The following is a 53,447-nucleotide window of genomic DNA, read 5'->3' as shown; positions in this document are numbered from 1 at the left end:
TTGCCTACGAAAAAGGCTTTTTTGAAGATGAAGGTCTTTATGTTCAATTGGAAGCACAATCCAACTGGCGTGTTCTGCTGGATGGGGTCATTGATGGGCGACTTGACGGCGCTCACATGCTGGCAGGTCAACCTCTGGGTGCAACAGTCGGTTTTGGTACCGAAGCGCATATCGTGACGGCCTTTACCATGGATCTGAACGGTAATGCCTGCACCGTCTCCAAAGATGTCTGGGAGATGATGCGCCCAACCATTCCTGTTGATGCGTCCAATAACCCGGTGCATCCGATCAGTGCTGAGCATTTGCAAACTGCAATTAAAGCATTTAATACCAAGGGGCAAAATTTTAATCTGGGTATGGTCTATCCGGTTTCAACCCATAACTATGAGTTACGTTACTGGCTGGCTGCAGGGGGAATTCATCCCGGATATTACGCGCCTCAACGCGACGATACCGCAGGTACATTAAATGCTGATGTGCACATTTCTGTAACACCACCTCCGCAAATGCCAGCTACGTTGGATGCTGGCACTATCCATGGGTATTGCGTAGGTGAGCCCTGGAATCAACAGGCTGTATTTCGCGATATCGGCGTTCCGGTTATTACCGATTATGACATACGTAACAACATTGCCGAGAAAGTGTTCGGCGTGAGTAACGAATGGGCTGAAGAAAATCCCAATACCCATCTGCGGGTAGTTAAAGCACTGATTCGTGCGGGTCACTGGTTGGATGAGAATAATAACGAGAACCGTCGAGAAGCGGCTGAAATTATCTCTAATAGCTACTATGTAGGCGCTGATTATGAAGTGATTGCAAACAGTATGACGGGGGTTTTCGAATTTGAAAAAGGGGATGTCCGTCCTGCACCCGATTACAATGTCTTTTTTCGTTATAACGCAACCTATCCCTACTATTCCGATGCGATCTGGTATTTAACTCAGATGCGTCGTTGGGGGCAACTGCCTGAAGCCAAGTCCAATGAATGGTATATGGACATGGCTAAAAAAGTCTTTTTACCCGAGGTTTATCAAGCCGCCGCTGAATCCTTGATTGCTGAGGGCCTGCTACAGGCTGAAGATTTCCCGGACTTTACCATCGAAGATGGTTTCCGCTCTGTTGATCACACTACGTTTATCGACAAGTTTACATTTGATGCGCATCAACCGAATCAGTATCTAAACCAGTTTCCTATTGGCTTAAAGAATAATGAAACACCCTAAGTGTTAATGGATAATTTAAGGTGAATGCTATGAGTGCTGTTCTGATTAAATTAAAACTGGCTAATCCTAAAGAGTGGAGTGGTCAAAAACTGCGAGACCTGACCTTGGCCAGTTTGTTTCCAGCCATAGGTCTGGCCGTGTTCCTGGTATTATGGCAATTGGGTGCCCAGCAAATTAACACGTCGTTGGGTACCTTTCCAGGTCCTATGCAGGTGGTTGAGCAGTGGAATAATCTGGTTGATGAACATCAGCATGAGATGCAGCGGGAACAGGCTTTCTATGATCGCCAAGAGCAAAGAAATACGGCAATGTTACAGAAAAATCCTGAAGCTGATGTTAGCTGGCGTGATTTTAATGGCCGGGTTACTTTTTTCGATCAAATACTCACAAGTCTTTGGACCGTTTTGAGTGGCTTTTTTCTGGCAACACTCATTGCTATCCCGCTAGGCATTATTATCGGATTAAACAAGCATATTTATAATGCCATAAATCCAATCATTCAAATATTTAAGCCTGTCTCACCCTTGGCCTGGCTGCCTTTGGTGACCCTGGTGGTTAGTGCAGTTTATGTGAGTGATGAACCCATTTTTTCACGCGCCTTCCTGGTTTCAATGATTACCGTAACCCTGTGCTCATTATGGCCCACCCTGGTTAATACCTCGGTAGGTGTGGGTAGCGTTAATCAGGATCTGAAAAATGTCAGCAAAGTTTTAAGGTTAGGCTGGCTTACCTATGTCATTAAGGTCGTTATTCCGTCGGCAATTCCCATGATGTTTACGGGTTTGCGTCTGTCTTTAGGCATTGCCTGGATGGTTCTGATTGCTGCAGAAATGCTGGCGCAAAGCCCTGGGCTGGGAAAGTTTGTATGGGATGAGTTTCAGAATGGCTCTTCCAGCTCCCTGAGTAGAATTTGTGTGGCTGTGTTGGTTATCGGCGTTATTGGTTTTTTACTGGATAGAGCAATGTTGTTCATTCAGAAATGGGCTAACTGGGATAAAAGCACAGTAGCTCGTTGAATTGAGGTGATGATTATGAAACAAAAACAGCTGGCTTTATCCAAAATTGGTATGGAATTTCCAACTGCAAACGGAACTTTCTGCGCACTTAAAGATGTAGACCTTACTATCGATAAAGGTGAGTTTGTCAGCATTATCGGTCACTCGGGTTGTGGTAAATCGACCGTTCTCAATCTGGTTGCTGGTTTACATAAAGCCACATCAGGCGGTGTTTTGCTTAATGGACGAGAAGTGAATGAACCCGGACCAGAAAGGGCCGTGGTATTTCAAAATCATTCCCTGATGCCCTGGATGAGCTGTTACCAAAATGTTGAGCTTGCCGTTAAGCAAGTGTTCAAAGGCAATAAAAGCCGTAAAGAAATGAAGCAGTGGATTGAGTACAACCTGGAGCTTGTACATATGACTGATGCCATGCATAAGCGTCCGGATGAAATTTCAGGTGGGATGAAACAGCGAGTTGGTATTGCGCGTGCCTTGGCGATGGAGCACAAGTGTTGCTAATGGATGAGCCCTTTGGCGCACTGGATGCACTCACCCGTGCGCATTTACAGGATTCCGTCATGGAAATTCATGCTGAACTGAAGAACACCGTCATAATGATTACCCATGATGTTGATGAAGCGGTTTTGCTGTCAGATCGTATTGTGATGATGACCAATGGCCCTTCGGCAACCATCGGGGAAATTCTGGATGTTGACCTACCCAGACCCAGAGACCGGATTCAGATGGCTGATAACGCCAAATACAATCATTGCCGTCATGAAGTATTGCGCTTTCTGTATGAAAAGCAGCGCAAGGTAGAGGCGTTATCGTCAACCAGCCAAAAAACAGAACCTGTAGAGACTCCCCGTCTGACTAAAAAAGCAGCAACGGCCTGATAGGTCCTTGTCCGGCGTGAGCAGAGCAAACCAAATAGAGGTTTAACAATGAAAAAACAACTCTTAGTCATCGGTAATGGCATGGTCGGCCACCACTTTGCCGAACAGTTGATGGCATCGGATAGTGCTGATGAATTTCAGCTGCAGGTTTTTGCTGGAGAAAAGCACCCCGCTTATGACCGTGTGCATCTGTCCGAGTATTTTGAGGCCGAAAGTGCCGCTCACCTGCAACTGGGTGACGCTGATTTTTACAGCCGCGATGGGATTAACCTGCACCTGAACCAGCCGGTGTTGAGTATCGATCGGGCGGCTCGCAAGGTGACAACCGCCACAGGTGAGTTTGGCTACGATAAACTGGTGCTGGCAACCGGATCTTATCCCTTTGTACCGCCAATTCCGGGACGCGAACAGGATCACTGTCTGGTGTACCGCACGCTGGATGATCTGGATGCGATTCGTGAGAGTGCCAAGGGGGCGACCGTGGTGTTGTGGTGGGGGGAGGGCTGCTGGGTCTTGAGGCGGCGAACGCACTGAAAAAACTCGGACTGGAAGCGCATGTCGTAGAATTCGCACCGCGGCTTATGCCAGTTCAGCTGGACGCAGAAGCGGCGCAGTTGTTACGCCGCAAAATCGAAGATCTGGGTGTTCAGGTGCATACCGAAAAAGCGACCCGTGAAATAGTGCCGGGTGATGAGCAGCGCTTGCGCATGTGTTTCAGTGATGAAACCTGGCTGGAAACCGATCTGATCGTGTTTTCTGCAGGTATTCGCCCCCAGGATAGCCTGGCGGCTCAGGCCGGTCTAGAATTGGGTGAGCGTGGCGGCATAGTGATCGATAACCAGTGTAAAACCAGTGATGCAGATATTTATGCCATAGGTGAATGTGCGCTGTGGCAAAAGCAACTGTTCGGGTTAGTCGCACCCGGTTACACCATGGCCCGAGCGGCGGTATCAGACCTCACAGGGGATGCTAAAAGCAGTTTTACTGGCGCGGATATGTCCACCAAGCTGAAATTACTGGGGGTGGATGTTGGTTCCATCGGTGATACCCATGGAACCACTCCGGGTGCACTGAATTACCGTTATTCCGATGAATTGGTGGGTGTCTATCGGCGCCTGGTGGTGTCACCAGATGGCAAACACCTGATCGGTGCGATTCTGGTTGGCGATAATAGCTACTACGATACCCTGCTGCAGTTCGCCTTGAACGGTATAGAGCTGCCAGAGTACCCGGAAGCCCTGATCCTGCCATCCACCGGCCAGGATACGCCTGGGCTGGGCGCTGACGCGCTGCCCTACGAGGCCACCATCTGTTCCTGCCATAACGTTACCAAGGGTGATATCTGTGAAGCGATGAATGATGGTGCTGTGTTCATGGCTGACCTGAAAGGCAGCACTAAAGCGGCTACCGGCTGTGGTGGGTGTGCCGCTATGGTTAAAAATGTACTTGAAGCCGAGTTGGAAAAACGCGGCGTGCATGTCGATAAATCTATCTGCGAACACTTTGGCTACACCCGCCAGGAACTGTTTCATCTGGTCAGAGTTGAAGAGATCAAAACCTTTGCTGAACTGATCAGCCGTTATGGACAGGGCGGTGGTTGCGAGATTTGTAAACCGGCGGTGGCTTCGATTCTGGCCAGTGTCTGGAATGACCATGTGCATGAAACTGCACATGTGGCGCTGCAGGATACCAACGATACCTTTATGGCGAATATGCAAAAAAACGGGACCTATTCTGTTGTACCGCGTATTCCCGGTGGCGAAATTACCCCGACGATGCTGATCAGCATCGGTGAGGTGGGTAAAAAAATATAATCTCTACACCAAAATTACCGGTGGGCAGCGTATCGATCTGTTTGGTGCCACTCTGGATGAGCTGCCGTTGATCTGGGAAGAGTTGATAGCGGCCGGCTTCGAGACAGGCCATGCCTATGGCAAGTCCCTGCGTACGGTCAAGTCCTGTATTGGCGATACCTGGTGCCGCTATGGCGTGCAGGACAGTATGAGCATGGCGATACAGCTGGAAAATCGCTACAAGGGGCTGCGTACGCCGCACAAGGTGAAAATGGCAGTGTCTGGCTGTACCCGTGAATGCGCCGAAGCGCAGAGCAAGGATATCGGTGTGATTGCAACCGAGAAGGGCTGGAACCTGTTTGTGTGTGGCAACGGGGGGATGAAACCCCGCCACGCCGATCTGTTTGCCACTGATCTGGATGATGCCACCCTGATACGCTATATCGACCGGGTGCTGATGTTTTACATCTACACCGCCGATCGTCTGCAGCGCACCTCGGTCTGGATGGAAAACCTCGAAGGGGGCTTGGGCTACCTGCGTGATGTGGTGATAGATGACAGCCTGGGGCTGGGTGCTGAACTGGAAACCCGCATGCAGCATGTGGTGGATAGCTATCAGTGCGAATGGAAAACCGCCTTGCAGGACCCTGGCAAGCGTAAACGTTTCCGTAGCTATGTGAATGCAGCGGAGCCGCGTCGGGCACGAATTGCGGTTATTGAAGAGCGTGGTCAGTTGATACCAGCGCGTGATGTGACCGAGGAGGAATGTGTATGAACTCAGCTATGTCTATCGACTCTGAATGGATGCCGGTTTGCCACCTGGATGATCTGGTTGCCGGTGCCGGTGTTGCCGTTATTATCAATGGGCAACCGGTGGCGATTTTCTGGTTGCCGGGGCAGCAGATAGAATGCTATGCGCTGTCGCACACCGATCCTTTTTCCGGTGCCGATGTGCTGGCGCATGGCATCCTGTGTGAAATAGAGGGGGCCTGGTCGGTGGCCTCGCCACTCTACAAACAGCATTTTCGTCTGGATAATGGTGTTTGCCTGGAAGATCCGCAGGTCAGTGTGGCCTGCTGGCCGGTCAGGCTGCACGCTGGACAGGTGGAAATAGCTGGCTTTACATCACAGGATTAACTGCAGAGACTGATTAGTCTTAAAAGACAATATAATTATAACAAAATTCATAATCAGTATTTTCAGTTATAATGGTTTCGGAGTAGACTACGCCTCAATTGCCTAGTTAAAAGCCTGTGTCAATGCAGGTATCAGGGGAAAAGAGTAGTCATGTACCAGTATAATAACGTCGATCAGCAAATCGTCGATGAACGTGTTGAGCAGTTCCGCGATCAGACCCGCCGCTATCTGGCCGGGGACTTATCTGATGATGAGTTTCTGGCCTTGCGCCTGATGAACGGTTTGTATATCCAGCGTCAGGCACCGATGTTGCGCGTAGCCATCCCGTATGGACTTATGTCTTCACCACAGTTGCGCAAGTTAGCCCATATCGCCCGCACCTACGACAGAGGTTATGGGCACTTTACCACCCGTACCAATATTCAGTTCAACTGGCCCAAGCTGGAAGAGGTGCCGGATATTCTCGCCGAGCTGGCAAAAGCGCAGATGCATGCCATTCAGACGTCCGGTAACTGTATCCGTAATACCACCACGGACCACTTCGCCGGTGTTAACGCCGATGAACTGGAAGATCCACGTCCCTGGTGTGAAATTATCCGTCAGTGGTCAACACTGCATCCGGAGTTTGCCTACCTGCCACGTAAATTCAAAATTGCCGTGACCGGCAGCAAAGAAGACCGTGCCGCCAGTCAGGTGCATGATATAGGTCTGCACCTGGTCAGTAATGCGCAGGGCGAAGTCGGTTTTGAAGTGCTGGTCGGTGGTGGTCTGGGGCGTACTCCGGTAATTGGTAAAGTGATCCGTGAGTTTTTACCCAAAGCCGATCTGCTGTCCTATCTGGATGCAATTCTGCGGGTGTATAACCTCAAAGGCCGTCGTGACAACAAGTACAAGGCACGTATCAAAATTCTGGTGGAGTCACTGGGCATTGATGCCTTCCGTGAGCTGGTGGAAGCCGAATGGCAGCATGCCCGTGATACAGAGCTGACCCTGACACAGCAGGAGATTGACCGGGTGAAGGCGTTCTTCGTGCCACATCCGTATGAATCCCTGCCTGACAGCTGTGCCGATCTGGATGCAAAACTGGCTGCGGATACCGATTTCCGTGTCTGGTATGAGCGTAACACCCGGGCGCACAAAGTATCCGGTTATCGCAGCGTTGTGGTGTCGTTAAAGCCACTGCTGGGCGCGCCAGGCGACATCACCGATCTGCAGATGGATGTGGTGGCCGATCTGGCTGAGCAGTACAGCTTTGCCGAGATACGCTCCACCCATGACCAGAACCTGGTGCTGGCTGAAGTGCGTAAAGCTGATCTCTATCCTGTGTGGCAAACCCTGGCAGAACACAACCTGGCGCGTGCCAACATCAACACCCTGACCGACATGATTGTCTGCCCCGGGTTTGATTTCTGTGCGCTGGCCAATGCCAAAACGCTGAACATTGCCGATGCGATCAATACTGAATTTGAAGATCTGGATTACCTTTACGATTTGGGCGATATTCAGCTAAACATGTCCGGTTGTATCAATGCCTGTGGTCATCACCATGTTGGTCATATCGGTATTCTGGGTGTCGATAAGAAGGGTGAAGACTGGTACCAGATCACTTTAGGTGGTTCGGGCCGCGAAGATGCCTCACTCGGTAAGGTACTGGGTAAAGCGGTCGCGGCCGATGAAGTGCCTGCTGTGCTGCGTAAAATACTGGAAACCTATGTAGAACAGCGTAACGATGAAGAGCGCTTTCTGGATACCGTGCGTCGTGTAGGTGTCGCCCCGTTTAAGGAGAAAGTTTATGCCGTTGCTCATTGATCGCCAAACTGCCGAAAATACCTGGACCTTGGTTAATCCGGAGCAACCGGAAGATTTCCAGGCAACCGCCATCAAACACCTGCTTGTCCCGTTTGCTTTGCTGCAACCAGCGGCTGATGCCAGGCCGGAACATCTGGGTGTGCAGATCAACGGTGAACAAGCCGCCGAAGATCTGCAGCCCTGGTTTTCACGGCTCTCTCTGATCGCTATAGAATTTCCTGTATTTCGTGATGGCCGTGGTTATAGCCTGGCCAGGCAGTTACGTCGATTGGGTTATACCGGTGAGTTGCGGGCTGTTGGCGACATAGGTCGTGATCAGTTGGGCTATCTGGAGCGTTGTGGCTTTAATGCCTTTGCTCTGGCCGATGAAAAATACAAACCGGAAATGCTCAGTGCCTTTACTGAAATCTCCGTGCGTTATCAGGGTGCCGCCGATGATCCCCGTCCAATCTACCGTCAATCCTGAAGGGTATAATAAAGGGTACAGAGTATGTCAGATGTATTAACACCTCAGTTGCAGGATAAAATAGCCCAGGCTGTGAGTTTGTTGCAGCAAGCTGAAAACCAATATCAGGGCAATCTGGTGCTGGCAAACAGTCTCGGTGCTGAAGATATGGTGCTGGCTGACCTGCTGGCGCAGCACCTGCCGGGTATCGGTCAATTTGTACTGGATACCGGACGTTTACCCGAAGAGACCCTGACGTTATTGGCAAAATTCTCAGAGCGTTATCCGCAATTGCAAGTAGATGTTTATTACCCGGATGCCACGGCTGTAGAAGCTTTTGTACGCGATCATGGTATTAATGCCTTTTATGAATCCCAGGCGCTGCGTAAAGGCTGTTGCGGTGTGCGCAAGCTGGAACCGCTTAAGCGTGCTTTGGCAGGGCGTGCGGCCTGGATTACCGGCTTGCGTCGTGAGCAGTCGGTCACCCGTGATGCTGTCGAACTTTCCGAGTGGGATGCGGCTAATGGTTTGCAGAAGCTCAACCCGCTGGCAGACTGGACTCAGACTGAAATATGGCTATATATCAAACACTTTGATGTACCTTATAATGCACTGCATGACCAGCACTATCCCAGCATAGGCTGTGCCCCCTGCACACGTTCTATTACTGTAGGGGAAGATGTACGTGCCGGTCGCTGGTGGTGGGAAAATCCTGAAAACCGTGAATGCGGGTTGCATGCAGCGGCCAGTTCCAGCATTCCATTACGCAGTCGTTAAGTTTTAACACAGGATAAAATCGATGCAATATCTGCCGCTGTTTTTTGACCTCAAGGGTCGGGATGTGCTGCTTGTCGGCGGTGGCGATATTGCTCTGCGTAAAGCCAGACTGTTGAGTCGTGCCGGCGCACAGCTTAGTGTTGTGGCCCTGGAAATTCTGCCTGAACTGCATGAACTGCTGGAGCAACACCAGGGGCTCGCCATTACCGGTCCTTACCATGCGCCCTTGCTGGCAGGTAAAACCCTGGTGCTGGCCGCTACCGATAATGAAGCCCTGAATGAGCGCGTACATCACGATGCGATAGCCGCCAATGTGCCGGTGAATGTGGTGGATAATCCGGCGCTGTGCACCTTTATTTTCCCAGCCATTGTCGATCGTTCACCTATTGTTATCGGTATCAGCTCCGGGGGGCAGTCACCGGTATTAGCGCGTATTCTGCGCTCCAGGCTGGAAAGTCAGATACCGGTCAGTTTCAGTCGTCTGGGGCAGTTAGTTGGGCGACTACGTGATCAGGTCAAGGCGCGTTTTGGCTCGGTGAATGAGCGTCGGGTATTCTGGGAAAAAGTGCTGAATGGCCAGGTCGCCGAGCGGGTATTTGCCGGTCGGGATGCCGAGGCCGAGGCGCTGCTGTTGGAGCAGATCGCTGCGGGTAATACCGATAATCACACAGGTGAGGTCTATCTGGTGGGTGCTGGCCCAGGTGATCCGGAGTTGCTGACCTTCAAAGCCTTGCGCTTGATGCAGCAGGCCGATGTGGTGCTGTATGACCGCCTGGTGTCGGACGAAGTACTGGAGCTGTGCCGTCGCGATGCCGATCTGATCTATGTGGGTAAAAAACGCGATAACCATGCAGTGCCGCAGCAGGATATCAATCAACTATTGATTGATCATGCCCGTGCTGGACGGCGTGTGGTGCGCCTGAAAGGTGGTGATCCATTTATTTTTGGTCGAGGCGGGGAAGAGCTGGAGCAGTTGAAAGCGGCGGGCATACCGTTTCAGGTGGTGCCGGGTATTACCGCAGCAAGCGCCTGTTCTACCTACGGTGGTATTCCGCTGACCCATCGTAACTATGCGCAGTCGGTTAAGTTTGTTACTGGGCAATTAAAGAATCGTACTTCGGATCTTAACTTTGCCGAACTGGTGCAGCCAAATCAGACTATCGTGTTTTATATGGGGCTACACACCCTGGAGTTGTTGGTACAGGGGTTGATGGAGCAGGGTAAACCCGCCGATACCTTGATAGCGATCGTGTCACAGGGTACGTCAGCACAGCAGCGGGTACTTACAGGTCAGTTGCAGACCATCGTTGCGCAGCAGGCTGAAGCGCAGCTTGAGGCACCGGCGATCATTATTGTAGGGGAGGTGGTTGCACTGCAGTCTCAACTCAGTTGGTTCGGTGCAGCAGCTGAAACTGAATGACGTTTGAGCCAAGGCCAAATTCTGGCATGATAGCGCTATGAATACTTGGTTTGTTTATATACTCCGCTGTGCGGATAACTCTCTGTACACAGGTATCACTACTGATACTAACCGCCGTGTGCAGGAGCATAATCAATGCAATCGACTGGGCGCCCGTTATACACGAGCCCGCCGTCCGGTTGCACTGGTCTGGCAGGAGTCTCATCCGAATCGCAGCAGCGCGTTAAAGCGCGAAGCTGCACTGAAAAAACTGCCACGTCCGGCCAAAGAACGCTTGTTTGAACTTAGCGAGTGAACTGCATCCGCTGACCACAGATACCGGGTTCCTTAATCTGTCCTTCCTGATACACAATCCGTCCATTCACCAGTGTGGTATCAATACTGCTTCTGAACTGATAATGCTCGAAGGGTGACCAGCCACATTTGTACAGAATATTATTGCGAGTGACGGTGTAAGGCTTATGCAGATCGATCAGCACCAGGTCGGCAAAATAGCCTTCGCGCAGATAGCCGCGATCAGCGATTTTGTATCGCTCAGCCACGTTATGGCTGGTTTTTTGTACGATACGTTCAAGAGTAAAAATGCCGTTATGGTAATGCTCCAGCAAACTGGGTAGAGCGTGTTGAACTAAAGGTAATCCGGCTGGGGCGGTAAAATACGTATCAGCCTGTTTTTCTTCCCAGGTGTGCGGGGCGTGGTCGGTGGCGATGATATCGATGACATCTTCATTGACAGCGCGCAGCAGCGCTTCGCGATCAGCCAGGGACTTAATTGCCGGATTGCACTTGATCTGGTTACCCAGCGTCAGGTAATCATCACTGCTAAAGAACAGATGGTGTACACAGGCTTCAAGGGTAATTTGTTTGCCGGTGACGGGGCCAGCTGTAAACAGTTGCAGCTCATCGGCTGTGGTCAGGTGCAGTACATGCAGCTGTGTGCCGAATTTTTTTGCCAATTCCACGGCCAGAGTGGACGACTTCAGGCAGGCTTCACGTGAACGGATCTCCGGATGATGAATCACCGGGATATTATCGCCGTATTCAGCACGGTAGCGGGCTTCATTTGCCAGGATGGTCGGCGAGTCTTCACAGTGAGTGACCACAATGGAGGGGGCTTCACGGAAAATACCTTCCAGTGCCTGTATGTCATCCACCAGCATATTACCGGTAGAGGCACCCATAAATACCTTGACACCACAGGCCTGATTTTTATCCAGTCGTTTGATTTCTTCCAGATTGTCATTGGAAGCACCCATGTAAAAAGAATAATTTGCTATCGATTTTTCACCTGCTATAGCAAATTTAGCTTCCAGAGCATCCAGCGTCAGTGTGGGTGGCTTGACGTTCGGCATTTCCATATAACTGGTGATGCCGCCAGCAACAGCGGCGCGTGATTCGGTGAAAATATCGCCCTTATAGGTAACGCCTGGCTCTCTGAAATGTACCTGATCATCAATCATACCCGGCAGCACATACTTGCCACCAGCATCCAGAATTTCGCAATTCTCCGGTGGCGGAATGAAATCGGCAATTTTCTCGATTCGCTCACCGGAAATCAGTATGTCGGCGTCACTGATTCGACCTTCGTTGACAATTTTGGCATTTTTAATCAATAGGTGAGTCATGCTGGTGTCTCAGTTAACTGGTTTTGTTTCAATTATAAACCGAATGCGCTTTATTCGCAGCGCATCAATGACTACAATAGTGAACAATAGCTTCGCATCTCTGGCAGAATAAAGGAACCACCATGCTGTCTCTATCCTTGAGAAAATTTGCAATTACAACTGGCATCGCATTAACACTCTCAGCGTCCGCTGTGCAGGCGCAACAGGAAAATGATCCATGGGAAGGGTTTAACCGTGCCATGTTTTCATTTAATGACAGTCTGGATCGGGCCGTTATAAAGCCTGTTACTCAGGGTTACCGTTATGTAACACCGGAGATAGCACAAACCGGCGTAAACAATTTCTTTGAAAACCTCAAAGACGTTAAGACTTTCTTTAACAACCTGTTTCAGGGCAAGGTGCATAATGCACTGGAAGATTTTGTCCGTATCACCTATAACACCACTTTTGGTTTGGGTGGGGTGATTGATGTTGCGACCCCATTTGGTATGGCCAAAAATGATGAAGATTTCGGTCAGACTTTAGGTTACTGGGGTGTGTCATCCGGTCCTTACGTTGTACTGCCTCTGTTTGGGCCCAGTACAGTTCGCGATACAGCCGGTATGGTACCTGATTGGCACCTGGACCCGGTCAACTATGTTGATGACCGTGCAACGCGTAACTCGTTGCGTGTATTGAGTGTGCTTGATACGCGCTCACAGCTACTGGATGCTGAACGTATCATCAGTGGTGATCGTTACATATTTATCCGTGATGCCTATCTGCAACGCCGTGAATACCTGATTAATGACGGTGTGATGGATGTTCGCTATGATGAATCAGATTTCTAAAACTTCTTGTCTCCAGTGTTGTTAAACAGGTCGGCTCATGAATCGAATCAATAACGGGGTTTGGGATTTATGAGCCGAATTTTTCAGCATGTCTTGCTTGCTTCAGCTTGCACTGAAACGGTAGATCGGCTGTTTGAACTCTGTGAACTTTGTGATCAGCCGAATATCAAGATTTCACTGGCTCGAGATCTGAATGCAGTAGCTGAAGTGCTGGATCATGTGGAGTTTTCTCTCGCTATTCTGGACCTTTCCCTTGTTGACGCAGGTCTTCTTCAGCGTATTGCTGCAGGGTTGAATCCGAAACCTGTAGTGGCAGTAGTACCGAAAGACAGCTCGGAGGCCGTGCGACAAGCACTGCGCGCGGGTGCCGATGATGTTTTTTTACGCTCAGAGCTGGACGATCAACCCGATGCCTTCATAGCCTCAATAGAGCGTCAGATTCGCCGGGCTGCTTTTATTGAAAACACCTCTCGCCTCAGAGACTCGCTGGAGCGTAGCCTGGATGAGTTGCGTGCCGATCATCATGCCGCACAGCATGTACAGCAAAATCTGTTACCACCGCATGAGCAGGTGATTAACAATCTGCGTTTTGAATATACCCTGACACCTTCGCTGCTGCTTAGTGGGGATTTTGTCGATGCAATTAGAATTAATGACCATCAGGTGATGTTCTATCTGGCTGATGTTTCAGGCCATGGCGCCTCGTCAGCACTGGTGACGGTGTTGCTGAAAAACCTAACCGGTCGGCTGGCTCGTAACTACCATCGTAACTCCAGCTTTGACATTCTCTCGCCATCAGCTACCCTTAGCCGCATTAATCAGGAAATTCTTCTGACGCGTATGGGTAAGCACATGACGATGTTCATCGGGCTGGTCGATACGCGCACGTCTATGCTGACCTATGCTGTGGGTGGTCATCATCCGATGCCTGTGTTGAGTGCAAATGGAACGGCGGCTTTCCTGGAAGGCCGGGGTATGCCAGTGGGATTATTTGAGAAGCCTGTATTTGAAGAGCGTGAAATTGTGCTGCCAGCGCATTTTACCCTAACGTTATTTTCAGATGGAATCCTGGAAACAATTGCTGAACCTTCTCTGGCGGATAAGGAAGCCTTGCTGCTGAGAAAATTAAAAAATGGCTATGTTTCATCAGCACAACTTACTACAGAATTTGAGTTTGGTGCCGAAACACATCCTGATGATGTAGCTATTATGACGGTATCCAGAGCCTGACCATGAGTGACGGTGAAATTTATTATGCCTGTCAGGATGGGCATTATGTGCTTAAGTTTGTTGGAGAGGTGCGCTTAACACTTTGCTCCACTATTGATAAGCACTTAGAGCAATGCCTCTCCAATATCACGATCAAAGACACCCTGATCGACCTGACAGAGACAACCAATATCGACAGTACCTCGCTAGGCCTGGTGGCCAAGCTGGCGGTGAAGTGCAGCGAACGGGATATGCCCAAGCCAACACTGGTTTCAACCAACCCGGATATCACCCAGATATTGCTGGCGATGGGCTTTGATCAGGTGTTTCTGTTATTGGATTTTCTGCCTACCAGCGTCAAAGACCTTAAGCAGGTGCCCTTTGTGCTGGAGTCAGAAGATGATGTGCGCAAACGTATTATTCACGCTCACAGGGTATTGATCGACTTGAATGAAGGTAACCGCAGTGCTTTCAAGGATCTGGTTGAGACCCTTGAAAGCTGTTCCTGATAGCAGGTTATAAACCTGCTTGACGTGATTTAGAGTTTACTCAGCAAGGTTTCCAGTTTCACCTGATCCGCTGCAAAATTACGTATACCCTCAGCCAGCTTTTCGGTAGCCATAGCATCTTCATTCATCTGCCAACGGAAAGCGGCTTCATCTACGGCGGCTTGCTGATCATCCGATTGTGGGTTTTCCGCACTGAGTCGACGCTCCAGCATCTCCTCAGAATCAGACAACTCCTGCATCAGTGCAGGGCTGATAGTCAGACGGTCACAGCCGGCCAGTGAGCGTATCTCACCGATATTACGGAAACTGGCACCCATCACCACCGTGTCATAGCCATGTGTCTTGTAATAGCGGTAGATGCGGCTCACGGAAGCGACGCCTGGGTCCAGCTCACCACTGAAATCCTGATCCGGAAAGCGCGCTTTGTGCCAGTCCAGAATACGCCCGACGAAAGGTGAAATCAGAAATACACCTGCCTCAGCGCAGGCCTTGGCCTGACTAAAGCCGAATAACAGCGTCAGGTTGCACTGAATCCCTTCTTTTTCCAGAACCTTGGCTGCTTGAATACCTTCCCAGGTCGAAGCGATTTTGATCAGCACGCGTTCACGGCCTACACCGAACTTAGCATACATCTCAATCAGCTGACGGGCTTTGGCCAGGGTTGCCTGAGTATCAAAGGAAAGGCGGGCATCCACTTCGGTTGAGATGCGCCCTGGAATCATCTGGCTGATTTCGCTACCTAGCAAGACAGCCAGTTGATCGGTCATATTTTGCAGTATCTCTGCATTACTGCCACCGAGCGCTTCGGCTTGCTGCTTTGCTGTTTGCAACAGGTGTGCATACTTGGCATCCTGCGCAGCTTTCAGCATCAAAGATGGGTTGGTGGTGGCATCCACCGGCTTAAAGCGCGCAATGGCATCGATATCACCGGTATCGGCTACCACACTGGTCATCTGTTTCAGTTGTTCGAGCTGGTCCATCGTCAATTCCTTATCCTGTTACAAATTCAAGTGCCTGTTTAAAGACTTCCGGCCCGGCCGTTTTCTTGTGGCCGTTTTCACTAATATGCCGGCGAAACTGTTTACCGCCACGCTGGCCATGAAACAGGCCCAGCAGATGTTTGGTAACAGCATAAAGTGGCGCGCCCAACGCAACCTGCGCCTCAATATAGGGAATAAAGGCTTCCGCTATAGCCTGCCGGGACGCAACCGGGTGATGATCATCAAACAACAGGGCATCCACCTGGCTCAGCAGCGGGTAGGGATTCTGGTAAGCCTCCCGGCCGATCATAACACCATCCACATGCTGCAAGTGCGTAATGCAGGCATCCATAGATGTTATACCGCCATTGATGATAATTTCCAAGTCTGGAAACACTTGTTTAACTTCATAAACCCGATCGTAACACAGCGGCGGTATTTCACGGTTCTGCTTGGGGTTAAGTCCCTGCAGAATAGCCTTACGGGCATGAACGATAAAGGTACTGCAACCACTCTGGCGCACCTGCTCAATAAAATCCAGCAGATATTCCTGGCTATCCAGCTCATCTATTCCCAGGCGATGCTTGATGGTTACCGGAATACTCACCGCATCCTGCATCTTCGCCAGGCAGTCTGCTACCCGCTGAGGGTGCTCCATCAGACAGGCACCAATCATATTGTTTTGCACCCGGTCACTGGGACAACCCACATTCAGATTAACCTCATCATAGCCATGATCTTCCGCCATACGTGCACAGAGCGCCAACTCCTCCGGGTTGCTGCCACCCAACTGCAGGGCAACAGGGTGCTCATCGGTGGTATAACGCAGAAAACGCTCCCTGTGCCCATGAATCAACGCCCCGGTGGTGACCATTTCGGTATAGAGCAGGGCATTGTGTGTCAGCAAACGGTGGAACGAACGGCAGTGTGAATCAGTCCAGTCCATCATGGGTGCAACCGAAAAGCGCCGAGCCCTTGAAACCCGTGTGTTGACTGGTATTGAGGTTGTTTTTGCTGTGTTTTCGAGTGTTTGATTTTTCTTCATTTATGCGGGTTTTTGTATGTTTATGAAATTCGTTTACTACTTTTTTACTACCGAAAATTGAATAGCAAGTCGGCATAGAGCCATGACAGGTCCAGCTTATTCGCCGAGGGGAGCAAGTATACAGTGAGAGTAAGTTATTTACGAAAAATCGCGGTTCTTGAAATCCAATTCGGAATTAACATGTTCAGATCTGGAAAATAGGTATGGTTTTTAATAGGTTATCAATTAAACACCTTTTTGAGTGTATAACTGTATACTTATTGGGTTGAAAGCTATTAAGTGTACACTTATACTTAGTTTAAATGTTTTTTCTGACTAGATATTTGGGGCAATGAACCAGACAACAGCCATCCAAAAACTCAACCAGCTCGACCAGCAGGGGCGTTATGTGTTCAGTTACAGAGATTTGGAAAAAATTTTTGCTGAAGACAGTAAGCGAACTTTGCATGCCAGCTTGAGTCGGTTGGTCAAGCAGAACATTCTGGAACGTGTTGGCAGAGGGGCGTACCTCTACGCTTTGTCGCATAAGAAAAAAGGGCCCGATACGCTGGAGTTAGTTGCGAAAACATTGCGCCGGGGTGAATACAACTATGTCAGCTTGGAATCAGCGCTCTCTGAATATGGTGTCATCTCACAAATCCCGATGGATCGCCTCACTGTAATGACGACTGGTAGAAAAGGTGAATACAAAACACGTTACGGAACGATTGAGTTTACCCATACCAAAAGGTCGGTCAGTGAAATTGTTCAGAGCATAAAAACCACAAAGCGGCCATTGCGCATGGCAACCAAACAAGCCGCTTGGCGAGATCTAAAACGTGTGGGCAGAAACACGCATCTTGTAGACAAGGATATGCTCAATGAAGATTAATCCGGCTGATTTCGACCAACTCGTCGTTAGGGCAATGCAACAAAATGAAGTAGCAGCCATGCGGCCTGTTATTGAAAAGGAACTTCTGCATTATGACATTTTGTATTGCCTTGACCAGGCAGGATTGTTGAATGAACTGGTATTTCAAGGTGGCACCTCATTACGGTTGTGTTACGGTGCTAACCGCTTCAGTGAAGATCTGGATTTTGCTGGTGGTACCGGATTCTCATCAGTAGAGCTAGCTGCTATGAAAGACTGTATAGAGACATACATCGGACAACGCTATGGGCTTGATGTTAACGTTAAAGAGCCAAATGTCTTAAAACAGGACGTACAATACGCTGAGCTTCGCATTGAGAAATGGCAAATCTCGATTACCACCGCACCGGGACAGAAAAGTATGCCAAGACAACGTATCAAACTTGAAATTGCGAATATTCCGGCTTATACCAAAGCAGCAATGCCGCTGCGTAACAACTATGATTTTCTACCAGACGGTTATGAAGATACCCTGATTTTTACGGAAAGCCTGGACGAAGTCATGGCGGATAAACTGATTGCTCTACCAGCAACACAAAGATATGTTCGCCATCGAGATTTGTGGGATCTGGTCTGGCTACAGCAACAAAATGCAAAACTTGATCCAGTACTAGTGAGCAACAAAGTAGCCGATTACAAAATTCCCAATTATCAATGGCTACTAGAGTCCCGTATTAACTCACTGGAAACAATTGTATCCAGCCAGGCATTTCATGCTGAAATGAAACGTTTTTTGCCAACTCCGGTGTATGACCGGACTATGGGCCAGGATAAATTTAAATCCTTTATGCTGAGTTCGTTAAAAAGTCTTATGGAAGAGCTACACAACCATCTTTTTGCGGTTAAAAAAACTGATGTTGAATTTAGGTTGTAGGCACTGCAACCCAGTTGATTGAAAGTGTGAATCTTTCCAGTCCATCATCGGAGTAACGCTGAATTCGCCGACCAAAGCTCATTGAAATTGGGGCTGAATTTTTAAGTCCTTGAGATAAAAATATTAGCAATTCGTATGTGGTAACCGTTCCACGATCAGGTAAGTATGTAGCTCTGGGTGTTGATCAAACTCTAAGTGTCGGATGATGCAACCTAGTTCCATGAATAACTTCAAAAATCCATTGACCCGAGGGAGGAGTAGTAGACTTCAGGGCCCATAAAATCATCTGTTTGGTCTCCGGCATCCACTGTGCCGCCAAACGAAAATATGAACACGCCACCTGCATTTAAGCTATTGATGATTTTGCTGATCACCTGTTGCTGCTGCGCTAAGGGGATATGCCAAATGCTGTCCCAGGCACTTATAAAATCGTAAGTGTCAGGTAGTTCGAATTCACAGATGTCGGCATGGTAAAACTGTATATCAGGATGGCGCTGTTTTGCCAGACGGAGCATTTCGCTCGATACATCTATACCCGAAGGCTGGAAACCATGCTGCTGTAATAGATCGATAAAGCGACCTGTGCAACCACAGCCTATGTCCAGTGCCTTACCTGCATTTTTAGCGAAGGCCAGGGCCTTTTTATGCGGATTGATCCCATTATCTCGGTTAAAGCCTTCACTTTCCCAGAGGTGGGTGATTTGATTGTACGCCTGTCCAATATCGGTTGGTTTCATAAATTCAGACTGTAAAGTTTGTAAGTCAATCAGCTAATATTCACATAGAGATGGAATGGCATATACTCTTAACCACTACATTCATATCAGGGAAGATTAAAACATGTTACTAAATAGAATTGTATTTTTGTTTGCGTTATTGGTTTCGACCCAGGCGCTATCTCAGGTCTATCGCTGTACTGGTGACAACGGCCAAAAAGTGTTTTCAAGTTTACCCTGTGGCCCGGATGCTCATCAAATACCTGCACTGGAACTCACGCCTACCAGTGGTGGCTCACTGGGTGTTCAACAGGGTCAGAGATCATTAAGCCCTGGCAATGCCAGAAATGCGGGTCGACCACTGGATAAACAGCTGATAACAACACGCTATCAGGATCTCAGAAGTATTGTTAATCGATTAGTAGGTAGTGATCAACCAGCACTGCGAGATCGCCTTAGAAATGAGATACAACGCAATGAAGTACGCGCCCTGCGCGCTGAGGTACTGCATCCAGACTGGAATGTGATTAACGGGCGCTATGATGAGAGGTTAGAACAGATACAACGCCAACATTTGGGAGATAATGTAAACTTGGCAAGGGCGTGGATCAGGCTGGAAGCTGAGCGAGATGCGGCCTTGTTTTTATTAACTACCCCTTGAATCCTTTGTTTGGCTAAGGCCTGATTTAATCAGACCTTAGCCAGATTCTGTGGTTTTCCTTGCGCAAATGCCAGGACATTCTCAAATGCAATTTTGAAATAAAGCTCATAACTGTTCTTTTCAACATACCCCAGATGAGGGCTACAGAGAACATTGGGCAAGGACAACAAGGGTTCCTTCTCTGCTGTGGCTGGTTCAACCGAGAATACATCCAGGGCGGCGCGTTTGCTTGGATTCGCCTGCATTTCAGTATACAAGGCATTGGCCTCAACCAGCTCCGCTCGACTGGTATTTACAAATAAGGAGTCTGACTTCATCAAGGCCAAATCCGCTTGAGTGACGCAGCCTTTAGTCACTTCATTTAACCTCAGGTGCAGTGACACTATGTCAGATTCAGTAAAAAACGCGTGCTTGGAGGAAGCTGACATAAACCCATGTTGTTCAGCCAGTTGTCTTGAGGAGTCACTTCCCCAAACAACTACAGACATTCCAAAGGCTTTGGCATACTGGGCTATGCGTTGGCCAATCTTTCCGTAACCCCATATACCCAGAGTTAATCCGTTTAGCGTGCGACCCAACCCAAGCACACCCGCTTGTTGCCATTGGGAAAGTGAAAGATTCGACACATACTCAGGAATATTTCGAGAAGCCGCCATAATTAAAGCCCAGCAAAATTCTGCGGGCGCAACCGGAGAGCCAATGCCTTCAGCGACAGCAACCCCATATTTATGGCACATATCCAGGTTCAGGTGGTTGCTGATTTTTCCGGTCTGGCTGATGAGTTTGAGGTTGGGAAGTTTTGATAGCAGCTCATCTGTGATCTGGGTACGTTCTCGAATTAAAACCAATGCCTCAACATGAGATAGCTTAAGCGCTAACTCATTCGTGTCTGTGTAAGTCTCATTGAGTACATCAACATCATGACCACTGAGAAGGTTAAAACAGTCCAGCGTTTTCACAATATTTTGATAGTCATCTAAAACGGCAATTTTCACAAAACGCTCCTTGAACTAAAACCGGCTCCACTCTATTTTCTGAATGACACCGTTATAAATATGAATCGTGTAATTCAGATCGTTATGGTGGTAAAACCAGATCTCTGATGTCGTCCAACGTATACAGTCACCCTGCCTGTCCTGGCTGGTACATACATCCGTGATGCTTTTATTCATGGGTTCGCCCATATGCATCAGCAAAAGAGTTGCCGGTTTCCCCTCATTACGTGTCAATCCGGTTTCGCGAAAGTTCAAATCCCTATGTGTGATAGCACACTTACCCAGGCTACGCAAAATTTTATCTTATAGTACCTTGATGGTTTTACAAGCTGGCACTTCGCCGGGGCAGTAGTAACACCAGCAAAGGTAAACACGAAAGTGACCGGTTAGCCCACAGGACTTTATAAATTATGGCTAACTAAATGCAAAAGTTGAGGGTTCAACTATGAAAAAACTATTGCTGGGTGCTGTTCTTATGCTTGCATCATTCACCGCTTCGGCGGGAACTGTAACCATCACTAACCCAACCGTAATACAGGGAAGTGGCTTTATTACAGAGGTTTCCACTCCTACTGGAGAATACATCTTTGGGGGGGACTTCTTTGAAGCTAGTGAAACTGTCGAACTGTCCTGGAATTCTCAGTTGACGGGTTTCGCTCAAGGGTTGGTTAATTTCAGCGTGTCTTCCTCGCTGGATAATTGGTCTCTGTCTGTCTTGGATGGTGGAGTCAAAAAATTGCTGACTGGCAATAATGCTGCTAATACAGCGGTTTTTGCGCCATTTACTAAAAATGGTGGCACTATATACAACCTTATCATGACTGGCACCACGGCCATCTCAAGTTTCTCGGTTGGTTTTTCTTATCCAGTTGAGGTTACTCAAACACCTCTGCCAGCCGCTGTATGGCTGTTTGGTTCCGTACTACTTGGTGGTTTAGCACTGCGTCGTCGTTCTAAAAATGCAAATATGCAGGCTGTTGTGGCCTAAGCCGTTCGTTGATTACTGCAAAATAACCGCGACGTAAAACTCGCGGTTATTTTTCTAAAACTGACCTGAAAATCAGGTTCCACTTAATCTTTTGAATTATGCTCCTGGAAATAGGAAATAATACAATTCAGATCATGATAGCTGGATATCAATCCAGTCGATGTTTCTGATAAATGGCTGCGACTTCATCCAGCTCGTGTTTGTGTGTTTGCAACCACGTCTGCATTTCCGCCGGAAAATCAGATAGTGGTCCCCATTCTATGCCATAGCCGGTGGGCATAAATAATGGAGCGAGCAGAGCGCATGCAGCGAGGTCGGCGCGTGAGAAGGTATCTCCAGCCAGGTAGTTCCCGGAGCGATAGATACTGCAGATCTCTTGTAGCAGCCCCTCAATAATCAGTCTGCACTTATCTGCATTGTCCGCATTAATACGCATCTTTTTACGCATGACCTTGGCGATTTTTGGGAACAGCGCGCGGAACAGCCAGCGTGAATAAAAAGGAGCTCCGGTGGTTAGCCAGGGTACAAGAATATCGGGGCGATCCAGTAAGTAATGATACGCAAATACACGCGTTGCCGGACCCAATTCAGCATCAAAGCGCTGCTCCCAGGCTATGGCACTTTGGGCCTGCTCGGGCGTGACGGGATTCAGCGCGGGTTGTGGCTGTAACGCTTCCAGATAATCAATTATCGCTGCAGATCCCTGAATCACCTGATCGCCGTGAGTCAGCAAGGGAACGGCAGTAGATTTTGATAGTTTACGGATCACGCGGAAATGAAAACCCGGTATCAGATTATGGCTTTGGTAGGGCAAGCCCTTGAAGTCCAGTGCCAACGCACTTTTTCAGAGAAGTGTGAAATGGGGAATTGGTAGAGGGTGAGTTCAGTCATTCAGAAATCAACTTTGTTGCGCAGTGACTTGGTTTTGCCACGCTGGGTTTTAGTATCCACACGTCGTCGTTGCGACCCCTTAGTGGGTTTGGTGGCACGGCGTAATTTGACCGGTTTAATCGCCTGTTGAATCAGCTCTTTCAATCGTTGTAGGGCATCGTCCTTGTTCATTTCCAGGGTGCGGAAGCGCTGAGCCTTGATCACTATTACCCCATCTAGGGTAATTCGCTGATCGGAATAGTTCAGCAAACGCTCCTTGTAGAAGGGTAGTAGAGACGAGCGATGAATATCAAAGCGCAGATGTACGGCAGACGCGACCTTGTTGACGTTCTGTCCACCAGCACCCTGGGCACGAATTGACTGAAATTCGATCTCCCAGTCTGCCAGCTGAATGTTTTCGGTGATTTCTAGCAAAAGAGCCTCTTGGTTAATATTGGGTGTGTCGCTTACTCAAGTGTAATGCTTGCGGGTAAGTGTAACCCAAATGATCTGTGGCGCCGAAATAATAGAGATTAACCTTGGGTTTATCTACCCAACGAGAGTGATGCTTGACCGATTAAACCGAGTCCAGCTTGTCTGACTTTATGCAGTATATGTCCGGCTATCGATACCTTGTTTAACAATTTATCAGCGACACTAGCCTTGTGACGTCATGATAGGAGGTAAACAATTGGAGTTTGAAGTCTGGTACATCTATGTAGGTACTGTATTGCTGCTGATGAACACCCCAGGACCCAGTCAATTGCTGACTCTCTCGAACAGCTTGTCATCGGGTTTCCCCGGAGCGGCGATGACGGCGGCGGGTGATTTGACAGCAAATATTATTCAAATGCTTCTGGCTACAGCTGGACTAGCTTACCTCATACAGAGCAACGAAGAGCTGATAACCTTGATAAAATGGGTCGGAGTGGCCTACCTTCTGTGGATGGGTATTTTGTCATGGGTTCGGCAAAAGCCGTTACGCGTCCACTCCCAGAAGCACAATGAGCGTCGAAGCAGATTGTCGCTGTACCTGCAGGGATTTATTGTCTCTGCCGTTAATCCGAAAGCCGTCATATTTTTTGCGGCGCTCTTTCCGCAGTTCATAAACAGCTCGCATGCTGTCGTACCACAGTTTGTAGTATTGAGCGCAACCTACCTTATCCTTGATGGCCTGTTCTTAATGACTTACGCCCTACTGGCTTCAAAGCTAGCGAAATGGCTGACACAAGATCATGTTTTCCTTCGACGGGCGCCTGGAGCGCTCCTTATTATTGTAGCGCTGGGGCTGGCGATGAAAACGGTCTAGCGCAATATCACCTGTGAATGCTTGTTGTCAGTTTGGCATAGGCTGAAGGCGAATAACCAACGTGCTTGCGAAATGCAAACGAAAAAGCACTTGCACTGGAATAGCCAAGCTCATCGGCAATTTTGGTTATCGGTAGGCCTTGATGCAGCGCATTGATAGCAAAGTTGATCTGGACTTGTTGGCGCCAGTCAGAAAAGGTTAGTCCTAGTTCTCGGCGGAAGATTCGGCTTATCGTTCGTGAGCTCGCACCTACTTGATCGGCAAGTGCTTCCAGGGAAGGATGCTCAGTAGGGTCTGCGAGTACCTTTTCGCAGACGAGTGCCGCCCGTCGATCTTGGGGGATACTGATGCTAGGGACTCGAAGATCTTTGTTGTGCATCTCCTCGAACAACAGCCCTAGCAGGTGGATGTTGTGAGTTGGGTTGAAGGTGGGGCTGGCACTGCGAACAATGGTTGTTAGCAGCAGTTGCTTCATCATTGGTGAAACCGTGATAGAGCGAACCGCATCGAGATGAGGGGCGTTTTGCAGATCTCCAACATAGAGGCTGGCCATTGCAGTTTGGCCACTGATGCAAATTTCATGTTCCAACCCTGGGGGGATAATTGCTGCACGTGCTGGATTAACAACACAAACCTGTCCCTGTGTTCTGACATGCATTGAGCCTGAACTGGCATAGAGAATTTGCAGTTCATTGTGAAAATGTGGCGCAATCATGCTGCCCGCAGGGTAACAGTTGACCCATGGAGCAATCTGGCTTTTTTCTGTAAATAGTTCACGACTGTTCATAAGATCCAGTCTGATCAGTTGAAGCTAATAATAGACTCAAGTAATCATCCGGTGGCATGGGGCGGTAGAGGTAGTAGCCTTTGGCTGAATGGCAACCCCAGGATTTGAGCATATCGAGTTGTTCCTGGGTTTCTATCCCTTCGGCGGTGGCATGGGTATGCAGATCCCTGCTTAGATGGATCAGGCTGCGGCAGAGTGTCTGGTGGGTTTCATTGTTTGTCAGATCCGACACAAACAGCCGGTCGATCTTGATCTCTTCAGGTGCCAGGCGGTTAATATTCTGCATAGAGCTGTAGCCAGCACCGAAATCATCAATGGACAGGCTGAAACCGGCCGCTCTAAGCAGGCTGGCATTTTCGACAGCCTGTCCTCTATCGCTGATTGCGGCGGTTTCGGTAATCTCCAGCACAAGACGTCGAGGTGAAATGCCATACTCGCGGCACAGATCAATCAACCCTAAGGCAAAATTCTGTTGCAGTAGATCACGGGCGGAAATATTGACGGCAAGAGTCGTGTCTTGCAAGGCCTCGGTGTGTTGCTGCATCCAACTCAACACACTATGCAGTATCAGTTGCGTCAGCTTGTAGATTAGCCCGACATTTTCAGCCAGCGGGATAAAATCGGCTGGTGACACCATCCCCAGTGTCGGGTGCTGCCAACGTAGCAATACTTCACCACTGTTGATTTTCTCACTGGCCAACTCCACCTTAGGCTGAATCACGAAGGTAAAGCCGTTGTTTTTGATCGCTTTGCTCATCTCGGCTACCAGCATCAGTTGACTATGCTGATGCAACTGTAAATCCGGTTGATATTGGCTCCACAGATGATTGGAACGCCAATTGGCACGGGCAGCCAACTGTGCATGTTGATAGAGTGTGGTTATATCCAGCCTATTCAGACAGCCTGACGCGACACCAATGGAGAAAAGTTGTTGGAACTCTATCTGCTCCAGGTGAATAGTTCGATTTAGGACGGGTTCGAGGTGCTCAATGATCTCTTGCGGACGGCTGGTCTGACGACACAGAAATATCAGAATCCCCTGATCCATATCAATTAGGCAGGCCTGGCTGATATTAGGCAGTTGATGCCTAATGATACAGGGCTCAGACTCAAGCGCCTGATTGACTCGCTTGGCAAGGATCGCTGTGGCTTTCACGGCACTACCAGGGCCAACGGCTTCACTGAGCTCGGTGATGCCTGATAACTGGATCAGCACTAGATGTACCGACAGGTTCGGCAAGGTTTCCTGATGGTGCAGATGGTTAAGGAAGTAGTTGCGGTTGGGTAGTCCAGAATCAGGATTGGTCATCAACTGCTGATTTTTTTCGCTTTCAAGGTATTGGGAACGTCGTGTCAGACTGAACGAAAAACACAGTAGTTCAATGAGGGTGCTGGCCAGTAAGGCATATTCAGTAAAGTTGTTAAATGGCAGTTGGTCACGAAATACCATGCCACCGATTGCGGCACCGACAATGAAAAAAGACCAAGCGACCAGATACAGGCCTGCCGGAGTGAAGCCGCGGCGAAGAATAGTAATTCCCCAGTATAGACTGAGAATTGAGACCACTCCCTGCAAGATGGAAAAGGGGGTGGCGTAATAGTATTGAGACATGAGCAAACTGATTACTACCGCTGTGGCAAAGGCCAGGTCCGCCAGGCGACGATAGTGCCACCAACGAGGTGAACGGGTACGGATCTGCAGGAACTGCAAGTTGAAGTGGAAAATGCTCCATGCCGAGAGGGTGTAAAGGGTCAAAATGATTGACCCCAGAAATTGATTGAACGCCATGGGCCACAACCAGGGCCCAAACCCCTGAGTTACACCCAGACTGAGAAATACAGTCAGATGAAATAAAATATAAAAGCCATAGGCTGGGTGGCGGAAGAGCAAGAAGGTGATCGTGTTATGAATCAGCAGTATCAACAAGGCACCAGCGGCAGCCGCCCAGATTTTGAAACTGAGTTCGGTCAATTGATCAAACTGCTGCGGACTCATTATACGTAGCGGAAACAGCAAGGGGCCGTCACTGGCTTTTCTGATCAGCACCAGGCTTTCGGTGTCCGGTTGCAGTTCGATAGGAAACCAGATGCTGGCGTAGGGTGCATCTGGGGTCCATTTCTGGGTATCTCCACGCACCCAGTGGTGTACCACCTGACCTTCCTGAATCAGGTAAAAATCCAGCTCATCGATCATGATGTTGCTAAGTCGCAAAATCAGTTCGGTAGGTGTCTGTACCGGCGGAAACTCGATCTTGTGCCAATAGGCTTCGGTGGAGAGGTCGTTGGCTTGATGAAAGTGGATGCGGCTGAAACTTAGCTCATGAAGCGCCTGCTCGGGTGTGAGAGGCTGTGTACCTTCGACCGCTGTAAGCAGCGGTTCAGAGATATAATCAGGTGAACCGGTGAAACCCGCGGGTACAGTGTAAGCTCCGGCATTGGCGGATAAGATTAAAAACAACAATATACCAGCGTGAATAAATAGGCGCAGATCTAACTTCCCATCCAGGCGTTTTCGACAGAGGATTCTACCTAAGTATAATGTTTTTTTTATGCAAGCGGCAGCCCCCATGCCTTTCGCTCGCGCTGCCAGCCAGCGGTTTTGCACGGTTAAAAAAAACGCTGACATTGCGACCAAGGTTATTGCTATGCTTGCCAGCCACTTGTTAAGCAAGCATTGGAGCATTGCGTTCATGAAGACTGAATCAAGCACTTTAGCCTTCTCTGCATTTATGGCGTTACTCATCGGCTGCGTTGGTATTTTTTTCACATTGGCCACTAACTCCCAAGCGATCCTGCTGGATGGGCTTTTTAACCTCATCTACTTCAGCGTAGCACTGGTGACCATGAAGGTAAGCAAATTAGCTAGCCGTCCAGATAGTGAGGCCTATCCCTTTGGCTATAGCTACTTTGAGTCGCTGGTTAATCTATGCAAAGGACTGCTGATTTTAGGCGTCTCTGTGTTTGCCTTGGTCAATGCCATTGTGGCTATCATTGCTGGCGGGCGGGAAATTTCAGCGGGTTTAGCGGTGCTGTATGCATTATTTGCCACGGCAGCTTGTTCCCTCACCGCTTGGGTTATGCATCGTAGTCAGCGCCATGTTAAAAGCCCCCTTATTAGCGCGGATAAACTCAACTGGGCAGTGAACAGCTTAATTTCTGCTGCGGTATTAGCCGCGTTCTGCCTGGTGATGCTGTTTGAACGATTCGGCTGGCTCACCGTTGTTCCCTATGTGGATTCGGTGTTAGTGATCGCGGTGGTAGTGCTATGCCTGGGCGTGCCGGTGCGCATGGCCTCCCATGCGCTACAGGAACTGCTCAACAAAACTCCGGAAGAGGCGATAGCAGAGCCTGTTCGACAAGCTGTAGCGCGTGGTCTCGACGATATAGACACGGTGGAAGTGCGTGTCCGTATGGTGCGTCCCGGTCGCTTGTTGTATGTCATAGTGCATGTGGTACTGCCCGATGCTCCAAGCATTTCAATCACCATTCAAGACGCATTGCGAGCACGAGTCGATGACGAGGTTCGCCGTTACTATTCACCCGTGGTATGCGATGTGGTGTTTACCGCAGACACCCGCTGGGCGGCGCCCTCTTGTGGGCAGTTGGTAGAAAAACACGCTTAGGACAGTGTGGGAGCAGGGGATGGGAGTCTAGTAAAACCGGATGGTATTTCGTCCGGCTGTTTTGGCTTGATACATGGCCTTGTCGGCCCATTTCAGAATGTCGTCTGTGCTGGCTTCATGGTTCAGAAACACACACACGCCAATACTCGCTGAACAAGGGTGTTCGACGAGGCGCTCAGCTTCGCCCTCGCGCATGACGTTCAGTTGGTAAACATCAGAAAGCCTGGCGCGGATCTTTTCTGCAACCACCTCGGCATGGGCGATGGACTTCGCAAGATCTATATCAAGTTCGCTGAGCATCACCACAAATTCATCACCACCAAAGCGTGCTACGGTGTCTATTTCGCGCACACAGCTTTTTAATCTATGTGCCGCTTCAATCAGCAACAGGTCACCGACATAATGTCCGTGATTGTCATTCAGTGGCTTAAAGTTATCCAGGTCGACAAACATCAGGGCGCCATGACATTCCTTGCGTTTGCTGGCAGCCAGTGCCTGGTTCAATCGGTCGATGAGTAAGCGGCGGTTGGGGAGCTGGGTCAGCGTGTCATAGAACGCCAGTTGCCGAATCTGGTCCTGCATCTGTTTACGCTGGGTGATTTCTCGGGTGATGCCATGAAATCCAATTATTTTTTCGTTTTCGTCACGCACCGCCTTGGAGAATACCTCTCCCCAAATTACGCTGCCATCTTTGCAGAGGTGAGGGGCCTCAAAACTGATAAACCCAAGGCGTTTGCCCTCCATCTCGGCTTGCTGGCGTTTGCGCCAGGCTTCAGTGACGATGGCAGCACCTTCTGTATTAAATAACTCCAACACATGATGACCGACCACCTCATCAGCTTTGAAGCCGCGAAAGTGCTCGTCCGAGGGGCTGATATAGGTGATGCGAAGCTCACTGTCGGCCCGCCAGATCACATCCAGGGTGTCTTCTGTCAGCAGCCTGTAGAAGGACTCACTTTCATTCAGCGTGCGGGTGCGCTCTTCAACCAGGGCTTCGAGTAGCCGGTTTTGCTCGTGTAAATTATTAAGTGGATAAACCTCGCCATCCTGCACCAGGTGATAAGGAAACGACAGGCCGCTATGGACAATTTTCCAGTCCTTGCCTTCAAGCCGAAAGATCAGCACCAGTCGTGCAACCTCGCGCGAAAGAATACTCTCGGGAACCGGTAAGTGAATATTGAAAAAAGCGCTCACAACCACAACCTGCTCACTTAAGTCCTGCATGGATATATCCCGCAGTTCGATGCGTATACGACCGGGTACTTCAGAAAAATCCTGCCGGATAATTCTTATCCACTCATCGCGGTCCGTGACCAAAACACTCCCGCCGCAGGTATAGCCGCTGAAGTCTTCGCTGAAGAAGGCTGTCAGCCGTTCATCGCGTGAGGCATAGAGCTCAATGTACTCGTCAAACAGCGCACGAATTTTGCGATGACGGTCCGGATGAAGATTGATGAAGGTCATGGGGCGTACTCATTTTTTAACACCATTAAATTACTATCCGGGTATGAGAATTCGTTACAAGTTCGACTCCAGGGTGACGGCTATTTGACAAGGTGTTGCTCAGGATCAAGCAACCTTTTTGAATGCGTGCATTTTTGCTCCAGCTCACTGGGCAGGGCCGGGCGGCTAACATAATAGCCTTGAATCAGGTCACATTCGGTCTGCATAAGAAAGTCATACACCTCTCTGGTCTCCACACCTTCGGCAACAACTTTTATTCCCAGGCTATGTGCCAGTCCGATAGTCGCCTTCACAATTTTTTTCGCATCCGGCTCGCTGGCTAATGCCATAATGAAGCTTTGATCGATCTTGATGATTGAAACCGGCATCTTCACCAGATATTGCAACGATGAATACCCGGTTCCAAAATCATCAATCGATATCATAATATTGGCATCGCTTAGCTTGGTTAGCTCTATGATAGAGTTTTTCATATCCTCCACAAACGAGCTTTCTGTTACCTCCAACTCCAGCCTTTCCGAATTTACGCCATGCGTTTCAAGAAGCTGCATAACGGTATTGAAAAAATTAGGATTCAACAGGTTTCTGGTGGAGATATTCACCGCCATACGAATGTTTTTCAGGCCATTCTTGTCCCAGGCAGCCAGCTGCGCAAGTGATTGATCCAGGGCAAAATAGGTGATCTGGTCAATGAGTGTGCTGTTCTCCGCATAAGGAATAAAGTTACTCGGTGGGATATTGCCACGAGTAGGGTGCTGCCAACGCATCAGGCTTCAACCCCATCAATTACCCCCGTGGCCGTTACCACTTTGGGTTGATAGTGCATGAACACCTGGCCACTTTCTAACGCATCGCTCAACTCGCCAAGCAGCGTCAGATTTTCCACTGTCCGGATTTCATCATCGACTCTTATCAATACGCCATCCCGCTGCCTGTTGTTGCTGGCTTGGCAGGTAGCATGGTTGGCTTTCTGAATGTATAACTGTGGCTCTTTGGATGCGCCATCCAGAGCAACAATGCCCAGATACACATCTGCGTGGAGCTGAATTTTGTCGAATCCAAGGGGGTTGGTGAAAACACTTCCGAGCTTGTTCACCAGTGTTTTTACCGCGTGCTCATCTTCTGCCGGATGCATAAACCCCAGGCCTTCTGTACCGACTCGGTAAACCTCAGTAGGGTTCGGCAATTCATTGCGGATGGTATCCGCCAACTGCACAATAATGCCGTTCACGCACTGTACGCCAAAACTGGCTTCAATCTGTGCCTGATTCCCCAGCCGGGCGATTAGCAGATAAGCGGTTTTGCTCTTGTCAGCGTCTGAATCGAGTAATCCCTTAATCACTGTTTCCAAAGCAAAGGTGTTGGGTAGCCCGGTCATACTGTCATGACTGCCATTCCACTTTATTCTGTGCAGATAGCTGCCAGCGATGTCCCGGGTTGCCCCTACAAGAAAACCGATAAGGGTAAAAAAGCTGATTTGGTAAAGCCAGTTGATGGTGTCCTGTTTGTCGCTGGTATAGGAATCGATTGCTATGAAGGGACCGAGCAACAGACCGCCCACCAGAGCGGCTAGTACGCCACCCTTGGCACCAAAGGTGATAGCGGCCAAGGCAATGGGTAAATACATTGTGTGCGAAAACACATATTTCATGCCACCTGTCACATAGACCAACAAAAATACGCCGATAATCATCAGCATGATTGCCGGTACAAGTAAAAGCTTTACCTGAGAACGTGGTCTTACAATCCAGTAAAAAATGTTCTCTATTTTCATGGTGTCCCTCGGTATAAGTAAGGTAGACATAATGACGTCCCCCTTCCCACGAAGTGCTACCACTACTCGGTGGGTTAGTTGTGGGGCCTGTGTCATGCTGTATCACTATAAAATATATAGTGGATATCAGTATGATTAACAATAGAAAAGCTTTGTTATTGGACAAGATACGCTTAAAAACTTTTGGATGCTCAGTGCCAGAATGACTCTCTCTACTTTGTTTTTCGTACAAAAGCTTGCTGGTTGGGTCTTGCTTCTAGTCTCGTGAATATTCTAGAATGATAACGCTTATCATTTAGTATTGATCATCATTCCGATAATCAACAAGCCATTGGAATAACCTGTGTTGACAGCAGACCCATCACAACATCGCGCAATACATGACCTGTACAGTCAGCACCATGGCTGGCTACAGGGCTGGCTGCGTGGTCGGCTGGGTGATTGCATGGATTCAGAAGACCTGGCTCAGGACACCTTTGTCAGGGTGCTACGCTCGCCACAGGACATCAGCAGGTTACAAGAGCCACGCCGTTTTCTGGTTACCGTTGCCAAGGGGCTTACTATTGACCTGTTTCGTCGGCGTAGCCTGGAGCGGCAATACCAGGAAGTACTGGCCGCGCTGCCTGAACCTCAATGGCCAAGTGAGGAAGAGCGCGCCATCGCGCTGGAAACCCTGATTGAGCTGGACACCATGTTGGCAGGGCTTGGCACCAAGGTGCGGGAAGCGTTTATCCTCTCCCAGCTTGAAGGCTTGACCTACCCACAGATTGCCGAAGTGCTGGATGTATCACTGCGCACGGTAAAAAACTACATGGCCAAGGCCATGGAGCACTGCTGTTTATACCGGTTGGAGCAAAGCGGTTGATGGACAGTGGCAGCTCCCATGATGAATTAAAAAAACGCCATCCGCGAGGCGGCATACTGGTATGCCGTACTGCTATCTCCCTCGGTTACAAACGCCGAACAACGTGCCTGGCAAGGATGGTTACAACAAGCCCCCAGCCATCGTCTGGCCTGGCAGGAAGTAGAGCAGGTACAGGCCAGCATGACCCGTATGCCGAGTGAGGTTGCTTTACCAACACTACGTGGTGTGGCGCTTTCGCGCCGCGATCTGTTACGGCGACTGGCTGTGCTCGCCCTGATCGCGCCAGTTGGACTGGCCACCTGGCGAATCCCACCCTGGCAACAGTGGCAAGCCCAATACACCACCGGCATCGGTGAACAACAATCCTTACTACTGCCCGATGGCGGCAGCCTGGTACTGAATACCGCCACATCTGTTGATGTGCATTTTAGCGACACTCTCCGATTGCTCAAACTCTACAGTGGCGAGCTGTTGGTGCAGACTGCGCCGGATAACCACGTGCCTGCTCGACCCTTTGTGGTAGAAACACCCCAGGGTCAGGTGCAAGCCCTGGGCACGCGTTTTATTGTGCGCATTAACAACGAACACAGCGATATTTCTGTGCTGGATAAAAGCGTGCGCATTACGCCCAGCCAAAACACCCAGCAAATAGATGTTGAAACCGGCCAGCAGATCAGTTTTACCACCACTGAGCTCGGCCTTACCCTTCCTGTCGCTCCTCATGCCGGTAGCTGGCTGAATGGCAGTTTAGTGGTGGTTGATATGCCACTAGATGCACTGCTTGCGGAACTGTCTCGTTACCGCAAAGGATTACTCTCCTGCAGTGACGACATCGCTCACCTGAAAATCTCCGGCGCCTTTCCGTTGAATGATACCGACCGTGCACTGACCGCCATCACGCACACTTTTCCGGTACGTGAACGTCGGATGACCGGATATTGGGTGCGTTTGATACCTGCCTGAATATTTTTTACGCCAGCTTGCACTTTTTGGGTGACTGGTTCGGCTCTTGGTTATCTACCACTTAGCAAAATCAAGGAGTAACCATGCCCAAGGCAACACCTCCCCTGAATCGTAAACCCCTGGCCTGCGCCATCAGCATTTCAGTCATGCTGACAATGATTGGAGCAGTTACCTCGACCCCATCTTTTGCTGATCAGACTCAAAGCAGCCAGACGCATACTGCAACCCAACCAGTTAAACACTTTGCTATTCCTGCTGGCTCCTTAAGTCAGGTGCTTAGCCAGTTTGCCGGAGCTGCAGGTATTGCCATCTCCTTTGATGCAGCAGAGTTTAGTAACCGGTCCTCTTCAGGGCTACAGGGCAACTATAGCGTGGAGCAAGGCTTTGCCGTGCTGTTGGCTGGTACAGGGCAAATGGCGGTACGCAAAGCGAATGGGGATTATGTTTTGCAGGGCAACAGTGCCACAACATTGCCTGCGGTGACTGTATCAGGTAGAGCTATGATGAGTGCCTCGACCGAAGAAACCGGTTCCTACACCACATACTCAATGAATACCGCGACACGATTAGGTTTATCCATTCGAGAAACGCCTCAGTCAGTATCCGTTGTCAGCCGCCAGCTGATTGATGATATGCAGCTGGAATCACTGACGGATGTGGTCAATACAACGACTGGTCTCACTTCAAGCCAGCAAGATAGCCAAAGGCATGTTTTTTCAGCACGTGGATTTAGGATTAAGAATTATCAAATTGATGGTGTATCAACGACTTGGGAAAGTGGTTACTCCGCTGGTGAATCACAAATGGACACCATACTTTATGACCGCATTGAAGTAGTTCGTGGTGCTAGCGGTTTGACTTCTGGCGCAGGTGATCCTTCAGCTGCGATTAATCTTGTGCGTAAGAAAGCGGATAGTGAGGAATTTACTGGACATGCCACTATCAGATCCGGCAGTTGGGATCGTTATCAGGGTGCTGTAGATGTTTCAACGCCATTAAATAAAGCTGGAACTGTACGTGCACGAGTTGTTGGCAGCTATCTGGAAGAGGGTTCTTTTGTTGATTTTCAGGAAAATAAAAAATCCGTGGTATATGGCACTTTAGCTGCTGATTTAACAGATAACACTTTATTTAATATTGGCATTAGTCAACAGAAAAATAAACCGACGAGTTCGACCTGGGGCGGTTTACCTGTTTGGTTTAGTAATGGAGAAAGAACAGATTGGTCTCGTTCTAAAACGGTCGGTGCAGACTGGACAAGGTGGGACTCAGAAGTCACGAATTACTTCGTCAATTTAGAGCATTACTTTGATTCCGGCGCATCAATTTACGCAACTTATAGCAAAAATATTAATAAAGCTGATTTACCATTAGTCTATTTATATGGTGCTCCTGATAGACAAACTGGCCTGGGAATGGGAGCGTATCCAGCTTGGTACGACTTCGAACGTGAGCAGGACAATATCGATATTTATGGCAACCTGCCATTTGCTCTTTTTGGCCGAGATCATGAGGTAACGGTAGGCTTGATGTACAACAAACAGGACTTGATTTCCAAACTTCGTAACGCACTAAACGTGGCCTCCGTCGGAAATTTCTATGAATGGGATGGCTCTTATCCGGAGCCTGAGTGGAGTCCCCAAACAACCCATGTAAGAAAACAAACTGAACAACTTGGTGGATATGGGGTTTTGCGCTTATCGTTGGCCGACCCACTGACGTTGATCTTGGGTAGTCGGATTACTAACTGGGACACTGAAGGTATGAAATCAAATGGTGACTTCTATGAGTTTAATCACCATCAGATAGTTACGCCCTATGCTGGCTTAATCTACAACATTAATGATGTCTATTCAGCTTATGTCAGCTATACAGATATTTTTAACCCCCAGGACGCGCAGGATAGAAATGGTAACTATCTTGATCCACTGGAAGGAAAAAACTATGAGGCTGGTGTTAAAGCAGAGTATTTTGAAGGGCGTCTAAACGCTATGCTCTCAGTATTTCGTATTGAACAGGATAATCTGGCGCAGGCTGATGTGGGGTATGTTATTCCTGGTACCACTAACCAGGCTTCATACGCCGCAAAAGGCACCACCAGTAAAGGGTTTGAGGCTGAGATTTCAGGAGCTATCACTGATAATTGGAATCTTATGTTTGGCTGGTCGCAGTTTCAGGCCGAAGATGCCGATGGCTCAGAAATAAATACCGCTCAACCTCGCCGTACCGCGACCTTGTTTACTACCTATAAGCTCAATGATTTGACTCTCGGTAGCGGGGTCAATTGGCAAAGCTCCAACTACACAAGGGTAAACAATCCTCTGGGACAGAGCGAAAAAATAAAACAAGGCAGTTATGCACTTGTGCGCCTGATGGCTAACTATCAAATGACGCCGACATTAAGTGCTCAACTGAATATTAATAACCTATTTGATGAGAAATATTACACTAACAGCGGTGCTTGGTTCGGTCAGCTAGCCTATGGAGCACCGCGTAATTTCAATCTGACATTAAAATATGATTTTTAATTAAGAATAAATAGTCTGGGCTGATGGCTCACGGTTTCATGACCGTGAGCTGCCCCTTTTGTCTGTAACGACAACAGGGTGCCCGAAAGTTTCAACCTTTCAGAAATACTTCAAGGCTTGGGCTTTTTTCCAGACCAATAGGGTCAGGAATCAATAGTAAGGGCTTGTATCCTTCTGGGTATTCAATATAATGACAATCATTATCATTTGTATATATTGAGGCCAGAAGGTAACCATGTCGTCTGGGAATTACCCATTGCGTGAACAGGTACATACCCTGTATTCCGAACATCATCGCTGGCTGCTTGGCTGGCTGCGCAGTCGTTTGGGTTGCTCCCAGCAGGCGGCGGATTTTGCTCAGGATACCTTTGTTCGCATTCTGGGACGTGATGATGCCAAACGCCAAGTTGAGGCTATCCGTGAACCACGCAGTTTTCTGGCGACCATCGCCAACCGGATCCTGATCGATCATTTCCGCCGCCATGCACTGGAAAAAGCTTATCAGGAAACGCTAGCTCAGCAGCCAGAGCCTGTTGCCATCTCGCCAGAAGAGCAGGCCATTTTGTTGGAAACACTGCACGAACTGGATTCTATGCTCAGTGGGCTGGGAGCCAAAGTCCGGCGGGCGTTTTTGCTGTCGCAGTTGCAGGGCATGCGCTACGCAGATATTGCCCTGGAGCTGGATGTATCACTCAGTTCGGTCAAAAAATACATGGCCAAGGCCACTGAGTCTTGTTTGCTCTATGCGCTGGAAACGGAGCTTTAGCCAGTGACGACCGCCAGCCATCAGGAACTGACCCAGTCCCGGCGCGAGGCCCTGCAAGTCGCGGCACAATGGTATGCTCGGTTGTGTTCAGAAGACGCCGGACCAGTGGACGAGCACGCCTTGCAGCAGTGGTTAAATAGCGACCCTATACATCTATGGGCTTGGCAGCGGGTAGACCAGTTGCAGGCGCGGCTTGGTCAGGTGCCGGGTCACCTGGCACTTAAAACTCTGGAGCGTGCCGAACAGCATTTCAGCGTGAGCCGTCGCAGCGTGTTGAAGGGGCTGGTGCTGATGGTTGGCACGGGCAGCCTGGGTATGGCTGCCTACCGCTACGCCCCTGTAGATCATTGGCTGGCCGATCACCACACCGCCACCGGCGAGATCAAGCATCTGACCCTGGACGACGGCACCACCCTGACATTGAATACCGCTTCGGCAGTGGATATCCATTTTAACGCGAACGAGCGCCTGGTGTTATTGCGCGAAGGCGAAATTATGGTGACCACCGCCAGCAAAAATATTGAGAACCCACGACCTTTTATTGTGCAAACACCGCAGGGTAGGGTGCGTGCTCTAGGTACCCGTTTCTCGGTGCGAGTGTTGGAAGAGAAAATACAGGTGGCGGTATTCGAGCATAGTGTGGAAGTTACCACTCGCGCAGGGTCTCAAAGCCTGTGTCTTGCTGGCCAGCGGCTAACCTTTACAGCCGACAGCGCTTCTCCGCCCACAGAACTGGCGCCCACCGACGACGCCTGGACTCGTCAGATGCTGGTGGTGCAAAACATGCGTCTGGATGTGTTTATGGCTGAGCTGGGCCGCTACCGCACGGGAGTTTTACGCTGTACCCCCAGCGTGGCTCATTATCGTATTACAGGTGCCTTCAGGGTGGATGACACCGACCAGGCGTTGCATGCCCTGAATAAATCCTTCCCTGTTTCGATTAATGCCCGTACTCGTTACTGGGTGATAGTCGACGAAAAAAAATAATTCTTGCCAATAACGGTACCTTTTAGCTTTCCATTCGACCTTCTGGTTAAAGGCTCACTTTTCTTTGTTGCTCGCCAGAGGGAAAATATGCACAATCCGACGTTTAAAAAATCACGCCTCGCTCATGCTATTGCCGGTGCCATGCTTTATACAGCACTATCGCTGTCCAGCACACTGATGCCACTGACCGCCCATGCTCAGCAAACTGTACGGCATGTGGAGGTGCCTGCTGGCGATTTGGGCTATGTCCTTAGCCGCTTTGCAGCCGAATACGGTGTGGTCATTTACTTTGATGCCAATCTGACCCAAGGGAAACAAACCCAGGGACTCTCTGGTGAGCACAGTGCTGAAAGTGGATTGCAGGAGCTGCTTGGTGGTAGTGGTCTGTCATTGGTTAGGGAAGCGGATGGCAGTTATCGGGTGGTGGCCAGCTATGCCATGGTACTACCGGAGGTGAGTATATCGGGAATATATCTCGATGAAGAAGCCACAGGGCAAGTTGGTGGCTTTGTGGCCCGACGTAGCGCTACTGGCACCAAGACTGACACACCGTTAATCGAGACACCACAGTCTGTCTCTGTGATAAGCCGGGAACAAATGGAAGCCCAGGGAGTGGATACGCTGGATGAAGCGATACGTTACTCTGCGGGTGTCGTTTCTCAGGGCGGTGGTGGTACTAGCCGTGCCGGAACATCACTGATCATGCGAGGGTTCCACTCTGGCGGTTTCAGCTCCGGGGGCGGCAGCCTCTATCTGGATGGCCGGAAGTTTCCAATTAGCTCCATCAGCGGGATGGAGGAGCCCTTCCTCTATGAGCGCATTGAATTCTTGAAGGGTCCGGCGTCTATTCTCTATGGCCAGGCGAGTCCTGGTGGCATCATCAACCTGGTAAGCAAGCGACCTACCAGCGAACCGTCGCGACAGATAGGACTGCAGGTAGGAAGTTGGAACCGTCAACGCGCCACCTTGGACTTCGGCGGACCAGTCACTGAGGATGGCCGCGTGGGCTACCGCATCACCGGGCTAGTGCAGGGCAGTGATACCATGATCGACGAGATTCCCGACGACCGGCAGGCACTGTCTACGGTCTTGGACTGGCAGGCTACCGATCATACCAAGCTCACATTACTGGCATCGTTCCATGATAATGAAACCGCCTATGACATTGGCAAACCTGCAGAAGGTACCGTGCTACCCAACCCCAACGGTAAGGTCGCTCGAGATCTGTTTATGGGTGAGCCCGACTTTGATCGATTCAAGACAAGCCGCTATACCCTGGGTTACCGGCTTGAACATCAGTTCAACGACACTTGGTCGGCACAGCACAACCTGCTCATGTATGACAATGAAGCAGACTATGCCTATCTGTGGTTCAGCAGGATGCCAAGCGACATAACACAGCGGCAGGTAGACCGAGGCGTTGTACACCGGATCGATGAAGAAACCGGCCTAACCATCGACAACAATTTGCAGGCGCGCTGGAGTCATGGCCGTTTTCAGCACACCAGCCTGGTTGGACTTGACTATCGTAGTACCGAGTTTCGGCGAAAGGTATGGTATGGCACCAGCCAACCGCTGGACGTTTATAATCCAGAATACGGCAGCCAACCGAATCTGAGTGAAGATGCTGATCGGACCAAAAACAATTATGGCCATCTGGGTATCTACGCCCAGAACCAGGCCAAGTTAAATGATCGCTGGGTTTTTCTGCTGGGTGGCCGCTGGGATGATGTGGATCAGACCAACAGCCGAATCGCATCCAATGGCAGCCGTGTTCGGCAGACGGTCAATACCAGCGAGTTTACCTGGCGGGCAGGCTTAGTCTACCAGTTTGATAACGGCATGGCGCCGTATGCCAGCTATAGCGAATCTTTCGAGCCAGCCGGTGGCGTTGATGCCAATGGCAGCAGTTTTGTTCCAACCACCGGCCAGCAATACGAGGTAGGGATCAAGTTTGAGCCTGTAGGCTATGATGCCTCACTCACCTTAGCGGTCTACGAACTCACTCAGCAGAACGTACTAACGACAGATCTCAACAATCCCGGCTTTTCGGTGCAAACCGGCGAAATGCGCTCCCGTGGTGTCGAGATAGAAGGTCGTGCACACCTTGCCAACAACCTCGATCTGATAGCGACTTATGCCTACACCGATAGCGAGGTAACCAAGAGTAATCGTGATGACCTTGGCAATACTGCTGGAGGGGTGCCACGGGATGCCGCTTCACTATGGCTGGACTATCAAGTACCAAGCGGTCGAGCTCAGGGTTTAAGCATTGCTGGTGGTGTGCGCCACGTTGGGTACACTTACAATCCCAGCAACGCTATCAAAGTTCCTTCGTACACCGTTTACGACGCCGCCATACGCTACCAAATAGATGCCAAACTACGACTCAATCTCCACGTCAATAATCTGTTTGACAAGGAATATGTGGCCGCCTGTTCCCACAACTGCTACTACGGCAACGAGCGCAACTTCACATTGGGCGTAACGTACGACTGGTAGTTAAACTGTTTTTAAGGGGAACGGCCTGCTCCGGGATTTTTGTATAGGGGGTTATCTAACCCAGCAGGATTGGGGTAGCGGTCCAGAACCCTGCTGCCCCAATAGGTTTGGCTAATACCAATTTTCCACCTGTAGCTTTTTGATCCGGTTGAATTTGCGGGTATTGCGAGTGACCAGGGTGGCGTTCTGTGCCAGTGCGGTACCAGCGATCAACAAGTCATATGGACCTATGGGGGTGCCCTGTTTTTCCAGGCTGATCTGGATGCGGGCTTCGGCTTCGGCGCTGTCAAAGGGTAGTGCTTGGACTGCGGTTGAGCGCTCTCGGCGTTTGCGGGCCTTGGCGGTGGCGACCATCTTGGCCTCAAGCTCGTCTTCCAGATAGATGGTCACTTGTCTCATTAAAGTTGGCCTCTTCGATCAAGTATATGTGGAAGTACATGTGCATGACGGGTGGTATTCAAGTACCGCCATCCATTAAATCTGACTAATGTCAGTGACAAAACTTATATCGAGTTCTGTACTTATAGCTATCGGATATTCCCGTATTGTAACCCCGCACCCCACTCAATATAATGATAAGCATTATCGTTCGTGTTGATTGGGGATTTTTAATGCATTCAGGAGACGGGTCGGCACTGCGTGATCAGATAGGCTCGCTTTACAGCGATCATCATGGCTGGCTGCAAGGTTGGCTGCGCAACCGCTTGGGTTGTTCCGAGCAGGCCAACGATCTGAGCCATGATATTTTTATCAAGCTTATGCTGCAGCGGCAAACCACACAATTACGCGCACCAAGAGCCTACCTCACACGTCTTGCGCGCAATACACTGGTCGATCTGTATCGCCGTCGTAGCATTGAACAAGCCTATCTGGAGATGTTAATGCTGCAGCCCGAGGCGAGCGAAATCTCGCCTGAAGCAAAACATAGCATCATTGAAACTCTGATAGAAATTGACAGCTTACTCGACAATCTTGGAGAGCGAAGCAGAGAGATTTTTTTGCTGGCTCAACTGGATGGGCTGAGCTATGTCGAAATCAGTCGCCGCCTGCACATTTCGGTGAATACCGTACGTAAGTATTTTATCCGAGCCATGAGTCAATGCCTGATGCTTATTGAAGACTGATCCTATGCTGAATAAACCTTCTGCTGATGTCATAGAAGCCGCTGCCACCTGGTATATCGATCTGCGTGAAGTCTCCGCTGATGATCCTCTGCATCAGGCGCATCAACACTGGCTAGCAGCAGATCCCAGTCATCGTCTTGCCTGGAAGCGTGTAGAAAAGCTTCAACAGGCTTGTGCACAGGCAAACGATTCAATAAGCAGCAGCACCTTAACGAACGCCCGTGCCTCCCGTCGTCAGATGATTAAAATGTTGTCTGTGATGCTGGTCGCCGGTGCAAGCGGCGGATTAGCCTGGCAGTATCGTGAAAGCGCTTATCCGCTGATGGCGGAGTATCGCACCGGCAAAGGTAAGTCACTGCAAGTAACGCTGGCCGATGGCAGCCAGTTACAGCTGAATACCGATAGTGCAGTGGATATTGCTTTCGATGCTGCACAGCGTCAGGTCATTCTGCATCAAGGTGAAATCCTGGTCACCACCGAGACCGATCCGCAGCAACGACCGTTTAGCGTACAAACCCGGCAGGGCAATATCCGGGCGTTAGGTACACAATTTCTGGTGCTAAGTGACAGTCATCTAACCCAGGTCAAGGTGTTGCAAGATGCGGTAGAAATTCGGCCAGCCAAAGGCTCAGAGCAACCGGTACGACTGAATGCCGGGCAACAACTGCAATTTACTGATCATGCTGTGCAACCAGCGCATACAATTGCAGGACAACCTCAGGCCTGGATACAAGGATTACTGGTGGTCAGTGACTGGCGCCTGGATCAGTTTATTGAGGAATTATCACGCTACCACCCAGGCAAACTCAGTTGTGATCACACCGCAGCCAGCTTGCGGATTTCCGGTTCCTTCCATCTAAAAGACACCCAACTGATCCTGCAAAATCTGACCAGCACCTTGCCGGTAAGAATCCGCTATTTCACCCGCTATTGGGCCCGAATTGAAGCCATTTGAACAAATGGTAAAAAAATTTAGTCAGGAGTGTTGTTGATTTTCATTTTCATCCGACTTGTTAAGTAAGCACTTTCTTTTTATTAACTAACAAGGAATACTCATGCAAGCGGTCAGATCTTCAGCTACTTCATGCAAACAGCACACCCCCTTTGTTATAAAACCCTTGCAACGCGGCATCATGCTGGCCTTGCTGGGTGTTGCCATTGCTGCGCCCATCAACTTATTGGCCGTCACACCGGCTCAGGCCGATGCACAACAACAAATCCATACATTTACCCTTCCTGCAGGTTCCCTGGAATCAGCATTAGCGGCATTTTCAGCTCAATCGGGCATCAATGTCTCATTCACGCCCGATGTGGTACAAGGCAAAAGTGCTACTGGTTTAAGCGGTCAGTATCACGCCGATGAAGCGCTCAACAGAATGCTTGCGGGTAGTGGTTTACAAGCCAACCGCCTGGCGAATGGGGGCTATAGTTTGCAGGCGATGCGAGTGGTTGATGGGAGTGAGGTGGTCGAGTTGTCGGCTGTTGAGGTTAGCGGTATGGCTATTGATGAATCAGCCTGGGGCCGGTAGATGGGTACGTGGCTCGGCGCAGTGCAACTGCTACCAAGACCGACACACCGCTAATTGAGACACCACAGTCCGTTTCCGTGGTAAGCCGGGAGCAGATGGAAGCGCAGGGAGCGGATACGCTGGACCAGGCGTTCCGCTACACAGCGGGTGTCGTTTCTCAGAGCGGTGGGGGAGGCAATAGCGGAACTGCCGGAACATCGCTGCTGATGCGCGGTTTCAATTCCGGGGGCTGGAGCTCCGGTGGCGGGAGCCTCTATCTGGATGGTCGGAAATATCCGATTAACTCTATTACCGGGGTGCAGGAGCCCTTCCTCTACGAACGTGTTGAGCTACTCAAGGGGCCAGCCTCCATTCTCTATGGTCAGGCGAGTCCGGGCGGTATCATTAATCTGGTTAGCAAACGTCCCACCAGCGAACCACTGCGCCAGGTTGGTCTGCAGATGGGAAGCTGGAACCGTCAACGTGCAACCGTGGATGTCGGCGGACCGGTCACTGAAGATGGTAGCGTGAGCTACCGCATCACTGGCCTGGTGCAGGACAGCGATACTATGATTACGAAGATTCCCGACGACAGGCGGACGCTGTCGACGGTTGTGGACTGGAATGCTACTGACCATACCACACTGACGCTGCTGGCAACGCTCCATGAAAGTGAGACAGCCTACGACTACGGCAAACCTTTTGATGGTACTGTGCTACCCAACCCCAATGGTCAAATCGCTCGGGATTTGCTCGTGGGTGAACCAGATTTCGACGCTATGGAGGTCTCGCGGAACACCCTTGGATACCGGCTCGAACATAGGTTCAACGACATCTGGACCATCAAGCACAACCTGCTTTGGTACGACACTGAGACAGACTGGTCATACCACTGGATCAGCAATCGCACGGATGATGCTACCAGGCGAATCGTTAACCGCGGTGCTCAACGTCGGCTCGACGAGGAAACCGGTGTGACCATCGATAATCATTTGCAGGCACGCTGGAACCATGGCCGCTTTCAGCACACCAGCCTGGTTGGTGTGGACTATCGCAGTTCCGAGTTTCAGCAGCGGGTGTGGGTTGGCACCAATCAACCATTGGACGTTTTTAATCCGCAATATGGTAACCAGCCAACCATGAGCGACGCAGTCTCACGTACCAGCAGAGTGGATTATAGTCATCTGGGCATCTACGCCAGAATCAAACCAAGCTCGATGATCGCTGGGTATTTCTGCTGGGTGGTCGCTGGGATGATGTCGACCTAAAGAACCGCCGAACCAATGCAGATGGCAGCTATACCAGCCAGACAGGCGAAGCCAGTGAGCTAACCTGGCGCACCGGTCTGGTCTACCTGTTCGACAAGGGGTTAGCGCCGTATGCCAGCTATAGTGAATCCTTCGAACCGTCCACCGGTATGGATGCCTCAGGAAGCAGCTTTGAGCCTACCACCGGCCAGCAGTACGAAGTAGGGATCAAGTACGAGCCTGTCGGATACAATGCCTCGTTCACCCTTGCAGCCTATGAACTCACCCGACGCAATGTGCTAACGTCGGACCTCAACAACCCCGGCTTTTCCGTGCAGACCGGCGAGGTACGCTCTCGGGGTGTCGAGGTGGAAGGTCGTGCTCATCTGAGTAATAATTTGGATCTGATCGCCGCCTATGCCTACACCGATAATGAGGTGACCAAAAGTAACCGTGATGACTTAGGTAACACCACCGCAGCCGTGCCACAGGATACAGTCTCACTCTGGCTGGACTATCAGGTACCCATTGGCCTTGCCCAAGGACTGAGTATTGGGGGAGGCGTGCGCCACTTAGGACACACCTTTAACCTCGACAATTCTGTCAAAGTACCCTCTTACACAGTCTACGACCTGGCCCTGCGTTATCGGATTGAACAGTTGCAGCTCAACCTTCACGTCAACAATCTGTTTGATAAAAAATACTTGGCTGCGTGCACCTTCAACTGTTTCTACGGCGACGAGCGCAACTTTACCCTGGGGATGACCTACGATTGGTAGCGCGTAGGTAGGGTTGAATACAGCGAAACCCAACAGTAAATCTAATGAAATACCAAAGGATTGTTGGGTATCGCTTTAACTGGTGTGCGTGAAATAATCAGGGCTTGTATTCCAAAACTTCGCTGAATATAATGATAACTATTATCATTTTGATTTGGGGGAGGTGATGTCTGGAGTAGAGCCGGTGCTGCGTGATCAGGTGGGATTGTTATACAGCGACCATAAAAGTTGGCTGCATAAATGGCTGTGCCGCCGGGTAGGCTGTCAGGATCTGGCGGCGGATCTTGCCCAAGACACGTTTGTACGCTTGCTGCTCAAACCCCGTTCACTGGATAACCTTGATAGCGCCCGTAGCTATTTGCGTACCGTGGCGGGTCGTTTGTGCATAGATATGTGGCGCCGCAGGGCCGTGGAGCAGGCCTGGCTGGAGGTGCTGGCGACTCGCCCGGAGGAGGTGGACCTCTCTCCAGAGGATCATGCCATCATCGTAGAAAGCTTCTGCGAACTGGACGCCATGTTGCAGAGCCTACCAGAAAAAGTCGCCAATGCCTTTATCCTCTCCCAGGTCGAGGGGCTCACCTACAAGCAGATCGCCACACAAATGCAGGTCTCGGAGCGAACCATTAAAACCTGGATGGCCAGGGCTATGCTGGAATGTGTATTGATAGAGGCCCGGTTTTACGAGGCTGTATATTGATGAAAGAACATCGCCCCCGCCTTCCTGAGCATCATGTTCTGCAACAGGCCGCCGAATGGTTCGCCAGGGTAACGGACGAAGATGCCACCGAGAGGGAAAAAACAGCATGGCGGGTTTGGCTTAATCAGAATGCTGAGCACGAACGCGCCTGGCAGTATGTTGCCCGGGTCGGTCAGCGTTTTCAGCAAGCGCAGCAGTATGCAGGTCAGGATGGCACTGGCAGGATTCTCAAAACCACTCGCAAGGAGCGGATAAGCCGACGCAAACTGCTTGGCAGTGGCCTGGCCTGTATGGCTGTTTGGTTGAGCTGGCGCTATACCCCATTACCGGTGGTAAGCCAACGCATCGCCAGTAGCTGGATGGCCGACCATCATACGGCCATCAGCGAGACCCGCCAACTATCCTTGGCCGATGGCGGTCAGCTGTGGCTCAATACGGCTAGTGCGGTAAATATCGACTACCGGGAAGATACGCGCAGCATCCGTCTGTACAAGGGCGAAATCTTGATACAGACTGCCGAGGACCCAGGACATCGTCCTTTATTGTTACTACCCGGCAGGGCACATTGCGGGCAATTGGCACTCGCTTTAGCGTGCAACAACGGGAAGCCGACACTTTGCTCGCCGTCTACGACGGGGCCGTGGAAATCACTACAACGGCCGGTGATCGCAAAATTTTCAGCGCGGGTCAGCAGACTGCATTTGATCAGCAAACCATCCAGCCACCACAAACAGCCGAACGCGCCAGGGAAGCCTGGACCAAGGGGTTGATCGTGGCAGAGGATATTCCTCTCAAAGAGCTGGTGTCGGAACTCGCCCGCTATCGTCGTGGTTATCTTGGTATCAATCCGGCCATAGCCAACGTACGGGTGATGGGGGCCTACCCCATCAACAATCCCGACCATTGTCTTGCTATGCTGGAAGATGCACTGCCCGTGCGTGTCAATCGACTCTTACCCTGGTGGGTAACGCTGGAGCCTGAACAGTAAAGGTCAATTTTTTTATCAAAAGGCTTCCCCTTTATTCTGATTCGTCCGTGTTAAGAGAAGAATCAGAAACTTTAACCCATGGGAGTCTAGTTAATGCAATCCACCGCTGTATCCAAACGCGGACCTAACGTCGCTCACAACCGTGCACCAACAGCCCAAACTCTGGCCCTGGCCATTCGCATCGCCTGTGGTGGCCTGGCTTATTCAGCCGCCATGGCTCTGCCTGCACTCTGGTCGATGCCGGCTAGTGCCCAAAGCGCAACAGAAACCCAGGCCTCTGTAGCGTTCAGTATACCGGCGGGGTCTTTATCGGACACATTAAATCGCTTTGCAGAACAGACTGGGCTGTACCTGAGCGGTGCAGGGGAATTGACCAGAGGCAAAAACAGTGCCGGCCTTCAGGGAAACTTTACCTCTGAAAAAGGGTTGCGGCGGTTGCTTCAGGGCACTGGCATCATTTATAGATTTACTGGCGCGAATACGGTTTCATTGATGTCTGCCAGCGAAAGTGGTGGCGTAATGACGTTACCAGCGGTGATGGTATCCGCTGAGGGTGAGCGCAGCGGTAGTGCTGCAGGGATCACTGAGTGGTCGGGTTCATATAAGGCCAGTCAAACCAATACTGCCACCAAGCTTAACCTCTCGCCACGAGAAACACCGCAAACCGTCACTGTTGTCACCCGCCAGCAGATGGATGATTCTGCCATGACATCGGTTGATGATGCGCTCAGAGCCACCAGTGGGGTTTTTGTTCATGATCGAGGCCAAAACGGCAATAACTACTACAGTCGAGGTTTTGAGCTGCAGCACCAGTATGATGGTATGCCTAATCCTGTCGGTATAAGCAGTTGGAACCAAAACCCTCAGATCGACAATGCCTTCCTTGATCGCGTTGAGGTGTTGCAGGGTGCTTCGGGACTGATGAGTGGAGCGGGCGATCCGGGTGGTACTGTTAATCTGGTGCGTAAACGTCCCACGCATGAGTTTCAGGCACAGGCGGAAGCGCAGTTGGGTTCATGGAAGCAGCGCCGCTTGGTTGGTGATATTTCCGGTCCGCTGATAGAGTCGGGGCATGTACGGGGGCGCTTGGTGCTGTTAATGGACGAGCAGGACTCCTTTGTAGATCATGTGTTCAGAGACCGGCAGGCGGTATACGGGATTGTTGAAGCGGATATTACCCCCAACACCCTGGTCTATGCCAGCCTGCAGTATCAAGAAGATAAAAGCAGAAACCACTTTGGCGTACCTTTTGCCGCGGATGGTAGTCAGGCGGGGCTCAGTCGATCCGCTTTCTTCGGCAACGCAAATAACCTGACCACCAGAGACTACAGCCTATATACACTGGGTTTGGAGCAGCAACTGCCCGCAGACTGGATGATGAAACTGCAATACTCCGGCAGTAAAACCAATTATGCCATCAATAATTACAGTTTTATCAGAGGCGATCTGGACCCGAGTACCGGAGATGGTATGGATATCAGGCAGCAGTCCAGAGTAAGTGGCGACATTCCGTATGATGCTTTAGATGCTTATATTTCCGGGCCAGTGAGTCTGCTGGGGCGTAGTCACGAACTGGTATTCGGCGCCAACGGCTCCACCATGACCCGGAACTATGCTGGAAGTGGCTATATGGCCGCGTTACAGCCCATTAATGTGTATACATTCGACCCCACAGCACTACCTACAGCTGTTGGAGCCAACCCTTATACTGGTGGATATGAAATCACCCAACGGGGGTGTATGGGGTGGGTCGCTTTAGCCTGACCGATTCGCTCAAGCTGATTGCTGGAACTCGTATCAGCTCATATGAAGATAAAGATGTAGACACAGGTACCACCACAGTCAAAGAGAGCGGTGTTGTGTCGCCCTATGCCGGCCTGATCTACGATATCAATGATGTCCATTCGGCCTATATCAGCTACTCGGACATTTTTAATCCGCAAAGCAACAAAAGCCTGGACGGTAATACGCTGAAGCCGGTGGTGGGTAGCAATTATGAGACAGGGATTAAAAGTGAGTTTTTGGGTGGCCAGCTGAATACCTCTGTGGCCGTGTTTCGGCTGGAGCAAACCAACCTGGCTCGGCTGGATGAATCCGTCCCCAACGATCCGTCCAATGCCTGCGGTGGCCGTTGTTACACTGCCTCCGACAAGGTCACCAGCCAAGGGGTGCAGTTAAGCGCGAATGGCGAAATACAACCGGGTTGGAACCTTGCCGCAGGCTATACCTATGTAAACAGCGAATATGCTAGCGGCGCTAGCAAAGGTGAACGTTATGCAACTGAACTACCGCAACACACGGTGCAGCTGGCCACCAACTACCAACTGCCCAATACCGATTGGTCTGTTGGCGGCAATCTGCAGCACTACAGCAAGATTTACAAAGAAGAGGCGGACTGGAAAATCAGCCGTGATGCGCTAACTCTGGTTGGATTAACAGCAAAATATCAAATTAACTCCAACGCTGACCTGACTCTGGTGGTGAACAACCTGTTTGATGAAACCTATCGGGCGTCAATGTATAGCCGTAACTACACCCCCTTCGGTGACCCTCGTGAATTTTCGGTCAACCTGAAATACCGGTTCTAAGTTCACAAGGTTTTCAGCCTTCCCGGACCAGGCTCTGCCTGTTCCGGGACTTCAACTTTCATGACTTTAAAAAAGTTTTGCACCTTTTGCATTTCTCATTCGTCTTTAGAGTAAGCAAAGAAAAAATCTGCTGACAGCGCTTTGCTGTCTGCTGTGAGTTGATAGCGCTACCTATCCTGTTAAACAACGGAAGATCTACCTGATGTCTACGTACACTTCAACTAAGTCCATGACCGGAAAGCCGCGAACCAGTCGCGCCAAAATCTGGTTTTTAGTGCATAGCTGGATGGCCATGCCGATCTGGGCATTTGTATTCTTTATCTGCCTGACTGGCACCATTGCCACCGTTAGTCAGGAGATTGTCTGGCTGGCTGATCCGGCCTCACGTGCCAATCCTCCGGCTCAGGCGGGTCCTCTGCTGAGTTTTGACGAAATTGTCGCCGTAGTGAATGAGGGCCATCCTGAGGCGATTGTTGAATCTATTTCCCGACCGGTAAAATCGCAGTTTGCACTAACGGCTCGCATCAGTTATCCAGATTTCACCACGCGAACACTATATATCAATCCCTACACTGGCATTATTCAAGGGGAGAGCGCTCGTTTTGATTTTCGCCAGTTCGTAAGGGGGCTGCATGGCTGGTTACTGTTGCCCTGGACTAATGGCTACAGCTGGGGGTGGTACCTTGTCAGTATCACCGCCATCCCCATGCTGGTTTCCTTAGTTACGGGGCTGGTTGTCTATAAACGCTTTTGGCGAGGTTTCTTGCGCCCACGGCTACGTTTCAACGTCAGTGCGCGAGTCTTCTGGGGAGACTTTCATCGCCTGGCGGGTATCTGGTCGATTCCTTTTATCGCCATTATCTCCATCACCAGTATCTGGTTTCTGCTGCAAGGCATACTGCAGGATAATCACATCTCCTTCTCCACGGCGGGCCCACCCATCTATGTCGACAGGGCTGATGTGCCGCAACTGGATACCAACAGCCAGACACCGCCTTTTATCAGCCTGGATGAAGCAACAGCGGTTGTTGAAACAGCTTTTCCTGATTTTCAGGCATCTTTTGTCTCTATGCCATGGAATGCGTATGCGCACTATCGTATCGGCGGGCGCAGTGTAGGTTATCCCTTGTTGTTCGAGGAGGTCAGCATCAATCCTTACAATGGCAATATTGAGCAGACACGCCGGATTTCGGATCTATCCTGGCTGGAAATTATCACCGGCTCCATGCGCCCACTGCATACCGGTGATTTCGTTGGTCTGAGCTTAAAACTGGTGTATTTCTTCTTCGGTATACTGCTGACCATGATGGTGTTCAGCGGCATGATGATCTGGACCAAACGCACCTTCAGGGACACCGCTGCGGTCCTTCGGGCAAGAAAGGCCAACAAGCAACCCAGCAAAGGGACGGATGCACAAATGCCGGCTTATGCCTTGCAAAAAGGAGAAAAGCTATGAGCCAATCCTCCACCGCCCAGAAGACGGCATCCCGAAATAAATACAGTTTCTGGTTTCGCTGGCGTTTTCATCTCAGTGCCCTGTTGCTGGTTTTGCCCATGGTGGCGATGCCGTTTTATTTTGATACCCTGGCCATGACACGGGGGGACAAGGGCTGGGTGAGCGGGATCTTGGTCAGCACTCAGTCGGCCCCTGGCAGATTCAACTGGCCGAGTGGGATACATTCCCCCCTGGAAAGATGGGGTGGCCAGTTATATGAAAACCTTTTCACTCTCACTCTGCCAGGCCTGTATCCCGCAGGTGAAAGCCGTTTATATGCGCATCGGTAAGCCGCGTAATCTGCGCACCGCTGGTGCTATCTCCTTCGGGACTCCTTATCGCCAGTTTATCTCTGTGCCGATTACCGATACCGCCACGGCCGATGCTGATATCTGGCTGACCCTGGTAGGTTGGGATGGATCAGTGCACCAGATGTCCATGCCTTTGGCCGACGCCTCACCCAGCACCATAACCTTCATTGAGAGCCGCAATCGCTAACCTGTGTGCACAAACCTGAGGACGAATTATGAGAACTAACATACGCTTCTTTTACATAGCACTACTGATGTTCAGCAGCCTGGTGGCCTTGCCTGTCTGGGCGCACTCTCCGCACTGTCAGTGCAAGCTTGAGGGGGATTTCATTGTTTGCCAAGGCGGTTTTTCCGATGGCTCCGGTGCTGAAGGCATACAACTGGATGTAATCACCTATGATGAAGACCTGATTCTATCAAGCGCACTGGATGAACAGTCTCGCATCCGCTTTCCGCGTCCTGAGGGTGATTTTTACATCTTACTGGATGCAGGCCCTGGGCATATTGTTGAAATAGACTGGCCAGAAATCGAGGGGATGGAATCTTAACTGATTAGGCGCCTCATGTGCTTACTGAACTGCCATCACCGGTATCAACAAGATCATGACTAATATCAACTTATCACTGTAGCCGAACTGCTATGCTTGCCCAAATTTTGGGAGGTATACATGGAGTTGGTCTGTCCTGCCGGGAATCTTCCGGCGCTGAAGAAAGCAGTAGATGAAGGGCTGATGCCGTTTATTTTGGTTTTCAGAACGCCACCAATGCGCGTCAGTTTATCGGCTTGAACTTTAACGATAAGCGTGCCCGTGAAGGGGTTGATTATGCCAGAGTCGGGGCTGCAAGGTGTTCTGCGCCATCAACACCTATCCTCAGCCCTCACGTTGGGCCGAATGGACCGGGGCTGTGGACCAGGCGGCAGCACTGGGGGTGGATGCGCTGATTCTGGCCGATATGGGGCTACTGGATTATGCCGCTCAAACCTATCCTGATCTGTCGCGCCACTTGTCTGTGCAGGGCTCAGCGACCAGTCGTGCCGCGCTGACTTTCTATCAGCAACAGTTCGGCATTAAACGGGCGGTGCTGCCACGGGTGCTGTCGATTTCCCAGGTTGAGGATTTGGCCAAAAACAGCCCGGTTGAACTGGAGGTGTTTGCCTTTGGTAGCCTGTGCATTATGGCAGAAGGACGTTGCTATCTATCCTCCTATCTAACCGATGAATCACCCAATACCCGTGGCGCTTGTTCACCCGCTAAGGCGGTACGTTGGCAGGAAACCGATGCCGGATTGGAGGCACGTCTCAATGGTGTGCTGATCGATCGTTTTCTGGCAGGTGAAAAAGCGGGTTATCCCACGCTGTGTAAAGGTCGTTTTGCTGTCGGTGATGAAACCTACCATGCGTTGGAAGAACCCGTCAGCCTGTCGACGCTGGATCTGCTGCCCAAGCTGCAAGCCATGGGTATCGCTGCGGTTAAAATTGAAGGGCGTCAGCGCAGTCCTGCGTATGTGGCACAGGTGACACAGGTCTGGCGCCAGGCGATTGATAAGGCCAGGGCATCCTCCGCTGATCCGGCACAATTGCAGCGCTGGGCCGGGCAGTTAAGTCAGCTGTCTGAGGGCAGCCTGACGACACTGGGTGCTTATCACAGGAAATGGAAGTAGGAATTGACGATGAAATTGTCTTTGGGACCCTTGCTGTATTACTGGAAGAAATCAGAAGTTGAAGCCTTCTATGATCAAGTCAGCCGGTGGCCGGTAGAAATTGTTTATCTGGGTGAAACTGTATGTGCCCGCCGTCGGGAGCTGAAACTGGATGATTGGGTTGGCATGGCTAATCAATTGGTACAGGCCGGTAAACAGGTGGTGTTGTCCAGCCAGACACTGATCGAATCAGAAGGGGATCTGAAGCAACTGACACGCCTGGTTGAATTGGCGGCTAAACAGGGCTGGCAAGTGGAAGCCAATGATCAGAGTGCGCTGCAGCTCTTGTCTGAAGCCAGTTTGCCCTTTGTTAGTGGACCGGCGGTGAATATCTACAACCCAAGAACCCTGCAGCGTTTAGTGAACCTGGGCTTACAACGCTGGTGTTTTCCGGTAGAGCTGTCGCGTGAAACCCTGGCGGATATGCAACAGGCGATTGCCGGGCAGGGCATGTCGGTGGAAACGGAAGTGTTTGCTTATGGCCATCTGCCACTGGCCTGGTCATCACGCTGCTTTACCGCGCGCTATCATGATTTGCCTAAAGATCGCTGTGGTTTTGTCTGTCAGCAGTATCAGGACGGTCTGTTAATGCGCTCTCAGGAGGCACAGGATGTCTTTGTACTGAATGGTATCCAGACCCTGTCCGGTGCTTGCTGCAATCTGGCCGATCAATTGCCACTAATGCAGCAGTTGCAGGTTGATGTGGTGAGGCTGAGCCAGCAGGCNNAGGG

At 50.2% G+C, this 53,447-nt stretch carries 49 protein-coding genes and 5 pseudogenes; 41 read left to right on the top strand and 13 right to left on the bottom strand.

Features of this window, described 5'->3' with window-relative positions:
- The 10 genes and pseudogenes from LH51_RS18290 to LH51_RS18245 all read left to right on the top strand — a co-directional run.
- Positions 1 to 1,223, top strand: a 1,223-nt coding sequence (locus LH51_RS18290) for a CmpA/NrtA family ABC transporter substrate-binding protein (protein WP_036525029.1), incomplete at its 5' end; no start/stop codon positions are given.
- A gap of 29 nt (positions 1,224 to 1,252) precedes the next feature.
- Positions 1,253 to 2,239, top strand: coding sequence for an ABC transporter permease (locus LH51_RS18285; protein ID WP_036525026.1), 987 nt, complete (start codon positions 1,253 to 1,255; stop codon positions 2,237 to 2,239).
- A 15-nt stretch (positions 2,240 to 2,254) separates the two neighbouring features.
- Positions 2,255 to 3,117 (top strand): annotated as a pseudogene (locus tag LH51_RS18280) (ABC transporter ATP-binding protein).
- A gap of 48 nt (positions 3,118 to 3,165) precedes the next feature.
- Positions 3,166 to 5,685 (top strand): annotated as a pseudogene (gene nirB / locus LH51_RS18275) (nitrite reductase large subunit NirB).
- Positions 5,682 to 6,047 carry a nitrite reductase small subunit NirD gene (gene nirD / locus LH51_RS18270; RefSeq protein WP_081960909.1) on the top strand — a complete coding sequence of 122 codons (366 nt, stop codon included), beginning with the start codon at positions 5,682 to 5,684 and terminating at the stop codon, positions 6,045 to 6,047. The pseudogene nirB and the gene nirD overlap by 4 nt, the downstream one beginning before the upstream one ends.
- A gap of 150 nt (positions 6,048 to 6,197) precedes the next feature.
- Positions 6,198 to 7,856 carry a nitrite/sulfite reductase gene (locus tag LH51_RS18265; RefSeq protein WP_036525022.1) on the top strand — a complete coding sequence of 553 codons (1,659 nt, stop codon included), beginning with the start codon at positions 6,198 to 6,200 and terminating at the stop codon, positions 7,854 to 7,856.
- Positions 7,840 to 8,322, top strand: coding sequence for a DUF934 domain-containing protein (locus LH51_RS18260; RefSeq protein WP_036525019.1), 483 nt, complete (start codon positions 7,840 to 7,842; stop codon positions 8,320 to 8,322). Before LH51_RS18265 ends, LH51_RS18260 begins: the two co-directional genes overlap by 17 nt.
- Positions 8,323 to 8,346: 24 nt before the next feature.
- Positions 8,347 to 9,078: a phosphoadenylyl-sulfate reductase gene (locus LH51_RS18255; RefSeq protein ID WP_036525016.1), complete on the top strand. Its 732-nt coding sequence runs from the start codon at positions 8,347 to 8,349 to the stop codon at positions 9,076 to 9,078.
- 22 nt (positions 9,079 to 9,100) lie between these two features.
- Positions 9,101 to 10,498: a siroheme synthase CysG gene (gene cysG / locus LH51_RS18250; protein ID WP_036525014.1), complete on the top strand. Its 1,398-nt coding sequence runs from the start codon at positions 9,101 to 9,103 to the stop codon at positions 10,496 to 10,498.
- 37 nt (positions 10,499 to 10,535) lie between these two features.
- Positions 10,536 to 10,793 (top strand): GIY-YIG nuclease family protein, encoded by a 258-nt coding sequence (locus LH51_RS18245; protein WP_036525012.1) that lies wholly within the window; start codon positions 10,536 to 10,538, stop codon positions 10,791 to 10,793.
- On the opposite strand, the gene LH51_RS18240 is transcribed toward LH51_RS18245, so the two are convergent.
- Entirely contained in the window at positions 10,783 to 12,123 is a 1,341-nt protein-coding gene (locus tag LH51_RS18240) for a dihydroorotase (RefSeq protein WP_036525010.1), read from the bottom strand. The genes LH51_RS18245 and LH51_RS18240 overlap by 11 nt on opposite strands.
- 122 nt (positions 12,124 to 12,245) lie before the next feature.
- Here LH51_RS18240 and LH51_RS18235 point away from each other — a divergent pair, with 122 nt between their 5' ends.
- The 3 genes from LH51_RS18235 (at position 12,246) to LH51_RS18225 (ending at position 14,671) form a co-directional block, all read left to right on the top strand.
- On the top strand, positions 12,246 to 12,953 hold the full coding sequence (locus tag LH51_RS18235) for an MlaA family lipoprotein (RefSeq protein ID WP_052063947.1): 708 nt from the start codon (positions 12,246 to 12,248) through the stop codon (positions 12,951 to 12,953).
- 69 nt (positions 12,954 to 13,022) lie between these two features.
- Positions 13,023 to 14,183: a PP2C family protein-serine/threonine phosphatase gene (locus LH51_RS18230; protein WP_052063946.1), complete on the top strand. Its 1,161-nt coding sequence runs from the start codon at positions 13,023 to 13,025 to the stop codon at positions 14,181 to 14,183.
- Positions 14,184 to 14,185: 2 nt separating this feature from the next.
- A complete protein-coding gene (locus LH51_RS18225) occupies positions 14,186 to 14,671 on the top strand; it encodes an STAS domain-containing protein (protein WP_036525007.1) in 486 nt (161 codons plus the stop codon).
- Positions 14,672 to 14,700: 29 nt separating this feature from the next.
- Here LH51_RS18225 and tal read toward each other — a convergent pair whose 3' ends face one another.
- Together tal and dusA are read right to left on the bottom strand one after the other, a co-directional pair.
- Positions 14,701 to 15,651 carry a transaldolase gene (gene tal / locus LH51_RS18220; RefSeq protein ID WP_036525005.1) on the bottom strand — a complete coding sequence of 317 codons (951 nt, stop codon included), beginning with the start codon at positions 15,649 to 15,651 and terminating at the stop codon, positions 14,701 to 14,703.
- 10 nt (positions 15,652 to 15,661) lie between these two features.
- Positions 15,662 to 16,696, bottom strand: a complete 1,035-nt coding sequence (gene dusA / locus LH51_RS18215; protein WP_081960908.1) for a tRNA dihydrouridine(20/20a) synthase DusA — start codon at positions 16,694 to 16,696, stop codon at positions 15,662 to 15,664.
- Positions 16,697 to 17,027: 331 nt separating this feature from the next.
- Here dusA and abiEi point away from each other — a divergent pair, with 331 nt between their 5' ends.
- Together abiEi and LH51_RS18205 are read left to right on the top strand one after the other, a co-directional pair.
- Positions 17,028 to 17,567, top strand: a complete 540-nt coding sequence (abiEi, locus tag LH51_RS18210) for a type IV toxin-antitoxin system AbiEi family antitoxin (protein WP_036524999.1) — start codon at positions 17,028 to 17,030, stop codon at positions 17,565 to 17,567.
- Complete coding sequence (locus LH51_RS18205) at positions 17,557 to 18,480, top strand: nucleotidyl transferase AbiEii/AbiGii toxin family protein (RefSeq protein ID WP_036524996.1); 924 nt, start codon at positions 17,557 to 17,559, stop codon at positions 18,478 to 18,480. The genes abiEi and LH51_RS18205 overlap by 11 nt, the downstream gene beginning before the upstream one ends.
- 230 nt (positions 18,481 to 18,710) lie before the next feature.
- Here the strand turns inward: LH51_RS18205 and LH51_RS18200 are convergent, their stop codons facing one another.
- Positions 18,711 to 19,217, bottom strand: coding sequence for a class I SAM-dependent methyltransferase (locus tag LH51_RS18200; RefSeq protein WP_235263820.1), 507 nt, complete (start codon positions 19,215 to 19,217; stop codon positions 18,711 to 18,713).
- Positions 19,218 to 19,320: 103 nt separating this feature from the next.
- Between LH51_RS18200 and LH51_RS18195 the strand changes: the two genes are divergently transcribed.
- On the top strand, positions 19,321 to 19,857 hold the full coding sequence (locus LH51_RS18195; RefSeq protein ID WP_036524994.1) for a DUF4124 domain-containing protein: 537 nt from the start codon (positions 19,321 to 19,323) through the stop codon (positions 19,855 to 19,857).
- Positions 19,858 to 19,886: 29 nt separating this feature from the next.
- Here LH51_RS18195 and LH51_RS18190 read toward each other — a convergent pair whose 3' ends face one another.
- Positions 19,887 to 20,852, bottom strand: coding sequence for a D-2-hydroxyacid dehydrogenase family protein (locus LH51_RS18190; RefSeq protein ID WP_036524991.1), 966 nt, complete (start codon positions 20,850 to 20,852; stop codon positions 19,887 to 19,889).
- Between the two features lie 445 nt (positions 20,853 to 21,297).
- On the opposite strand from LH51_RS18190, the gene LH51_RS18180 reads away from it, so the two are divergent.
- On the top strand, positions 21,298 to 21,840 hold the full coding sequence (locus LH51_RS18180) for a hypothetical protein (RefSeq protein ID WP_036524985.1): 543 nt from the start codon (positions 21,298 to 21,300) through the stop codon (positions 21,838 to 21,840).
- Between the two features lie 148 nt (positions 21,841 to 21,988).
- On the opposite strand, the gene LH51_RS18175 is transcribed toward LH51_RS18180, so the two are convergent.
- Together LH51_RS18175 and arfB are read right to left on the bottom strand one after the other, a co-directional pair.
- The gene (locus tag LH51_RS18175; RefSeq protein ID WP_052063945.1) at positions 21,989 to 22,675 is read right to left on the bottom strand and encodes a glutathione S-transferase family protein; all 687 of its coding nucleotides are present in this window, start codon (positions 22,673 to 22,675) and stop codon (positions 21,989 to 21,991) included.
- A 56-nt stretch (positions 22,676 to 22,731) separates the two neighbouring features.
- The gene (gene arfB / locus LH51_RS18170; protein ID WP_036524982.1) at positions 22,732 to 23,145 is read right to left on the bottom strand and encodes an alternative ribosome rescue aminoacyl-tRNA hydrolase ArfB; all 414 of its coding nucleotides are present in this window, start codon (positions 23,143 to 23,145) and stop codon (positions 22,732 to 22,734) included.
- A gap of 256 nt (positions 23,146 to 23,401) precedes the next feature.
- Between arfB and LH51_RS18165 the strand changes: the two genes are divergently transcribed.
- A complete protein-coding gene (locus tag LH51_RS18165; protein WP_144244328.1) occupies positions 23,402 to 24,019 on the top strand; it encodes a LysE family translocator in 618 nt (205 codons plus the stop codon).
- A 7-nt stretch (positions 24,020 to 24,026) separates the two neighbouring features.
- On the opposite strand, the gene LH51_RS18160 is transcribed toward LH51_RS18165, so the two are convergent.
- Both LH51_RS18160 and LH51_RS18155 read right to left on the bottom strand, forming a co-directional pair.
- Complete coding sequence (locus tag LH51_RS18160) at positions 24,027 to 24,806, bottom strand: AraC family transcriptional regulator (RefSeq protein WP_052063944.1); 780 nt, start codon at positions 24,804 to 24,806, stop codon at positions 24,027 to 24,029.
- Positions 24,793 to 27,264 (bottom strand): EAL domain-containing protein, encoded by a 2,472-nt coding sequence (locus LH51_RS18155; RefSeq protein ID WP_160173768.1) that lies wholly within the window; start codon positions 27,262 to 27,264, stop codon positions 24,793 to 24,795. The genes LH51_RS18160 and LH51_RS18155 overlap by 14 nt, the downstream gene beginning before the upstream one ends.
- Before the next feature lie 232 nt (positions 27,265 to 27,496).
- Between LH51_RS18155 and LH51_RS18150 the strand changes: the two genes are divergently transcribed.
- On the top strand, positions 27,497 to 28,429 hold the full coding sequence (locus LH51_RS18150; RefSeq protein WP_036525044.1) for a cation diffusion facilitator family transporter: 933 nt from the start codon (positions 27,497 to 27,499) through the stop codon (positions 28,427 to 28,429).
- A gap of 27 nt (positions 28,430 to 28,456) precedes the next feature.
- Here the strand turns inward: LH51_RS18150 and LH51_RS18145 are convergent, their stop codons facing one another.
- The 3 genes from LH51_RS18145 to LH51_RS19710 form a co-directional block, all read right to left on the bottom strand.
- Positions 28,457 to 29,893, bottom strand: a complete 1,437-nt coding sequence (locus LH51_RS18145; protein ID WP_052063943.1) for a diguanylate cyclase domain-containing protein — start codon at positions 29,891 to 29,893, stop codon at positions 28,457 to 28,459.
- An 80-nt stretch (positions 29,894 to 29,973) separates the two neighbouring features.
- Positions 29,974 to 30,660, bottom strand: coding sequence for an EAL domain-containing protein (locus tag LH51_RS19715; protein ID WP_052063942.1), 687 nt, complete (start codon positions 30,658 to 30,660; stop codon positions 29,974 to 29,976).
- A complete protein-coding gene (locus LH51_RS19710; RefSeq protein WP_160173767.1) occupies positions 30,660 to 31,697 on the bottom strand; it encodes a GGDEF domain-containing protein in 1,038 nt (345 codons plus the stop codon). The genes LH51_RS19715 and LH51_RS19710 overlap by 1 nt, the downstream gene beginning before the upstream one ends.
- A 313-nt stretch (positions 31,698 to 32,010) precedes the next feature.
- Here LH51_RS19710 and LH51_RS18130 point away from each other — a divergent pair, with 313 nt between their 5' ends.
- The 7 genes and pseudogenes from LH51_RS18130 (at position 32,011) to LH51_RS18105 (ending at position 40,278) form a co-directional block, all read left to right on the top strand.
- Positions 32,011 to 32,532 carry a sigma-70 family RNA polymerase sigma factor gene (locus LH51_RS18130; protein WP_036524975.1) on the top strand — a complete coding sequence of 174 codons (522 nt, stop codon included), beginning with the start codon at positions 32,011 to 32,013 and terminating at the stop codon, positions 32,530 to 32,532.
- A gap of 39 nt (positions 32,533 to 32,571) precedes the next feature.
- Positions 32,572 to 32,691: pseudogene (locus LH51_RS24980) on the top strand (DUF4880 domain-containing protein); the annotation flags it as partial.
- Between the two features lie 21 nt (positions 32,692 to 32,712).
- Positions 32,713 to 33,495: a FecR domain-containing protein gene (locus tag LH51_RS18125; protein WP_052063940.1), complete on the top strand. Its 783-nt coding sequence runs from the start codon at positions 32,713 to 32,715 to the stop codon at positions 33,493 to 33,495.
- A gap of 83 nt (positions 33,496 to 33,578) precedes the next feature.
- A complete protein-coding gene (locus LH51_RS18120) occupies positions 33,579 to 36,023 on the top strand; it encodes a TonB-dependent siderophore receptor (RefSeq protein ID WP_235263694.1) in 2,445 nt (814 codons plus the stop codon).
- A gap of 235 nt (positions 36,024 to 36,258) precedes the next feature.
- Complete coding sequence (locus LH51_RS18115) at positions 36,259 to 36,789, top strand: sigma-70 family RNA polymerase sigma factor (RefSeq protein ID WP_036522344.1); 531 nt, start codon at positions 36,259 to 36,261, stop codon at positions 36,787 to 36,789.
- A 3-nt stretch (positions 36,790 to 36,792) separates the two neighbouring features.
- Positions 36,793 to 37,776 carry a FecR domain-containing protein gene (locus tag LH51_RS18110; protein ID WP_052063724.1) on the top strand — a complete coding sequence of 328 codons (984 nt, stop codon included), beginning with the start codon at positions 36,793 to 36,795 and terminating at the stop codon, positions 37,774 to 37,776.
- 87 nt (positions 37,777 to 37,863) lie between these two features.
- On the top strand, positions 37,864 to 40,278 hold the full coding sequence (locus tag LH51_RS18105) for a TonB-dependent siderophore receptor (protein ID WP_036522343.1): 2,415 nt from the start codon (positions 37,864 to 37,866) through the stop codon (positions 40,276 to 40,278).
- A gap of 111 nt (positions 40,279 to 40,389) precedes the next feature.
- Here LH51_RS18105 and LH51_RS18100 read toward each other — a convergent pair whose 3' ends face one another.
- A complete protein-coding gene (locus tag LH51_RS18100; RefSeq protein WP_036522342.1) occupies positions 40,390 to 40,677 on the bottom strand; it encodes a PIN domain-containing protein in 288 nt (95 codons plus the stop codon).
- Between the two features lie 212 nt (positions 40,678 to 40,889).
- On the opposite strand from LH51_RS18100, the gene LH51_RS18095 reads away from it, so the two are divergent.
- The 15 genes and pseudogenes from LH51_RS18095 to LH51_RS18040 form a co-directional block, all read left to right on the top strand.
- Positions 40,890 to 41,402 carry a sigma-70 family RNA polymerase sigma factor gene (locus LH51_RS18095; protein ID WP_036522340.1) on the top strand — a complete coding sequence of 171 codons (513 nt, stop codon included), beginning with the start codon at positions 40,890 to 40,892 and terminating at the stop codon, positions 41,400 to 41,402.
- Positions 41,403 to 41,406: 4 nt separating this feature from the next.
- Positions 41,407 to 42,357 carry a FecR domain-containing protein gene (locus LH51_RS18090; protein WP_036522338.1) on the top strand — a complete coding sequence of 317 codons (951 nt, stop codon included), beginning with the start codon at positions 41,407 to 41,409 and terminating at the stop codon, positions 42,355 to 42,357.
- A 100-nt stretch (positions 42,358 to 42,457) separates the two neighbouring features.
- Positions 42,458 to 42,931 (top strand): STN domain-containing protein, encoded by a 474-nt coding sequence (locus LH51_RS19705; protein ID WP_052063939.1) that lies wholly within the window; start codon positions 42,458 to 42,460, stop codon positions 42,929 to 42,931.
- An 8-nt stretch (positions 42,932 to 42,939) separates the two neighbouring features.
- On the top strand, positions 42,940 to 44,178 hold the full coding sequence (locus tag LH51_RS19700; protein ID WP_144244327.1) for a TonB-dependent siderophore receptor: 1,239 nt from the start codon (positions 42,940 to 42,942) through the stop codon (positions 44,176 to 44,178).
- Positions 44,145 to 44,936, top strand: a complete 792-nt coding sequence (locus tag LH51_RS19695) for a TonB-dependent siderophore receptor (protein ID WP_081960905.1) — start codon at positions 44,145 to 44,147, stop codon at positions 44,934 to 44,936. Before LH51_RS19700 ends, LH51_RS19695 begins: the two co-directional genes overlap by 34 nt.
- Before the next feature lie 166 nt (positions 44,937 to 45,102).
- Positions 45,103 to 45,633: a sigma-70 family RNA polymerase sigma factor gene (locus LH51_RS18080; protein WP_052063722.1), complete on the top strand. Its 531-nt coding sequence runs from the start codon at positions 45,103 to 45,105 to the stop codon at positions 45,631 to 45,633.
- Positions 45,591 to 46,151, top strand: a pseudogene (locus LH51_RS18075) (DUF4880 domain-containing protein); the annotation flags it as partial. The gene LH51_RS18080 and the pseudogene LH51_RS18075, both read left to right, overlap by 43 nt.
- Positions 46,152 to 46,405: 254 nt before the next feature.
- The gene (locus tag LH51_RS21745; protein WP_052063720.1) at positions 46,406 to 46,621 is read left to right on the top strand and encodes a hypothetical protein; all 216 of its coding nucleotides are present in this window, start codon (positions 46,406 to 46,408) and stop codon (positions 46,619 to 46,621) included.
- A 93-nt stretch (positions 46,622 to 46,714) separates the two neighbouring features.
- A complete protein-coding gene (locus LH51_RS18070; protein WP_052063936.1) occupies positions 46,715 to 48,385 on the top strand; it encodes a TonB-dependent siderophore receptor in 1,671 nt (556 codons plus the stop codon).
- Positions 48,367 to 49,209 (top strand): TonB-dependent siderophore receptor, encoded by an 843-nt coding sequence (locus LH51_RS18065; protein WP_036524972.1) that lies wholly within the window; start codon positions 48,367 to 48,369, stop codon positions 49,207 to 49,209. Before LH51_RS18070 ends, LH51_RS18065 begins: the two co-directional genes overlap by 19 nt.
- 202 nt (positions 49,210 to 49,411) lie before the next feature.
- Positions 49,412 to 50,665 carry a PepSY-associated TM helix domain-containing protein gene (locus tag LH51_RS18060; protein ID WP_200881978.1) on the top strand — a complete coding sequence of 418 codons (1,254 nt, stop codon included), beginning with the start codon at positions 49,412 to 49,414 and terminating at the stop codon, positions 50,663 to 50,665.
- 255 nt (positions 50,666 to 50,920) lie between these two features.
- Complete coding sequence (locus tag LH51_RS21740; RefSeq protein WP_200882064.1) at positions 50,921 to 51,202, top strand: hypothetical protein; 282 nt, start codon at positions 50,921 to 50,923, stop codon at positions 51,200 to 51,202.
- Positions 51,203 to 51,230: 28 nt separating this feature from the next.
- Positions 51,231 to 51,563 carry a hypothetical protein gene (locus LH51_RS18050; RefSeq protein WP_036524970.1) on the top strand — a complete coding sequence of 111 codons (333 nt, stop codon included), beginning with the start codon at positions 51,231 to 51,233 and terminating at the stop codon, positions 51,561 to 51,563.
- Positions 51,564 to 51,683: 120 nt separating this feature from the next.
- A pseudogene (ubiU, locus tag LH51_RS18045) lies at positions 51,684 to 52,677 on the top strand (ubiquinone anaerobic biosynthesis protein UbiU).
- 9 nt (positions 52,678 to 52,686) lie between these two features.
- Positions 52,687 to 53,447: U32 family peptidase (locus LH51_RS18040; RefSeq protein ID WP_036524968.1), on the top strand; the 761-nt coding region annotated here is incomplete at its 3' end.

The sequence above is a fragment of the Nitrincola sp. A-D6 genome (genome assembly GCF_000764495.1).
Lineage (GTDB): Bacteria > Pseudomonadota > Gammaproteobacteria > Pseudomonadales > Balneatricaceae > Nitrincola.
The sequence above is the reverse complement of the archived record's forward strand: the minus strand, read 5'-3'. Positions and strand labels throughout refer to the sequence as shown.

What these genes read in the sequence shown, in the direction of transcription:
- LH51_RS18230 (WP_052063946.1), top strand. Translation starts at nt 13,023, where the DNA reads ATGAGCCGAATTTTTCAGCATGTCTTGCTTGCTTCAGCTTGCACTGAA.
- LH51_RS18095 (WP_036522340.1), top strand. Translation starts at nt 40,890, where the DNA reads ATGCATTCAGGAGACGGGTCGGCACTGCGTGATCAGATAGGCTCGCTT.
- LH51_RS18195 (WP_036524994.1), top strand. Translation starts at nt 19,321, where the DNA reads ATGTTACTAAATAGAATTGTATTTTTGTTTGCGTTATTGGTTTCGACC.
- LH51_RS18100 (WP_036522342.1), bottom strand. Translation starts at nt 40,677, where the DNA reads ATGAGACAAGTGACCATCTATCTGGAAGACGAGCTTGAGGCCAAGATG.
- LH51_RS18260 (WP_036525019.1), top strand. Translation starts at nt 7,840, where the DNA reads ATGCCGTTGCTCATTGATCGCCAAACTGCCGAAAATACCTGGACCTTG.
- cysG (WP_036525014.1), top strand. Translation starts at nt 9,101, where the DNA reads ATGCAATATCTGCCGCTGTTTTTTGACCTCAAGGGTCGGGATGTGCTG.
- LH51_RS18285 (WP_036525026.1), top strand. Translation starts at nt 1,253, where the DNA reads ATGAGTGCTGTTCTGATTAAATTAAAACTGGCTAATCCTAAAGAGTGG.
- LH51_RS18105 (WP_036522343.1), top strand. Translation starts at nt 37,864, where the DNA reads ATGCACAATCCGACGTTTAAAAAATCACGCCTCGCTCATGCTATTGCC.
- LH51_RS18240 (WP_036525010.1), bottom strand. Translation starts at nt 12,123, where the DNA reads ATGACTCACCTATTGATTAAAAATGCCAAAATTGTCAACGAAGGTCGA.
- LH51_RS18050 (WP_036524970.1), top strand. Translation starts at nt 51,231, where the DNA reads ATGAGAACTAACATACGCTTCTTTTACATAGCACTACTGATGTTCAGC.
- LH51_RS18150 (WP_036525044.1), top strand. Translation starts at nt 27,497, where the DNA reads ATGAAGACTGAATCAAGCACTTTAGCCTTCTCTGCATTTATGGCGTTA.
- LH51_RS19710 (WP_160173767.1), bottom strand. Translation starts at nt 31,697, where the DNA reads ATGTCTACCTTACTTATACCGAGGGACACCATGAAAATAGAGAACATT.
- nirD (WP_081960909.1), top strand. Translation starts at nt 5,682, where the DNA reads ATGAACTCAGCTATGTCTATCGACTCTGAATGGATGCCGGTTTGCCAC.
- LH51_RS18255 (WP_036525016.1), top strand. Translation starts at nt 8,347, where the DNA reads ATGTCAGATGTATTAACACCTCAGTTGCAGGATAAAATAGCCCAGGCT.
- LH51_RS18060 (WP_200881978.1), top strand. Translation starts at nt 49,412, where the DNA reads ATGTCTACGTACACTTCAACTAAGTCCATGACCGGAAAGCCGCGAACC.
- tal (WP_036525005.1), bottom strand. Translation starts at nt 15,651, where the DNA reads ATGGACCAGCTCGAACAACTGAAACAGATGACCAGTGTGGTAGCCGAT.
- LH51_RS18160 (WP_052063944.1), bottom strand. Translation starts at nt 24,806, where the DNA reads ATGAACAGTCGTGAACTATTTACAGAAAAAAGCCAGATTGCTCCATGG.
- LH51_RS18145 (WP_052063943.1), bottom strand. Translation starts at nt 29,893, where the DNA reads ATGACCTTCATCAATCTTCATCCGGACCGTCATCGCAAAATTCGTGCG.
- LH51_RS18070 (WP_052063936.1), top strand. Translation starts at nt 46,715, where the DNA reads ATGCAATCCACCGCTGTATCCAAACGCGGACCTAACGTCGCTCACAAC.
- LH51_RS18245 (WP_036525012.1), top strand. Translation starts at nt 10,536, where the DNA reads ATGAATACTTGGTTTGTTTATATACTCCGCTGTGCGGATAACTCTCTG.
- LH51_RS18125 (WP_052063940.1), top strand. Translation starts at nt 32,713, where the DNA reads ATGACCCGTATGCCGAGTGAGGTTGCTTTACCAACACTACGTGGTGTG.
- LH51_RS18265 (WP_036525022.1), top strand. Translation starts at nt 6,198, where the DNA reads ATGTACCAGTATAATAACGTCGATCAGCAAATCGTCGATGAACGTGTT.
- LH51_RS18225 (WP_036525007.1), top strand. Translation starts at nt 14,186, where the DNA reads ATGAGTGACGGTGAAATTTATTATGCCTGTCAGGATGGGCATTATGTG.
- LH51_RS18080 (WP_052063722.1), top strand. Translation starts at nt 45,103, where the DNA reads ATGTCTGGAGTAGAGCCGGTGCTGCGTGATCAGGTGGGATTGTTATAC.
- LH51_RS18090 (WP_036522338.1), top strand. Translation starts at nt 41,407, where the DNA reads ATGCTGAATAAACCTTCTGCTGATGTCATAGAAGCCGCTGCCACCTGG.
- LH51_RS18115 (WP_036522344.1), top strand. Translation starts at nt 36,259, where the DNA reads ATGTCGTCTGGGAATTACCCATTGCGTGAACAGGTACATACCCTGTAT.
- LH51_RS19705 (WP_052063939.1), top strand. Translation starts at nt 42,458, where the DNA reads ATGCAAGCGGTCAGATCTTCAGCTACTTCATGCAAACAGCACACCCCC.
- dusA (WP_081960908.1), bottom strand. Translation starts at nt 16,696, where the DNA reads ATGAAGAAAAATCAAACACTCGAAAACACAGCAAAAACAACCTCAATA.
- LH51_RS18180 (WP_036524985.1), top strand. Translation starts at nt 21,298, where the DNA reads ATGAAAAAACTATTGCTGGGTGCTGTTCTTATGCTTGCATCATTCACC.
- LH51_RS19715 (WP_052063942.1), bottom strand. Translation starts at nt 30,660, where the DNA reads ATGCGTTGGCAGCACCCTACTCGTGGCAATATCCCACCGAGTAACTTT.
- LH51_RS18200 (WP_235263820.1), bottom strand. Translation starts at nt 19,217, where the DNA reads ATGAAACCAACCGATATTGGACAGGCGTACAATCAAATCACCCACCTC.
- LH51_RS18120 (WP_235263694.1), top strand. Translation starts at nt 33,579, where the DNA reads ATGCCCAAGGCAACACCTCCCCTGAATCGTAAACCCCTGGCCTGCGCC.
- LH51_RS18235 (WP_052063947.1), top strand. Translation starts at nt 12,246, where the DNA reads ATGCTGTCTCTATCCTTGAGAAAATTTGCAATTACAACTGGCATCGCA.
- LH51_RS18205 (WP_036524996.1), top strand. Translation starts at nt 17,557, where the DNA reads ATGAAGATTAATCCGGCTGATTTCGACCAACTCGTCGTTAGGGCAATG.
- abiEi (WP_036524999.1), top strand. Translation starts at nt 17,028, where the DNA reads ATGAACCAGACAACAGCCATCCAAAAACTCAACCAGCTCGACCAGCAG.
- LH51_RS21740 (WP_200882064.1), top strand. Translation starts at nt 50,921, where the DNA reads ATGAAAACCTTTTCACTCTCACTCTGCCAGGCCTGTATCCCGCAGGTG.